Annotated in this window: 50 protein-coding genes, 3 tRNA genes and 1 riboswitch (2 of these 54 cut by a window edge); of the genes, 44 read left to right on the forward strand and 9 right to left on the reverse strand. The window is 52.7% G+C overall.

Annotated features, from left to right (window positions below):
- The 3 genes in view from NST04_RS32795 to NST04_RS32805 are tightly spaced (at most 22 nt apart) and all read right to left on the reverse strand, a layout consistent with a single transcriptional unit that may run on beyond the window.
- Positions 1–49, reverse strand: the 5' portion of a protein-coding gene (locus NST04_RS32795) for a YtpI family protein (RefSeq protein WP_341187952.1). Its footprint begins 338 nt before the window's first position; only the first 49 of its 387 coding nucleotides appear in the window; its start codon is at positions 47–49; the stop codon falls past the left edge of the window.
- Positions 50–70: 21 nt separating this feature from the next.
- Positions 71–574 (reverse strand): hypothetical protein, encoded by a 504-nt coding sequence (locus NST04_RS32800; RefSeq protein ID WP_341187953.1) that lies wholly within the window; start codon positions 572–574, stop codon positions 71–73.
- A gap of 22 nt (positions 575–596) precedes the next feature.
- Positions 597–917: a YtrH family sporulation protein gene (locus NST04_RS32805; RefSeq protein WP_209993411.1), complete on the reverse strand. Its 321-nt coding sequence runs from the start codon at positions 915–917 to the stop codon at positions 597–599.
- A 144-nt stretch (positions 918–1,061) separates the two neighbouring features.
- On the opposite strand from NST04_RS32805, the gene NST04_RS32810 reads away from it, so the two are divergent.
- From NST04_RS32810 to pyk, 6 genes are all read left to right on the forward strand, one after another.
- Positions 1,062–4,820, forward strand: a complete 3,759-nt coding sequence (locus tag NST04_RS32810; protein ID WP_341187954.1) for a DNA polymerase III subunit alpha — start codon at positions 1,062–1,064, stop codon at positions 4,818–4,820.
- A 1,032-nt stretch (positions 4,821–5,852) separates the two neighbouring features.
- Complete coding sequence (locus NST04_RS32815) at positions 5,853–6,353, forward strand: phosphatidylglycerophosphatase A family protein (RefSeq protein ID WP_036700686.1); 501 nt, start codon at positions 5,853–5,855, stop codon at positions 6,351–6,353.
- 147 nt (positions 6,354–6,500) lie between these two features.
- Positions 6,501–6,689: a hypothetical protein gene (locus NST04_RS32820; protein WP_036700684.1), complete on the forward strand. Its 189-nt coding sequence runs from the start codon at positions 6,501–6,503 to the stop codon at positions 6,687–6,689.
- Positions 6,690–6,773: 84 nt separating this feature from the next.
- Positions 6,774–7,667 (forward strand): acetyl-CoA carboxylase, carboxyltransferase subunit beta, encoded by an 894-nt coding sequence (accD, locus tag NST04_RS32825; RefSeq protein WP_341187955.1) that lies wholly within the window; start codon positions 6,774–6,776, stop codon positions 7,665–7,667.
- A gap of 1 nt (position 7,668) precedes the next feature.
- Positions 7,669–8,670 (forward strand): acetyl-CoA carboxylase carboxyltransferase subunit alpha, encoded by a 1,002-nt coding sequence (locus tag NST04_RS32830; RefSeq protein WP_341187956.1) that lies wholly within the window; start codon positions 7,669–7,671, stop codon positions 8,668–8,670.
- A 375-nt stretch (positions 8,671–9,045) separates the two neighbouring features.
- On the forward strand, positions 9,046–10,470 hold the full coding sequence (pyk, locus tag NST04_RS32835; RefSeq protein WP_036725599.1) for a pyruvate kinase: 1,425 nt from the start codon (positions 9,046–9,048) through the stop codon (positions 10,468–10,470).
- A gap of 171 nt (positions 10,471–10,641) precedes the next feature.
- Here the strand turns inward: pyk and NST04_RS32840 are convergent, their stop codons facing one another.
- A complete protein-coding gene (locus NST04_RS32840; RefSeq protein ID WP_341187957.1) occupies positions 10,642–11,385 on the reverse strand; it encodes a G1 family glutamic endopeptidase in 744 nt (247 codons plus the stop codon).
- Positions 11,386–11,487: 102 nt separating this feature from the next.
- Here NST04_RS32840 and NST04_RS32845 point away from each other — a divergent pair, with 102 nt between their 5' ends.
- The 3 genes from NST04_RS32845 to NST04_RS32855 are packed head-to-tail and all read left to right on the forward strand — an operon-like array spanning position 11,488 to position 13,625.
- Positions 11,488–12,669, forward strand: coding sequence for an MFS transporter (locus tag NST04_RS32845; protein WP_341187958.1), 1,182 nt, complete (start codon positions 11,488–11,490; stop codon positions 12,667–12,669).
- 48 nt (positions 12,670–12,717) lie between these two features.
- Positions 12,718–13,197: an acyl-CoA thioesterase gene (locus NST04_RS32850; RefSeq protein WP_341187959.1), complete on the forward strand. Its 480-nt coding sequence runs from the start codon at positions 12,718–12,720 to the stop codon at positions 13,195–13,197.
- A gap of 29 nt (positions 13,198–13,226) precedes the next feature.
- Complete coding sequence (locus NST04_RS32855; protein WP_036695825.1) at positions 13,227–13,625, forward strand: FxsA family protein; 399 nt, start codon at positions 13,227–13,229, stop codon at positions 13,623–13,625.
- A gap of 613 nt (positions 13,626–14,238) precedes the next feature.
- On the opposite strand, the gene ytvI is transcribed toward NST04_RS32855, so the two are convergent.
- Positions 14,239–15,354, reverse strand: coding sequence for a sporulation integral membrane protein YtvI (gene ytvI / locus NST04_RS32860; RefSeq protein ID WP_341188129.1), 1,116 nt, complete (start codon positions 15,352–15,354; stop codon positions 14,239–14,241).
- Between the two features lie 389 nt (positions 15,355–15,743).
- Between ytvI and citZ the strand changes: the two genes are divergently transcribed.
- The 5 genes from citZ to NST04_RS32885 all read left to right on the forward strand — a co-directional run bounded on the left by citZ (position 15,744) and on the right by NST04_RS32885 (position 21,201).
- Positions 15,744–16,856, forward strand: coding sequence for a citrate synthase (gene citZ / locus NST04_RS32865; RefSeq protein ID WP_341020170.1), 1,113 nt, complete (start codon positions 15,744–15,746; stop codon positions 16,854–16,856).
- A gap of 103 nt (positions 16,857–16,959) precedes the next feature.
- Entirely contained in the window at positions 16,960–18,255 is a 1,296-nt protein-coding gene (icd, locus tag NST04_RS32870) for an NADP-dependent isocitrate dehydrogenase (protein ID WP_036725590.1), read from the forward strand.
- A 100-nt stretch (positions 18,256–18,355) separates the two neighbouring features.
- Complete coding sequence (gene mdh / locus NST04_RS32875; protein ID WP_341187960.1) at positions 18,356–19,297, forward strand: malate dehydrogenase; 942 nt, start codon at positions 18,356–18,358, stop codon at positions 19,295–19,297.
- 48 nt (positions 19,298–19,345) lie between these two features.
- A complete protein-coding gene (locus NST04_RS32880) occupies positions 19,346–19,771 on the forward strand; it encodes a hypothetical protein (protein ID WP_036695834.1) in 426 nt (141 codons plus the stop codon).
- A gap of 179 nt (positions 19,772–19,950) precedes the next feature.
- The gene (locus NST04_RS32885) at positions 19,951–21,201 is read left to right on the forward strand and encodes an S-layer homology domain-containing protein (RefSeq protein ID WP_341187961.1); all 1,251 of its coding nucleotides are present in this window, start codon (positions 19,951–19,953) and stop codon (positions 21,199–21,201) included.
- A 78-nt stretch (positions 21,202–21,279) separates the two neighbouring features.
- Here NST04_RS32885 and NST04_RS32890 read toward each other — a convergent pair whose 3' ends face one another.
- A complete protein-coding gene (locus tag NST04_RS32890; protein WP_341187962.1) occupies positions 21,280–21,807 on the reverse strand; it encodes a GNAT family N-acetyltransferase in 528 nt (175 codons plus the stop codon).
- Positions 21,808–21,823: 16 nt separating this feature from the next.
- A complete protein-coding gene (locus tag NST04_RS32895; protein ID WP_341187963.1) occupies positions 21,824–22,987 on the reverse strand; it encodes an amidohydrolase family protein in 1,164 nt (387 codons plus the stop codon).
- A gap of 290 nt (positions 22,988–23,277) precedes the next feature.
- Between NST04_RS32895 and NST04_RS32900 the strand changes: the two genes are divergently transcribed.
- The 6 genes from NST04_RS32900 (at position 23,278) to thiH (ending at position 27,940) form a co-directional block, all read left to right on the forward strand.
- The gene (locus tag NST04_RS32900; protein ID WP_341187964.1) at positions 23,278–24,150 is read left to right on the forward strand and encodes an SDR family oxidoreductase; all 873 of its coding nucleotides are present in this window, start codon (positions 23,278–23,280) and stop codon (positions 24,148–24,150) included.
- Between the two features lie 159 nt (positions 24,151–24,309).
- Positions 24,310–24,846: a hypothetical protein gene (locus NST04_RS32905; protein ID WP_341187965.1), complete on the forward strand. Its 537-nt coding sequence runs from the start codon at positions 24,310–24,312 to the stop codon at positions 24,844–24,846.
- A gap of 55 nt (positions 24,847–24,901) precedes the next feature.
- Positions 24,902–25,004: riboswitch (TPP riboswitch) on the forward strand.
- Between the two features lie 129 nt (positions 25,005–25,133).
- Positions 25,134–25,757, forward strand: a complete 624-nt coding sequence (locus tag NST04_RS32910; RefSeq protein ID WP_341187966.1) for a thiamine phosphate synthase — start codon at positions 25,134–25,136, stop codon at positions 25,755–25,757.
- Between the two features lie 39 nt (positions 25,758–25,796).
- Positions 25,797–26,000 (forward strand): sulfur carrier protein ThiS, encoded by a 204-nt coding sequence (gene thiS, locus NST04_RS32915; RefSeq protein ID WP_341187967.1) that lies wholly within the window; start codon positions 25,797–25,799, stop codon positions 25,998–26,000.
- A gap of 30 nt (positions 26,001–26,030) precedes the next feature.
- Positions 26,031–26,795: a thiazole synthase gene (locus NST04_RS32920; RefSeq protein ID WP_341187968.1), complete on the forward strand. Its 765-nt coding sequence runs from the start codon at positions 26,031–26,033 to the stop codon at positions 26,793–26,795.
- A 29-nt stretch (positions 26,796–26,824) separates the two neighbouring features.
- Positions 26,825–27,940, forward strand: a complete 1,116-nt coding sequence (gene thiH, locus NST04_RS32925) for a 2-iminoacetate synthase ThiH (protein WP_341187969.1) — start codon at positions 26,825–26,827, stop codon at positions 27,938–27,940.
- A gap of 452 nt (positions 27,941–28,392) precedes the next feature.
- Here the strand turns inward: thiH and yfbR are convergent, their stop codons facing one another.
- Positions 28,393–29,037 carry a 5'-deoxynucleotidase gene (yfbR, locus tag NST04_RS32930; RefSeq protein WP_341187970.1) on the reverse strand — a complete coding sequence of 215 codons (645 nt, stop codon included), beginning with the start codon at positions 29,035–29,037 and terminating at the stop codon, positions 28,393–28,395.
- 104 nt (positions 29,038–29,141) lie between these two features.
- On the opposite strand from yfbR, the gene NST04_RS32935 reads away from it, so the two are divergent.
- The 12 genes from NST04_RS32935 to NST04_RS32990 all read left to right on the forward strand — a co-directional run bounded on the left by NST04_RS32935 (position 29,142) and on the right by NST04_RS32990 (position 49,882).
- Positions 29,142–30,824, forward strand: a complete 1,683-nt coding sequence (locus tag NST04_RS32935; RefSeq protein WP_341188130.1) for a fumarate hydratase — start codon at positions 29,142–29,144, stop codon at positions 30,822–30,824.
- Between the two features lie 979 nt (positions 30,825–31,803).
- Positions 31,804–34,815 (forward strand): carbohydrate binding domain-containing protein, encoded by a 3,012-nt coding sequence (locus NST04_RS32940; RefSeq protein WP_341187971.1) that lies wholly within the window; start codon positions 31,804–31,806, stop codon positions 34,813–34,815.
- 83 nt (positions 34,816–34,898) lie between these two features.
- Positions 34,899–38,801 (forward strand): carbohydrate binding domain-containing protein, encoded by a 3,903-nt coding sequence (locus NST04_RS32945; protein WP_341187972.1) that lies wholly within the window; start codon positions 34,899–34,901, stop codon positions 38,799–38,801.
- An 886-nt stretch (positions 38,802–39,687) separates the two neighbouring features.
- Entirely contained in the window at positions 39,688–41,481 is a 1,794-nt protein-coding gene (gene pnpS, locus NST04_RS32950; protein WP_341187973.1) for a two-component system histidine kinase PnpS, read from the forward strand.
- A 120-nt stretch (positions 41,482–41,601) separates the two neighbouring features.
- Positions 41,602–42,330: a response regulator transcription factor gene (locus NST04_RS32955; RefSeq protein ID WP_036725566.1), complete on the forward strand. Its 729-nt coding sequence runs from the start codon at positions 41,602–41,604 to the stop codon at positions 42,328–42,330.
- A gap of 158 nt (positions 42,331–42,488) precedes the next feature.
- Positions 42,489–43,244 (forward strand): phosphate ABC transporter ATP-binding protein PstB, encoded by a 756-nt coding sequence (gene pstB, locus NST04_RS32960; RefSeq protein WP_036695861.1) that lies wholly within the window; start codon positions 42,489–42,491, stop codon positions 43,242–43,244.
- 79 nt (positions 43,245–43,323) lie between these two features.
- On the forward strand, positions 43,324–43,983 hold the full coding sequence (gene phoU, locus NST04_RS32965) for a phosphate signaling complex protein PhoU (RefSeq protein ID WP_036695863.1): 660 nt from the start codon (positions 43,324–43,326) through the stop codon (positions 43,981–43,983).
- A gap of 247 nt (positions 43,984–44,230) precedes the next feature.
- On the forward strand, positions 44,231–46,903 hold the full coding sequence (polA, locus tag NST04_RS32970; RefSeq protein WP_341187974.1) for a DNA polymerase I: 2,673 nt from the start codon (positions 44,231–44,233) through the stop codon (positions 46,901–46,903).
- Between the two features lie 51 nt (positions 46,904–46,954).
- Entirely contained in the window at positions 46,955–47,797 is an 843-nt protein-coding gene (gene mutM, locus NST04_RS32975; protein ID WP_341188131.1) for a DNA-formamidopyrimidine glycosylase, read from the forward strand.
- Positions 47,798–47,996: 199 nt separating this feature from the next.
- Positions 47,997–48,713 carry a manganese efflux pump gene (locus NST04_RS32980; RefSeq protein ID WP_341187975.1) on the forward strand — a complete coding sequence of 239 codons (717 nt, stop codon included), beginning with the start codon at positions 47,997–47,999 and terminating at the stop codon, positions 48,711–48,713.
- Between the two features lie 9 nt (positions 48,714–48,722).
- A complete protein-coding gene (gene coaE / locus NST04_RS32985; protein ID WP_341187976.1) occupies positions 48,723–49,319 on the forward strand; it encodes a dephospho-CoA kinase in 597 nt (198 codons plus the stop codon).
- Entirely contained in the window at positions 49,319–49,882 is a 564-nt protein-coding gene (locus NST04_RS32990) for a lytic transglycosylase domain-containing protein (RefSeq protein WP_341023209.1), read from the forward strand. Before coaE ends, NST04_RS32990 begins: the two co-directional genes overlap by 1 nt.
- 110 nt (positions 49,883–49,992) lie before the next feature.
- On the opposite strand, the gene NST04_RS32995 is transcribed toward NST04_RS32990, so the two are convergent.
- Positions 49,993–50,211: an alpha/beta-type small acid-soluble spore protein gene (locus NST04_RS32995; RefSeq protein WP_036695868.1), complete on the reverse strand. Its 219-nt coding sequence runs from the start codon at positions 50,209–50,211 to the stop codon at positions 49,993–49,995.
- A 165-nt stretch (positions 50,212–50,376) separates the two neighbouring features.
- On the opposite strand from NST04_RS32995, the gene nrdR reads away from it, so the two are divergent.
- The 12 genes from nrdR to NST04_RS33055 all read left to right on the forward strand — a co-directional run.
- Complete coding sequence (gene nrdR, locus NST04_RS33000) at positions 50,377–50,850, forward strand: transcriptional regulator NrdR (RefSeq protein WP_036725557.1); 474 nt, start codon at positions 50,377–50,379, stop codon at positions 50,848–50,850.
- 251 nt (positions 50,851–51,101) lie between these two features.
- Positions 51,102–51,177: transfer RNA gene (locus tag NST04_RS33005), tRNA-Ala, on the forward strand.
- A gap of 9 nt (positions 51,178–51,186) precedes the next feature.
- Positions 51,187–51,259: transfer RNA gene (locus NST04_RS33010), tRNA-Lys, on the forward strand.
- 175 nt (positions 51,260–51,434) lie between these two features.
- On the forward strand, positions 51,435–51,788 hold the full coding sequence (locus tag NST04_RS33015) for a helix-turn-helix domain-containing protein (RefSeq protein ID WP_341187977.1): 354 nt from the start codon (positions 51,435–51,437) through the stop codon (positions 51,786–51,788).
- The gene (locus tag NST04_RS33020; protein WP_339313443.1) at positions 51,788–52,546 is read left to right on the forward strand and encodes an ImmA/IrrE family metallo-endopeptidase; all 759 of its coding nucleotides are present in this window, start codon (positions 51,788–51,790) and stop codon (positions 52,544–52,546) included. Before NST04_RS33015 ends, NST04_RS33020 begins: the two co-directional genes overlap by 1 nt.
- Positions 52,543–53,196: a hypothetical protein gene (locus NST04_RS33025; RefSeq protein ID WP_341187978.1), complete on the forward strand. Its 654-nt coding sequence runs from the start codon at positions 52,543–52,545 to the stop codon at positions 53,194–53,196. Before NST04_RS33020 ends, NST04_RS33025 begins: the two co-directional genes overlap by 4 nt.
- A gap of 214 nt (positions 53,197–53,410) precedes the next feature.
- A complete protein-coding gene (locus tag NST04_RS33030) occupies positions 53,411–55,192 on the forward strand; it encodes a GmrSD restriction endonuclease domain-containing protein (RefSeq protein ID WP_341187979.1) in 1,782 nt (593 codons plus the stop codon).
- 135 nt (positions 55,193–55,327) lie between these two features.
- Positions 55,328–55,400: transfer RNA gene (locus NST04_RS33035), tRNA-Lys, on the forward strand.
- 225 nt (positions 55,401–55,625) lie between these two features.
- Positions 55,626–56,294, forward strand: a complete 669-nt coding sequence (locus NST04_RS33040) for a helix-turn-helix domain-containing protein (RefSeq protein ID WP_341187980.1) — start codon at positions 55,626–55,628, stop codon at positions 56,292–56,294.
- A complete protein-coding gene (locus NST04_RS33045; protein WP_341187981.1) occupies positions 56,287–56,721 on the forward strand; it encodes a hypothetical protein in 435 nt (144 codons plus the stop codon). The genes NST04_RS33040 and NST04_RS33045 overlap by 8 nt, the downstream gene beginning before the upstream one ends.
- 54 nt (positions 56,722–56,775) lie before the next feature.
- Entirely contained in the window at positions 56,776–57,249 is a 474-nt protein-coding gene (locus NST04_RS33050; RefSeq protein WP_341187982.1) for an IS1096 element passenger TnpR family protein, read from the forward strand.
- Between the two features lie 215 nt (positions 57,250–57,464).
- On the forward strand, positions 57,465–57,671 hold the 5' end (the start) of the coding sequence (locus tag NST04_RS33055; RefSeq protein WP_341187983.1) for a TetR/AcrR family transcriptional regulator. The gene runs 387 nt beyond the window's last position; the window shows 207 of its 594 coding nt (coding positions 1–207); the start codon lies at positions 57,465–57,467; the stop codon falls past the right edge of the window.

The following is a 57,671-nucleotide window of genomic DNA, read 5'->3' on the forward strand; positions in this document are numbered from 1 at the left end:
GCATGGCCTCAGCCGGGCACTCTGTATCCTGTGATTGTGATTTGTCCACTATTGTATCATGATTTGCGGCTCAGCTGCGCTTATACGGACTGATTTCCACCCAGATTTGCAGCACGCCCTCCATCACCAGCATGGTGCGGATTTTGACGGTGTATTCCTTCTCGCGGGCCAGATAGATTTTGCTGTCCAGCAAGAGGCGCGCCAGCTTGCCGTCGGAATCGATATCGAACATGCTGCGCCCGCGCAGCGGCTCCAGATCGCCCGCCAGCTTGCTGAGGACCTCCTTGGCTGTCACCGGGTCCAGTGCCGCCGCACTGTCCTTGACCTTGCTGCTCTCGGTACGCACCTTAATCTCACGGATGACGGTGGAGGTGTTGTTGTATTTTTTGAGCGTCAGAATGTCTTTCCGGTTCTGTTCAATCTCCAGCCTTAGGGCCTGGTTATTGACCCAGAGCATGTTATAGCCCATATGATAAATGGTGTTGTACAGAGCGGCTCCTACAATCATCCCCAGCACAAACACAGCAGCAATCTGCGAGAAACGGCGGTAGCGGTCAAACGGCGGAAGTCGCATGTCTCTTTTCACCCCTTCGCTTCTACTTGCCGCATACCCACTTGACCAGCTCGCTGCCCATATGAGCGCCCAGGAAGGCGAACACCAGATAGAGAATCTGCTTGATCGCCGGAGAGAGATTGCCTCCCAGCATATTGCTCTCAATGACCCGCATCGGGTCGATGGTTCCGCCTACGGCGGCAGCGAGGGCCCATATCTTAATCCGGTCTGCGATTTCCAGCATGGTGTCGGTTGGCGGCTGAAGAGAGACGACGGCTCCGATTCCGCCCAGCATCGCTCCGCCCAGCACTATACCGAACGCGATGAAGAAGTCGAGGACGGCCTTGCTTAAGAAAATATCCATGAAAAGCTCCTTCCTTAGATCAGGCGGCGGCCTGCTTTTGCCTGTCCATATGCTCTTAATCCATTCTATGGGCGGTTCCCCCTCTAATATGATAAAATAGTTTCATCTTATGTTTTGATTTGGAGCTGAAGGGAAGTGGGGAATATGAGCCCATTCGTGCATTTGCATGTGCACAGCGAATACAGTTTACTGGACGGGGCGGCGCGCATTACAGATCTCGTGCGCCGGGCCGGCGAATACGGCATGACATCGCTGGCGCTGACAGATCATGGTGTGATGTACGGGGCCATCCCTTTCTATAAAGCCTGCCAGGCGCAGGGAATCAAGCCGATTATCGGCTGTGAGGCTTATTTGACCGCAGGCTCGCGCCGTGAGCGGGGAAGCCGCAAGGATCAGCCGATTTATCACCTGATTCTGCTGGCGAAGAATATGACCGGCTACCAGAATCTGATGAAGCTGATCTCCATCGGCCATCTGGAGGGCCAGCATTATAAGCCGCGTATCGATATGGAGGCGCTGGCAGCCTATGCCGAGGGCATTATCTGTCTAAGTGCCTGTCTGGGCGGTGAAGTGCCGCAGCATCTGCTGCACGGCCGGGAGGAGGAGGCGCGCAAGGCGGCGCTGCGGTATAAGGAGATTTTTGGAAGCGACTTCTATCTGGAACTGCAGGATCACGGGATTGCCGAGCAGAAGCGGGTGAATCCGCAGCTGATTGCGCTTGCTGAAGAGCTGGACATTCCACTGGTAGCAACCAATGATGTCCACTATATGGACAAGGAGGATGCCGAGGTTCAGGATGTGCTGATCTGCATCGGCACAGGCAAATCCGTGGACGATGAGGACCGGCTGAAGATCGGGACAGACCAGCTGTTCTTCAAAAGCGGGGAGCAGATGGCTGCGCTGTTTCCACATGTGCCGCAGGCGATAGAGAACACGCAGCGGATCGCTGAAGCGTGCAATCTGGAGCTGACGTTCGGCAATCATATTCTCCCGGAATTCTCGCCTCTGCCGGAAGGGCTGGATGCCGCTGCTTATCTGCGCGAGCTGTGCCGCAGCGGGCTGGAGCAGCGCTATGCGGATACTCCGCTCTGGGAATCGCCGGAGCAGAAGGAGACGGCTGAGAAGCGGCTCGACTATGAGCTGGGAGTTATTGAGAGCATGGGGTTCAGCGATTACTTCCTGATCGTGTGGGATTTTATCGCTTTTTGTCACCGCAGCGGTATTGTTACCGGTCCGGGCCGCGGTTCCTCCGCAGGAAGTCTCACCGCGTACACGCTGAAGATTACCGATGTGGACCCGCTGAAATATAATCTGCTGTTCGAGCGGTTCCTGAACCCTGAGCGGATCACGATGCCCGATATTGATATCGACTTCAGCGACGAACGCCGCGATGAGGTCATTGCCTATGTGGTAGACAAGTATGGCAAGGAGCATGTAGCGCAGATCATCACCTTCGGTACGATGGCGGCGAGGGCTGCTGTCCGTGATGTGGGCCGGGCGCTGAATCTGCCGTATAACGAGGTGGACAAGGCGGCGAAGCTGATTCCGGGCCAGCTCGGCATCAGCATCAGCCGGGCGCTGGAGGGCACGCCTGAGCTTAAGGCGCTGTATGAGACGAATCCGAAGACCAGAGTGCTGCTGGATACGGCGATGAAGGTGGAGGGCATGCCGCGCCATGCTTCGACGCATGCGGCTGGCGTAGTCATCTCCAAGGGTCCGCTGACCGATGCTGTTCCGCTCCAGGCGGGCAATGAGAGCACGGCGCTCACCCAGTACTCCATGGAGCATCTGGAGAGCGTTGGGCTGCTTAAGATGGACTTCCTCGGCCTGCGGACCTTGTCGATTATTGAACGCTGCATGAAATGGGTGAAGGAGATGACCGGGAGCGTGCCGGATTTCCGCATCATCCCGGATCACGATCCGCTCACCTATGAGATGCTGGGAGCAGGCGAGACCACCGGCGTATTCCAGCTGGAATCTGCAGGCGTGCGGCGGGTGCTGAAGGATCTGAAGCCGAGCGGGTTCGAGGATATTGTCTCGGTGGTGGCGCTGTACCGCCCGGGTCCGATGGAATTCATCCCGAAATTCATCGGGGGCAAGCATGGGGAGTTCGAGGTTGTCTATCCGCATGCGGATTTGCAGCCGATTCTGGCCGATACGTACGGCATTATTGTCTACCAGGAGCAGATTATGCAGATTGCCTCGCTGATGGCGGGCTTCTCGCTGGGCGAAGCGGACCTGCTCCGCCGTGCGGTGTCCAAGAAGAAGCGGGAGACACTAGACCAGGAGCGCAGCCACTTCGTGGAGGGCAGTCTGAAGCAGGGCTACAGCGAAGCGGATGCCCATGCGGTCTATGATATGATCGTGCGGTTCGCCAACTACGGCTTCCCGCGCGCGCATGCTGCCGCTTACGGGGTGCTGGCCTTCCAGACCGCTTATCTCAAGGCGCATTATCCGGTGCAGTTCATGGCCGCTATGCTGACTGCTGTGATGGGGAGCCACCGCAAGGTGGCGGAATATGTCCTGGAATGCCGCCGGTCCGGGATTGGCGTCCTGCCGCCGGATGTCAACGAGAGCGGGGTGCTGTTCACTCCGGTACCCGGCGAAGGGCGCGGACACATCCGCTTCGGGCTGGCTGCGGTGAAGAATGTCGGCACACAGGCTGTGGAGAACATTATGGCCGTCCGTAAGGAGCGGCCGTTCGACAGCCTGCTCGATTTCTGCCGCCGGGTCGATCTGCGGGTCTGCAACAAACGCGTGATCGAATCCCTGCTGCAGACCGGCGCCTTCGATGCGCTGCCTGGACACCGGGCGCAGCTGCTGGCGATGCTGGATGAGACGGTGGATGCGGCAGCCAAATGGCGCAAGGAGCGCGATGAGCTGCAGATCCAGCTGTTCGATGACCTGATCGAGACGCCGAACTGGGAGATCCGCTACCCCGATATTCCGAGGTTCAGCGGAACCCAGCAGCTGGAGCTGGAGCGTGAGCTGCTCGGGCTCTATCTCTCCGGCCATCCGCTGGATGACCATGCGGGGCTGCTTGAGGAGCCGGGGATACAGAAGCTGATGGATCTTGGCGAAGCAGCGGATGAGAGCATGACCGTGACGGCCGGTATGGTCGTGTCGCTGAAGGAGATCACGACCAAAGCTGGTAAGGCGATGGCTTTTGTGGAATGGGAAGACCAGATCGAGCGCTGCGAGGTCGTACTCTTCCCGGAGGTGTGGAAACGCACCCGCGCCCTGATTGAGAAGGGCGCATTGCTGGCCCTGCGCGCCAAGGTGCAGCAGGAGGACGAGGGCTTCAAGCTGCTGGCCGAGGAGGTAGCTCCGCTCACCTCGGACAGCGTGCGCGGCCTGCTGCAGCGCCGCAGCGCCGGGTCCCGGCCCGCCTACGGCGCGGGCCGCAGTGCCCCCGCAGGAGCGCCTGCGGCCGCTCCTGCAGCCCGCACGGGCGCCGGTGGCCCCGGCGCCCGGCCCGGCGGTGCAGCTGGCGGCGCCGCTGCACCGGGCACGCGCACACCGGCGGCACAGCCGCCCGGTGCGCGCGCTTCCGCGGCCGCTGCGCAGGCCGCGCCCAAGGCCACGGCCGCGTCCGACGCGCGGCCGGGCAGCCCTGCCCCGCTGCGCACGGGGCAGGACCCAGCCGCTGAGCGCTTCGCAGGCTCAGCGCCCGGCGCCCAGCGTGTCTTCATCAAGATCACGCCGGGCGCTGAGCTGAAGGGTCTGCTGCCGCGCCTCCAGGCGCTGCTGCAGACCCATCCGGGACCCGCAGCGACGCTGCTGTTCTACGAGCGCAACCAGAAGGTGCTTGCGCTGAGCGACAGCTACCGGATCGAGCCCTCGGAGGAGCTGTTCGCCGCCATTGAAGAGATGCTGGGTGCCGGAACCGTCCGCCTCCGATAGGAGCAGCCCGTCTAGCCTGGTGCAGCGTCAGATTTTAATTTGAATGGGTTGGATTAGTAAAACGATACCACCTACAATTGTGTTCGGTTTTTGGCATACATTGCGCCTGATTACCTTCACGCCATCGAAATGTGTTCGGTTTTTGACATACATTCTGCTCGATTACCATCACGCCATCGAAATGTATTCGGTTTTTCGCATACAAAGGGCCTGATTACCTTCACGCTATCGAAATGTATTCGGTTTTTCGCATACATTAGGCCCAAGCAATTCACTCTTTTAGTCGTTCAAGCCTCATCATGCCGACCCGCTATTTCTAATCTGATGCGCTACTAGAACCTCATCGGATTTAAATTAGTGGAGCAGAAACAATTCCCCTTCAATTTACATCTTTTCCATGCGAGGTTTGTTCTTTAGGGGCGTTTGGCTTAGCGTAACGGACTGAGGTGCTCTTATGCGGGAAGGAAGTCGTCATTTGGGCGATTAACGGACCGTAAGGACCTTATCCCCTGCAATTCAGCTCCAAAACGTCTCGCAGAAAGATGATAAGGTCGTCTGAGTCCGTTACCCTGCATAGGGGGGCGTTATCGTGGGAATAAGGTCTCTTCGGTCCGTTAGATTTTTGGGGGTGATAGGGTTTCGTTTGTACAACTAAATCCGCCCGAATAGGTAAGAACCCGCATATAGAGGCTGTTTAATTGTATCAATTGCAGCTAAATGGATGGTCGGCAGTAAATCAAGCGATTTATTTGTACGGAATGCAATTGAGCATACCCAGCGCCATAATCGCGCCATGGCAAACCCTCAGCATGGCAGCTGGTTAAAGAGTTTCTAACCAGTTAATTCTGATGCTGCACAAATGCATCTTTTACGGGCATCCGCTGAGATACACTGATTTTTTTAGCACATTTGTCCCCTCTTCCGCATACATTAGGGAACCAATAGAGTGAAGTTATGAATCTGTCAGGCTTCACTCTCAAGTTCAGCTAAATCATAGCGGGGCATTGCCCCGTGCGGAAGGGGAATGACATCATGTCCTATCAAATGGCGGAGGAGCTGCTGGAGCGCCGGGGAGTATCACTGGACTCGATCGCGGAGATCGTCTATATCCTGCAATCGGTCTATTATCCCAGCTTAACGCAGGAGGAGTGCCTGAGCAGCGTCAAGTCGGTCCTGAACAAAAGAGAGGTCCAGTATACGCTAATGACCGGGATTGCGCTGGATGAGTTGGCTGAGAAGAAGCTGCTGCCCCAGCCGTTTCAGGCGGTAATGGAAGCGGATGAATCGCTCTACGGGGCGGACGAGACGCTGGCGCTGGGCATCACGAGCGTGTATGGAATGATCGGCCTGACCAGCTTCGGCTACCTGGATAAAATAAAGCTTGGAATTATCGGCAAATTGAATGATGATAAGGGGAGCATTCATGTATTTCTGGATGATCTTGTGGCCGGAATTGCGGCTGCTGCTTCAGCCCGCATCGCCCACGGGCATGAGGGTGCGAAGGTATATCCCCATGTGACCGGGACCGAATAACGGCTGCTCCTGATGCGCTGCGACCGGCCTCCCGGGCCTGAATCCTTCCTGCCGGGTTTGCTTGCGGGAAAAAAGAAAACTGTGTTATCATAATTTCATTATATTCAGGATACGGCTGGATTCGAGATTAGGGAGGCCTTGCAGGGCATGTGGACGGTAATCTATATAGCGCCGACCGCCAAAGTGGCGGAGATGATCCAGAGGAAGCTTACGGAAGAAGGATTTCTGATTAAATGCCGTCCCATCAATATGTCCAAGCAGCAGTTTGAGATTCTGGTTCCTTCGGGAGAGCTTGAAGAAGTGCAGGAGGTCCTCAATCTGATCCTGCATCCCTGAAGAGTATGGCGTAGAGATTCAAGAGCATTCATGACAGCGGCAAGCTGCTATTTACGCAAATAAACGGCTGAAGAGGTGCGACCCTTGTTCAAAGATTTATTTCAGAAAAAACGGAAGTACGCGACTATTCCTTCAGAACGTCTGGAGCGAAGCGGCGGACCGGCAGAAGGCGAGCGCCCTAAGCGGGAGATTCCCGAAGGTCTAATGAGCAAGTGCGCCAAATGCGGAACGATCCAGTACAGCAAGGAACTGGAGAAGAATTTGAAAGTATGCCCGTCCTGCGGCTATCATATGCGCCTGAATGCTACCGAACGGATTGCAATGATTCTTGATCCGGAAGGGTTCATTGAGTTCGACAGCGAGATGGCGTCCATTGATCCTCTGAAGTTCCCCGGCTATGCCTCCAAGCTGGAGCAGCAGCAGTCCAAAACCGGACAGGTTGAGGCTGTAATCACCGGCCAGGGCAGCATCGGCGGACATCCGGTGATTGTAGCCGTGATGAACTTTGAGTTCTTCACCGGCAGCATGGGATCTGTGGTTGGTGAGAAAATTACAAGAGCGGTGGAAGAAGCGACAGAGCGGAAACTGCCGATGCTGATCTTCTCCACTTCCGGCGGGGCCAGAATGCAGGAAAGCATTCTCAGTCTCATGCAGATGGCGAAGACCAGTGCCGCGCTGGCCCGGTTCAGTGAAGCAGGCGGGCTGTATATCTCCGTCATTACTGATCCGACCACCGGCGGGGTATCGGCGAGCTTTGCCAGCCTGGGCGACATTATTATTGCCGAGCCCGGAGCGGTATTCGGCTTTGCCGGACGGATTGTCATCGAGCAGACGATCCGCCAGAAGCTGCCGGAGGATTTCCAGACGGCAGAGTTCAATCTGCAGCACGGTCAGCTGGATCTGGTCGTGCACCGTAAGGAAATGCGCTCCACGCTCACGAAGCTGCTGGAGCTGCATGATGTGAAAGGGGGATTTTAGGTTGGCAGGAGAGTTGCCTTTTGAAATGCCTCTGGTAGAAATGCGCAAAAAAATCGCCGAACTCAAACAGTTCGGTGAAGAGAAGGGCATTGATTTCAGCGATGAGGTAGCCCGGCTTGAGGAGCGCTACAGCGAGCTGGAGAATGAGATCTATTCCAATATATCCCCGGCCCAGAAGATGCATCTGGCCCGGCATCACGTACGCCCGACCTCGCTGGATCTGATCGGGCTTATCTTCACGGACTTTATCGAGCTGCATGGTGACCGCCTGTACGGTGACGATCTTGCGGTAGTCGGCGGAATCGCCAAGCTGAACGGCCGGCCTGTGACCGTTATCGGGCAGCAGCGCGGCAAGGATACGAAGGAGAATATTCTGCGCTTCTTCGGCAGCGCCCATCCGGAGGGCTTCCGCAAGTCGCTGAGGCTGATGAAGCAGGCGGAGAAGTTCGGCCGTCCGATCATCACCTTTGTCGATACCAAGGGGGCTTACCCCGGCAATACCGCAGAGGAACGCGGACAATCGGAAGCGATTGCCCGTAATTTGTTCGAGATGTCCCAGTTGACCGTGCCGGTCATCTGCGTGATCATCGGCGAAGGCGGCAGCGGCGGAGCTTTAGCGATGGCCGTGGGCAACCGCGTGCTGATGCTGGAGAATGCAATCTATTCAGCGATCTCCCCTAACGGTGCAGCGTCGATTCTGTGGAAGGATGCCACCAAGGCGGAGCAGGCCGCGGAGGCCATGAAGATTACGGCCACCGATCTGCTGGAAATGGAAGTCATCGAGGAGATTATTGCAGAGCCCAGAGGCGGTGCGCACCGGGATTACGAAGCTGCGGCGGAGGCGGTTAAGGACACAGTCTGGCGTCACCTGCAGGAGTTGTCCGGCATGGATGCAGCTGCGCTGAAGGAAGACCGTTACCTGAAATTCCGCAAAATCGGCGAGTTTTCCGAGTCGGTGCTGGAGCAGGATTCCGATCAGGATGAAGTGCAGATTGTGGAGTAAGCGGGGGCTATTCTCCGGGGGATGAGCCCCATGGCTGGTACCGCCGGGTTTGCACTTTTTAACATATTCCAGCTTATTCCAGACCGCGGACGGGACAAGACCTATTATACAATAATTCCCATTCTAATCATCCTGTGCTTGCTGCGGGATGATTTTTCTTTTATCGGCCATCCTATATTATTCGACTTTAATTTACAGCAAAAACAGGCACTAACATTGATTTTGTGTTCAACATGCAGTAATATTCATAAGGGCGCAATAAAACGTGCATGTCTTTACATGTGATAAAGTTCCTATACAAAGAGCAAGCCTTATAGTAGATTTTGTAGTTGGAAAAAGCGAGACAGAGAGAACGAAAAAACGGAGGAAAACCTAATGCGGAAAAGTAAAATTGTATGTACGATCGGACCTGCAAGTGAATCGTTGGAGAATATCAAAAAATTGATTTTGGCTGGTATGAATGTGGCCCGTCTGAACTTCTCCCACGGCGATTTTGATGAGCACGGAGCCCGGATCAACACGATCCGTCAAGCATCCAAGGAGCTTGGCAAGACTGTTGCCATCCTGCTCGACACCAAAGGACCGGAGATTCGTACTGGCAAGCTGGAAGTAGAACCGATTGAACTGGTTCAGGATGAGTATCTGACATTGACTACGGAAGAGATCCTTGGCGATCATAACCGTATCTCCATCACTTACAACAACCTGCCTAACGATGTTCAAGTAGGATCGACGATCCTGATCGACGACGGCCTGATCGGCCTTACAGTTGTCGACATTCAAGGCACCGAAATCAAGACCCGTATTGTTAACGGCGGTACGATCAAGAGCAAGAAGGGTGTTAACGTACCGGGAGTATCCATCTCCCTGCCGGGTATTACGGAAAAAGATACCAATGATATCATTTTTGGGATCGGACAGGACATTGATTTTATTGCCGCTTCTTTCGTACGCAAAGCCAGCGACGTTCTGGAAATCCGTGAACTGCTTGCGAAGCATGATGCTTCCCACATCCAGATCATCTCCAAGATCGAGAACCAGGAAGGTGTCGATAACCTGGATGAAATCCTGGCAGTATCCGACGGCCTGATGGTTGCCCGTGGCGATCTTGGTGTAGAAATCCCTGCTGAAGATGTACCTTTGGCTCAGAAGCTGATGATTCAGAAATGTAACATCGCCGGCAAACCGGTAATCACAGCTACCCAAATGCTGGATTCCATGCAGCGCAACCCGCGCCCAACCCGCGCTGAAGCAAGTGACGTAGCGAACGCAATCTTCGACGGAACCGATGCAATCATGCTGTCCGGTGAGACTGCTGCCGGGAAATATCCGGTAGAATCCGTACTGACTATGTCCCGTATTGCTGAGAAAGCAGAATCTGCTCTGAACCACCGTGAGATCTTCATGAAGCAGCAGATCGCTCAAGAAACTACTGTAACTGAAGCGATCAGCCAATCCGTAGCGATCTCCGCTCTGGATCTGAATGCTAAAGCGATCATTTCTTCGACTGTAACTGGCCACACTGCACGCGTGGTTTCCAAATATCGTCCTAAATCACAGATCATTGCTGTTACTACCCAGGAAAGAACAATGCGTCAACTGGCGCTGGTATGGGGCGTAACTCCTGTATTCGGTCCTGAAGCTCATTCTACTGACGAATTGCTGGAAACAGCACTTAACGGCGGTAAGGCTTCCGGTCTGGTTAAAGCCGGCGATCTTGTAGTCATCACTGCAGGTATCCCGCTTGGACGTTCCGGTTCCACTAACCTGGTGAAGGTAGATACGATTCCAGCCGACTAGGATTTGGAAGAGCTTCTGCAGCAAGAATAAGATATAATAATAAGAGCAGTGGCGCTTGATTGCCGCTGCTCTTTTTTTGATAAGTGGACTCTCCGGAATGTTAAGATACAGGTTGATCTCACGGATACAAATGGATATATTGGACCTGAGTGTTTGGAGCAGGACTGTATGTCAGGGAGTCGTATAAATAGGGTTCCTGGAATACACGGCAGGGGGACTTTTACGATAGATCCGTCTGACCGAAAAGGCGCTTCCGCAAGAGCGCGGGAGAGATGGCACGGCCAGCAGCCTCTTATTCTGGATCATAACGCCGCCGTCTGTGACTTTTAGTCTGGGGCTGCGTCCATTGACCTGGCAACAGGTGAAGCAGACTGTGGATAACTTGGACAGCGGAGCGATATCGAATCCCACTTGGGGGGCTTCGACAATCCATTCGGCAGAGCTTTGCGGTCCGTTATAGCGCTGCACCGTGCGGAATACCCAGCATTTGCTGAGATTGCGCAGGGTGATGCACCATTTGCCGGGACTCAGCTTGACGATGGAAGCACGCATATGGTTGCCGGGGGAGACGGGATAAGGAATGACAGTCTCGGAGGCGGGGAGAATCTCCCACCAGGCATAATACCTGACTTTGCCGTTCACTGATTCATGGCCGGTGCCGGTCTGGATCAGGCTGCTGTTCTTGAAGCCGTCAATGCCGATCCAGGCCGAGGAGAACGTAGCTTTTTCCGTAGGCTTTACATAAGGGACGATCCAGTCGGCAGATATCTGCCGGTAGCTGCCTTTTTTACCGGAAATGGCATAACCGCTCCAGTTGCTTGATGTCCAGCCGAAGCCGGAACTGGCGGCTCTGCCCGTATTGAGTTTATCCTTCAGACAGGGTTTGCTCCGTGCTAATCTATTGACTTGGCCCACTTGTCCACCGCCTCATAATAGGTTGTGCTCTATTTAATGCAGCAGGCGGCTATGAAGGTTGGGTATTCTGTTAAAAAGAATGAGAGAGGACTTGTAATCCCCATGGAAAAAATAACAAAGCTGCGCGGGTTCTATCTGTTTCTGGGACTGGCCGGGGGCTCCTTCGGCTCCTACCTCTCGCTGCTGCTGAAATCAAACGGACTTGAAGTCAGCCAGATCGGCTTGCTGATGGCTATAGGTACGCTGATCGCCATCTGTGTGCAGCCTTTATGGGGAATGGTCTCCGACCGGTATAACCAGGCGCGGCTGGTGCTGATTCTGAGCGTGGCGGTTCCGGCGGTGCTTGCGGTCCTGTACCGTTCGGAATATTTCATTGTGCTGATGCTGGTGTATACCGTGTCCACGATCTTCTCCTCTACACAGGCGCCTATAGCCGACTCGTACGCCATAGCGGCTGCGAACAGGGCTGGAGCCACTTACGGCAGTATTCGCATGATGATGAGCATAGGCGCCGCCGTAGGGGCCATTGCGGGGGGACAGTATGTATCCAAGTTCTCTGTATCGACCATCTGGCTGCCGTTTCTGCTGCTCAACAGCATCGCCGTATTCATTGCCTTCACCCTTCCTAAGCAGGCGGAGGAGAATCACATGATGAGCCAGTCCTTCTCCCAGGGGATCAAAAAACTGCTCGGCAACCGTATATTCCTGGCCTTCCTGGGCGGGAGCTTTCTGGTCAATCAGACCATGACGGCCTTCGGGACCTATTTCGTGATTGCCTTCCAGTCGGTCGGCGGGTCCACCAGCTCTGCGGGAATCGCCCTGTTCCTGGCGTCCATTACCAATGTTCCATCCATGTTCTTCGCCTCCCGGGTCATCCGCAGGCTCGGCATGGAGCGGACGCTGCTGCTTGGTGCGCTGATCTATGTGCTGCGCTGGGGCATCCAGGTGGCCTTTCCGTACCCTTCCGTCATGATCGGCGTACAGGTGCTTCATGGCCTCTCGTTCGGGTTCTTTTATATCGCGGCGGTTGAATATGTATCGAAGATTACCTCGGCAGAGATGCAGGCGACTGGGCAAAGTGTGTTTAACATCGTATTCTCCGGGTTAGCCGGGATTCTGGGCAATCTGCTGAACGGGATGCTGCTGAACCAGGGCGGGGTCGGGCTGATGAACCTCTCCTGCATGATTAGTGCGGCTGCGGGCGCGGCCCTGCTGGTCTATGTTGCCCGAAGCTCGCGCCGCAAGCTGCCGCTTGCGTCTGCATCCGGCGGTGTCGGCGTTTAGCGGACTGCTGGCTGCCGGGCAGACTGTATTTTAGAAAGGAGCATGAATATGAATCCTCATCAACCTGGATGGGCCAGCCGCTGGCATAGTACCTCCATCCGTGTACGTTATCAGGAGACCGACCAGATGGGCGTCGTCTATCATGCCAATTATTTGATCTGGTTTGAGTGCGGCCGTACGGAAATGTTCCGTGAGCTGGGCTTTGACTACCGGATGCTGGAAGGACTCGGTCTGCTGCTCCCGGTAACCTCTGCAGATTTGCAATTTAAAAGCCCCGCGCGATATGATGATCTTATCACCGTGAATGCGCGGTTAACCACCTTCTCGGCTCTGAGGGTTGTGTATGAATACGAAATCCGCCGGATGGCGGCGGGTCAGGAAGGGCAGGAGCGGACCGCAGGCGAGCTTCTGGTCAGCGGCTCGACGAGCCATGTCTGGCTGAACGGGGAATGGAGGCCTGTGCGGATCGACAGGGCACAGCCTGAGCTGTTCCAGGCCATCCTGGCTGCGCTGAAGGAAGAAGAATAGCGTTAATGTAAGGAAGAAGGAGGAGCAGTATGATCAGGAATAAATGGCTGTGGGCCGCCTTATTTGCAGTCCCGGCCGTGGAATTATTCGGTTTCATCTATGTCTCAAGTTTTCTTGGAGCGCCCAAGACACTGCTGATCATGCTGGCTACTTCAGTCATCGGTTTGCTAATGATGCGGTTCGAGGGCAAGAAGGTACTGCAGGACAGCAGAACACATATGCAGGAGGGGCGGGTGCCCGGTCGGACCATGCTGGACGGCTTATGTATTTTCTTCGGCGGTCTGCTGCTGATTCTGCCGGGATTTGTCACGGATCTGATCGGCTTTACTCTGGTATTTCCGCTGACCCGGCCGCTCTACCGGGTTTTTCTGCTGAAATGGATCGAGAAAAAGATGAAAAACGGCACGTTCACCTTCTACCGCAGGTAGGCGGGGAGAGAGAGCAGGCTGGCGGTTGCTGGCAGGTAATAAGGAAGTAATCAGGCTTGCCAAAAGGTGTTCAGTTGCAGATTGCTGCGGCTGGATGCCTTTTTGGAAATTTGGAATTTATATGTGGCAAAATACCTGAGTGTACATCAAAGCTAACTCCCCATCTTGTGGGGTTATTTGGCGTTCAGGGGGAGGGAGGGCGGAGGGGGCAGCTCAGTCGGAGATAGTTGGAAATTATACACTTGCTGATGTGCGAATCAGGTATCCTCAGGTATTAGTTGGAAAAACAGCACTTGTTAGGCTGCGATTCTCTTCAAAAGGCGGTATTCGTAAAATTAAGTGACATTTTTCCAACTGCTACCCCAAAAAGCTCTGAAATCTCCAAAGTTAGATACGTTTATCCAACTAGTTTCGGGGGAGGCACCGGGGATTAGCAACGGATAGGTAAGGCACTGGCAATTAGTAACGGAGGGGGAGCTATCAGCAGTTTAGCCAGGGGAGGGGCGTCCCGGGCAATTTCCCATAGATGCCCGGCAGCAGGTGTCTTGAATTGTCGGTAGCCCAAGCTAATTTCGAGGGGCAGTGGGCAAAATTTGTTTGGAGCGGCAGCCCCCTAATGCAGCCTGCCGCTAAGGATATAGGTGCGCAAGGCGCGGAATACGCCGGCGCGGGCGAACGCGTCGAGAATAACGAGCAGCACCGGGCCGAGGATCAGGCCAAGCATGCCCATTAGCTGAAGGCCGGCGAACATGCCGATCAGCATGGCAAGCGGATCGACGCCGATGCTGCTGGCGAGTACCTTGGGCTCCAGTACCTGGCGTGTGATCAGAATGACGCCGTAGAGCACAAGCAGCCCGATGGCCAGCGCCATGTTCCCGGTCATGTACGAATACAAAGCCCAGGGCAGAATGACGATACCGACGCCCAGGTAAGGAATCAGATCGACGATGCCGATGGTCAGGCCGATGGCGAAGGCTGATTTGACCCCCAGCAGCAGCAGGCCGATGATCACAATTACTGCCGTTACGGAGATCAGCACCAGCTGGGCGCGGATGTAGCCGAACAGTGCCTTGCGCAGATCCTTCCAGATCTCAGACACGGGTCTTAGCAGCGGGGCTGGAAGCCACGCAGTCAGCTTGGCATTATGCCGTTCCCAGCCGGTGCTGAGGAAGAAGGCGGCCAATACGATGACAATCAGAATGGTGCCGAGGCTCGGCAGCGAGGAGATCAGCTTCAGGATGATATTGAAGAATCCGGTAATCATCTGCGTTACGGCTTGGCCGACAGTTTCAGTGGTCCGGTTGATATTGCTGTCAATGGTGGCATGATAACCCGGATTGTCGTGGTAAAACTGGTTGATTTGGTTAATAATATTCTGAATGCTGGCATTGCGGCTTAAGGACAGCAGCAGCTCCCGCCACTGATCGGTATGAAGATCGAAGGTCTGGAGCAGCCCGATCAGCTCTTTGACCAGCCGCGTGATGAGTGCGGTCAGTACAAGAGCGATGCCACCGATGTAGAACAGCAGCGAGAGCGATACGGCGAGCCAGCCGGGGAGCTTCATCCCCTTCAGGATCAGGACCAGCGGATGCATAAGATAAGCCAGCAGCCAGGCGATCAGCAGGGGGTATAGAAGCGGCAGCAGTACATATACAGCCAGCAGAATCAGGGCGGCGGCAAGCACGACCCAGAGGCCGCGCAGCATTCTTTTAAGCACAAGTGTATCGATCTTCGGTCCCTCCTACTCTGGCGGATTCCAGAAATAACGGCTCGTCTTATATATATTCATAGGGGGTGTGAAAAGACTAGCAGCGGTAGAAAAGCGCAGACGGCGGGCATATCCATAACCTGGAAGGCGGTTCATGAAACAGATTTTGCGTTCGTTTTTTTCTATCCCTCCGATAAAATCATTTGATGTCCTGCAAAGCTTCCACGTTGTTCACATAACCGTCAAAATCCGGTATGATAATTAAAGGTTAAAGAGCAGAAATTTAGTTGCAATCTTCTGAGCCGGTTCTGAAGCTTTTTCAGAGAGAGTTGAAATACTTGGAAATGTAAATGTTTACATGAGGTTTGAAGCGGCACTATACACTCTTGTTGGCAAAGGAGAGAGATACTATGACAGCTACTAAAGGACTTGAAGGCATTGTTGCAACGACCTCCTCAATCAGCTCTATCGTAGATGGAGTGCTCACTTACCGCGGCTATGATATTGACGATCTTGCGGACCATGCCACATTTGAGGAGACTGCTTATTTGCTGTGGTTCGGCAGTCTGCCGACGGTGCCGGAGCTTGAAGCTCTGCGGCGCGAGCTCAGCGCACACGCTGCGATCCCGGAGCAGGTGCTCACTCAGATGAAGCTATATCCCAAGGAAGCCAACACCATGGCCGCTTTGCGCTCTGCCGTATCGAGTCTGGCGCTGTACGACGAAGCTGCCGATGATATGAGCAAGGAAGCGAACCAGACCAAGGCGCTGAAGCTGCAGGCGCAGATTCCGACCGTAGTTGCCGCACTGGCGCGCATCCGCAAAGGCCTGGAGCCGGTAGCCCCCAAGGCGGGCCTGACCATCGCCGAGAACTTCCTCTATATGCTGTGGGGCAAAGAGCCGGATGCGGTATCCGTCAAGGCGCTGGATACGGCGCTTGTGCTGCATGCCGACCATGAGCTGAATGCATCGACTTTTGCCGGACGGGTGACGGTTGCGACCTTGTCCGACATCTATTCCGGTGTGACCTCGGCGATCGGTGCGCTTAAAGGGCCGCTGCACGGCGGGGCGAATGAAGCCGTCATGAAGATGCTTGAGGAGATCGGCAGTCTGGACGCGGTGGAGCCGTATATCCAAGGCAAGCTGGAGCGCAAGGAGAAGATTATGGGATTCGGACACCGTGTCTACAAGAACGGCGACCCGCGCGCCAAGCACCTGATGAAGATGTCCAGCGAGCTGGGCACGATGAAGAATGACACCAGTCTCTATGACATGTCGGTCAAGGTGGAAGAGCTGATCACCAGCCAAAAGGGGCTGAAACCGAATGTCGATTTCTATTCGGCATCGGTCTACACACAGCTGGGGATCGAACGGGAGCTGTTCACTCCTATCTTCGCAATCAGCCGTACCTCGGGCTGGACGGCGCACATTCTGGAGCAGTACGAAGACAACCGTATCATCCGGCCGCGTGCGGAATATACAGGCATGTCCGACATGAAGTACGTCCCTGTAGACGAGCGGTAACAGGGCGGCAGGGAGGGGCAGCCCTTGCAGGCTGCTCTGCCCCTTTAGTACAATGAATGATATGAATGCTTATACATCATACTTTTAGGAGGAATATCTACCAATGTTGAAACTGGAACAATACGATCTGCCCACAGAAGGCGAACAAATTACAATCGAAGACGGCAAGCTGCTGGTTCCGGATCAGCCGATCATTCCATTCATCGAGGGTGACGGGACAGGCCGTGACATTTGGAAAGCCTCCAAGCGGGTGCTGGATGCAGCTGTAGAGAAAGCCTACGGCGGTAAGAAAAAAATTGCGTGGTACGAAGTGTTTGCCGGCGAGAAGGCCTTCAATACATATGGTGAATGGCTGCCGAACGACACGCTGGAAGCGATCCGCGAGTACATTGTGGCAATCAAAGGCCCTCTGACTACTCCAATCGGAGGAGGTATCCGCTCCCTGAACGTGGCGCTGCGCCAGGAGCTTGACCTGTATGTATGTCTTCGCCCGGTGCGCTACTTCGACGGCGTTCCTTCTCCGGTGAAGCATCCTGAGCTGGTGGATATGGTTATTTTCCGTGAGAATACAGAGGATATTTATGCGGGTATTGAATATCAGGAAGGCTCTGCCGAAGTGAAGAAGGTTATCGAATTCCTGCAGAAGGAAATGGGTGTGAACAAAATCCGCTTCCCGGAAACATCCGGTATCGGTATCAAGCCTGTATCCGAGGAAGGCTCGAAGCGCCTTGTTCGTTCAGCAGTAGAGTATGCAATTAAGCACGGACGCAAGAGCGTGACCCTGGTACACAAAGGGAACATCATGAAATTCACTGAAGGTGCCTTTAAGAACTGGGGCTATGAAGTGGCTGAACAGGAGTTCGGCGATAAGGTCTTCACCTGGAACCAGTACGATGTCATCAAGGAGCGCGACGGTGAAGCGGCTGCGAATGCTGCCCAGAAGGAAGCCGAAGCAGCAGGCAAGATCATCGTGAAGGATGCTATTGCGGACATTGCACTGCAGCAGGTATTGACCCGCCCGACAGACTTCGATGTCATTGCGACGCTGAACCTGAACGGTGACTATCTCTCCGACGCATTGGCTGCCCAGATCGGCGGCATTGGTATTGCTCCTGGAGCGAATATTAACTATATTACGGGACATGCTATTTTTGAAGCTACACACGGTACGGCACCTAAGTATGCTGATAAGGACGTAGTGAATCCGGGCTCTGTTATTCTCTCCGGCGTAATGCTGCTTGAGCATTTGGGCTGGCAGGAAGCAGCTGACCTGATCTACCAGGGAATGAGCACAGCAATTAACAACAAGACGGTTACTTACGACTTTGCCCGCCAGATGGAAGGCGCGACCGAGCTGAAATGCTCTGCTTTTGCTGACGAGATCATCAACCATCTGTAAGCAGGCCGGGCCGGTAAATATTACAGATATAAGCTGCACATCCGTGTAGCTTATATCTATGTAGCCGCCTGCAGACTATCATCAGGTTAGGAGGGCTACCGTGGCGATCAAACGTTCAAAAATCACTGTCGTAGGTGCTGGATTCACCGGCGCGACCACGGCGCTTATGCTTGCCCAGAAGGAACTTGGCAATGTGGTACTGCTGGACATTCCCCAGCTTGAGAATCCGACTAAGGGCAAGGTCCTGGATATGCTCGAAGCGGGACCCGTGCAGAAATTCGATGCTCAGATTACCGGAACTTCAAGCTATGAGGATGCAGCGGATTCTGACATCGTTATTATTACCGCAGGGGTTGCCCGGGGGCCCGGCATGAGCCGTGAGGATCTGGTCAACACCAATGCGAACATTGTCAGATCGGTCTGCGGGAATGTGAAGCGTGTGGCTCCAGAGTCCATTGTGATTATTCTGAGCAATCCGGTGGATGCCATGACATACGTGGCCTATCATGCGCTCGGCTTCCCCAAGAACCGCGTAATCGGACAATCCGGGGTGCTGGATACAGCCCGCTACTGCACTTTCATCGCTCAGGAGCTTAATGTATCGGTAGAGGATGTACGCGGCTTCGTGCTGGGCGGCCATGGCGACGATATGGTGCCGTTAGTACGTTATTCTAGCGTAGGCGGTATTCCGATCGAGACGCTTATCCCGGCAGCCCGCATCGCAGAGATTGTACAGCGTACCCGCGTCGGCGGCGGTGAGATTGTCAGTCTGCTCGGCAACGGCAGTGCATATTATGCTCCGGCAGCATCCCTGGTTCAGATGGCGGAGGCCATTCTCAAGGACAAGAAACGGATCATACCGGTAATCGCTCTGCTTGAGGGTGAATACGGCTATGAGAACCTGTTCATGGGAGTTCCTGTGCTTTTGGGAGCGGAGGGGATTGAGCGGATTTTTGAACTGGAGCTTACGGCGGAGGAACAGGCGGCGCTCGACCAGTCCGCTGATTCGGTCCGCGCGGTGACTTCCTCTGTAACTATGTAACCCCGGCATCTGCCGGAGCCCCTCAAATTGAAATAGGAGGAGATTACGATGGGTCATGTTTTCTTTTTTCTGCATATGATCGGGACGCTGGCGCTTGGCTTCTATCTGGTGCTGCCGTTTATCTTAAGCGGGACGGCTAAGCTGTCCTCCCCGGCGAAGGAAGGCACGCTCAGTGCAATCGGCGGATTCAACCGCTTTGCCCAATACGGGCTGGTGATTCAGCTGCTGACCGGCGGCTACATGATGACTAAGGGCGAGTATTCTGTACCTTGGATGATCATTGTTACGGTGCTGCTGCTGGCTATGTTCGCGTTCGGCGGGATTATGACCAAGCCTCTGCGCCTCGCTGCGGCAGGCATGAGAGAGAACCGTGATGTCTCTGCGGAGACCGCCAAGATCCGTACCATGAGTCTGCTGCTGATGGTCTCGCTGGTCGTCATGATCTTTTTCATGGTGTACAACACAATTATCTAATTAACCTGCTGCCGGATGGGCAGTGTGGTGCTAACAGCTCTGGAAGCCTCGGCCTCCAGGGCTGTTTCGTATGTCTGGAAGCACATTATTGGAGATTGTTCCCAACGGCCGTGGATTCCGCTACACTGTGATTAGGTGCTTAGTTCATTTAGGATCACATACATAGGAGAGTGGCAGTTATGATTGGAAGAAAAATAGTAACAGTGGGGCTAAGTCTGGGCTTGCTGCTGGGTTCAGGCGGGGTTATGTATGCGGCAGCCGATTATGAAGGACACTGGTCGCAGAAGCCGATTAGCCGCTGGCTGGAAAAGGGATGGCTGAAGGGATACGCGGACGGGTCAGTCCGGCCGGATCAGGCAATCACCAGAGCGGAATTTATCACGTTGATCAACGGGTTCGCCGGGCTAACGGCGGAGAGCAAGGTGAAGGCCGATTTCAGCGATCTTCCTAAGACGGACTGGGCCTACGAAGAAATCTCTAAAGCACTCGATGCGGGTATCATCAAGGGTTACGGAGGCACGATTCGTCCGGGCGATCCCGTTATGCGCCAGGAGGCGGCGATTATGGTGAGCAGATTGCTGTATTATGAGACGGGGAGCACGGAGGTATTATCCCGGTTCAGCGATAAGGATCAGATTGCAGGCTGGAGCCAAGCCGATGTCGCTGCTATGATCAATGCCGGAGGAATGAGGGGATACCCGGACGGACGGTTTGCTCCAAAACAAGCGATGACCCGGGCCGAAGCGATTGCACTGCTGGACTACTACAACGTCACAAGCGGCGGCTTGCAGAGTGTAAATATCGGAGTTTCTGAGGGGCTCGGAAGCTTTGAACCGGGAGCCATCAAATACTATAACAATGTCACCGTATCCGGCTATGATGTGCTGCTGCAGAATCTTAAGATATTTGGAGACCTGGTTTTGGAAGAAGGAATTGGCAACGGAGAGGTGGACTTGGATAGTGTTGAAGTGTTAGGCAAGGTCATCATACAGGGAAGCGGAGATCCCTCAGTGAAGCTCAAGAACACAACCTTGAACCAAGTGATTGTGCAGAAGAAGAGCGGAACTGCCCGCCTGGTAACCGAAGGTGCAACATCGGTGAAGGCGGTGTCAGTACAATCTAGTGTGATTCTGGAGGAGGGTGAGGGTACTGGTGCCGTGCTCACAGATATTGATCTGCCATCCGGCCTTGCAGCCGGGCTCGTAGTGACACTTAATGGCAATTTCGGAGACGTGAACATTGAAGCCAAAGGACCCATCCTCCACCTGCAAAAAGGCTCCATACGCACGGTTAAGACCGCGGCCTCAGCATCAGGGCTTAAGATAGAGCTGGATGAAGGGACAACGATTACTCAGGCTATTCTGAATACGTCAACGAAGGTTACGGGAACAGGCAGAGTTCTGGATGTAATCGTGAAAGAAGATGAATAGAATTCTGAATGAAGGACTGCTCTCTTCTAAAGGGCGTCATGAAGAGCATCAGGATCAGCATTGCTGCTCTGTATAGATCTATATCCCTTTACGCCCCAGATACTCCCGGTCCAGTATTGCATAAAAGTATTGGTTGACCCACTGGTTGTTCCAGTGTATTTCTTCCCGGAATACCCCCTCGCGGACCATCTCTAACCTGTCCAGCACCTGGATGGATGAGGTATTGTATTCATTGCACATAGCCACGACTCTGTGGGCCTTCCATTCTTCAAAAGCAAGCTTCAAGACCAGCTGCGCTGCTTCAGTGCAGTAGCCTTGCCCCCGGTATTCAGGGAAAAGACTGTAGCCCAGTTCCCAGCTCTCGCGCTCTTTTACATACCAGTGTATATGCACTTCCCCTACAGGGGTTGCCTCCGGGGAGGCGAGCCGGATCACGAATTGTTTGTGCCAGTCGCTATGGATTTGTTCCGCCACAGTCTTCCGGACGGCCTCCTTGTCGGTTGGAATCATATCCTCGAAGGGCCAGAGCGAGGTGCTGGTCTCCAGATCTGTGATGAAATCGATATCGTCCGGGGTGACCGGAGATAATGTGATTCTTGCGTTCATTTTGCAAAACCTCCTGCTAGTATGATTTCGATACGATCTTGCCGTCTTTCATTACGCATATGACCTGACGCAGGTTATTAATATCCGCCAGCGGATCTCCCCCGACGACCAACAGATCGGCCCTCTTGCCTGTCTCAATGGTACCGAGTTCATGATCCAGCTTACAGATTTTGGCACCGGATGAAGTGGCGGCCATAATAATCTGCATCGGGGAGAGGCCGGCTTGTCCTAACAGCTGGATCTCTTTCCACGGCATACCGGCTCTGTACCACGGAGGAGCTTCTTCGATAAAATCATCCCCCAGGCCAATCTCCCCGCCCGCCTGAATAAATCTCCAGAGATTATCCAGGCCTTGCTCCAGCAGCGGCGCTCCGAATTTGTCCTGGAACATCTGGAGTACGGTGAGTGTGGGGACGATTCGGATGCTCCTGCTCACCATTTGCCTTATCAGTTGATCGTCCAGCCGGTCGTAAATCATATGCGCAGCATCGCTGATCCCAGCATCCACCAGAATCTGAAGATTGCGCGCACTTGTAACATGAGCAGATACGTAAGTGCCCATGCTCCGGGCCTCCCGGCAGATCGCTTCAAGAATCTCCTGATTCAGCTGGGGCAGTCCGGCGGTAGCAGGATCGTAGCCGTCTTCCAGCGCTGTTTTGATGAAATGTATTCCTTGTTCCAGGACTTCACGGACCTTAAGCCGCGCCTCATCCACACTCTCTACGCCGATAGGTTCCTGACCACCGTAACCGCCTGGAGCCGTGAAGACCTTGCCAGACGTAAGAATTCTGGGAAAAGCACCGCTCTCCAGCTGCCGCGTATGTGTGACTACATCGTCAATCGATGCTGCCGTAGTCATTCCCTCATCGCGGATCGTAGTAATTCCTTCTGCAAGGCACGCGGCCAAATATTCCGTATGATATCCGTGCAGCGGCTCATTCTGTATGTACTTGAAGCTTGTATGGGCATGGGTGTGAATGAACCCCGGCAAAACGAACAGACCCTCCAGGTCGATCACTTTAGTTGCGGAGTCAGGCCCGGATCTCCCGTTAATGTCACTTTGCTGTGTTATGGTGCCGAAGCGGCCATTAACAATCTCAATGTTTGTATGATGCAGCGGCGGCCGTCCGGTTCCATCGATTACCGTTCCGTTCACCAGCAAGATGCGCTCATTTCCCATGGTGGAAGCGTCCTCTCCGTTAAGGTAGTTGTCTTTCCTCACAAAGTATAGGGCTTTCCCCCTAGCGGATATAGATAATATTCTTTTTGGAAACGTTCGTTGCTTACCGTACTATCGTTCCGCAACAGGTGCCGGTGAATGAAGATTGGTTGTTTGGGCGGCTGCCAAGTGTGGTAAGTAACATAACGTACAGCCAAGCAGGCACACTGCCTGATGCATAAACACCAGACCTTAAGCCATGCTAACATGATTAATCAACATTACTGTGGACAGCGAAAGGAGAATGGATTATGCCAGACACTAACAAACAACCTGTCAAAACCCTGCCCCCGCAGGTACAGGATCAACGCCCGGGAATTGAGAGTGAGATGAACCCGCTCCCGGAGTTTGAGACACCGGCGTATAAGGCAGCAGGCAAGCTGCTGGGCAAGGCCGCGCTCATTACCGGAGGCGACAGCGGGATCGGGCGTGCGGTTGCCGTTCATTTTGCCAAGGAGGGAGCGGATGTAGTGATCTCCTACTTGAACGAGCATGAGGATGCGGAAGAGACCAAGCGCCAGGTGGAGCAGGAGGGCAGAACATGCATTCTGATCGCCGGGGATATTGGGGACGAATGCTTCTGTCAGAGCCTGATTCGTCAAACCGTTGAAGGACTCGGCAAGCTCGACATTCTGATCAACAACGCGGCAGAGCAGCATCCGCAGGATAAGATTGAGGACATTACGGCAGAGCAGCTGGAGCGTACGTTCCGGACGAATATTTTCTCCATGTTCTATCTGACCAAGGCAGCCATGCCTCATCTTAAAAAAGGTGCTACGATCATAAACACCACCTCCATCACGGCGTATCGCGGCAGCCCGCAGCTGCTGGACTATTCGTCCACCAAGGGAGCGATTCTCAGCTTCACCCGTTCGCTGTCGATGAATCTGGCCGATAAAGGCATCCGCGTGAACGCGGTAGCGCCTGGACCGATCTGGACCCCGCTGATTCCGTCAACCTTTGACGCGAAGAAGGTCAGTGAGTTCGGCGGCACCCAGCCGATGAAGCGCCCGGGACAGCCTGAAGAGCTGGCACCGGCTTATGTATACCTGGCCTCGGACGATTCCTCCTATGTGAGCGGACAGGTGATGCATGTGAACGGCGGCGAGGTTGTCAACGGCTGATGGGTGTAGAATAAGATCTGGATGCAGATTTGTGTGCAACATATAAATTCTATTTTTAAAAAAGCCTAACCGCTTGCCGGCAGGCTTTTTTTCTGCGCTTGTAACTATTACAATATATTTCCGTCTATTTAGTTAATTGGATATGAAAAGGGGATTGGGATGCTTAGAAAAAAAGGATTCATTCTATCTGCAGCGGGGATTTTTGTTTTTCTGGTAGTGTTCATTTACTTGACTCCTTTTGCAGGGAGACTTGTGGCAAATACAAGATTGGAAGGAAAGGCAAAAAGCATTGGGGTTAGAATTACACAGGAATCACCGCCGCTACCCCTTGTTACTTCCGGGAAAACCCAAATTCCGGTTACCCAAAGCAGCTATTGCTGGGGGAAATTAGGATGTGCGGATTATATAGGAGGACAATCCATGGTACAGGGGGTTACTCCCACTGTTATAGAACCTGAGGGGGGGATCCATGTTGCTTTTACTTATAAACCGGCACCCGGCGGGTTAACCGTTCAGCAATTTGCCGATGATAAAGAAGTGCAAATTCCATTGCAGAACGGCTCTTTTAATGCTCCAAAAGAACAAGGCGTTTATTACTATGGCATATCAGCATTCTGGACAACCGAGGATGGTAAATTTTCAGAAGGGAGTTCATCTGTGGTTTTTGTAATTGAAGTAAAATCTACGAAAGAATAGCCCTAAGAGGAATAATATGCTAATATACAACAAGCAAGACGAAACAACCGCATAGAACGATCACTAGGGGTGCCGCAAGGCTGAGACGGGCGTAGTTGCCTGGACCCTTTGAACCTGATCTGGTTTATACCAGCGTAGGGAAGTGGAGAACGAATATTGCAGCGGGGGTATACGGCAAGTGCCGGTATTCCTGTTTCTATTCCAGACTGCTTCCTTTACGGGGGGCGGTCTTTTTTGTGTTGTGGAGTGGTGCAGAGTGAGCTGGAACAGACGGGAGGGGAAGGTCGTTGTACGAAATTCATGCGGTCTCGGATGGGCGGCTACCGCCTGAAGCGCTGGCTGAATGGGCCGCGGCGGTGCATTCTATGGTGGATTATATCCAGCTCCGCGAAAAATCCATGCCCGCCCGCGAACTGCTGGCGGCGGCGCAGCAGATGCTTCAGGCCGGAGTACCGCCATCGAAGCTGGTCATTAATGATAGGATCGATGTTGCCCTGGCCGCCGGGGCAGGCGGTGTACAGTTAGCCTGGCATAGCCTCCCGCCAGCCGCAGTGCGCGGCCTTGCACCGGGCCTGCGGATCGGCAGATCGGTCCACTCGCAGGAAGAGGCGGCGGAAGCTGGAAGGCAGGGAGCAGACTTCTGCCTCTACGGGCATGTGTTCCCTACGGCCTGCAAGCCCGGACAGCAGGCACGCGGACTGGAGCAGCTGGCCGAGGCTGTCCGCTGGAGCCGCATACCGCTGATTGCGCTCGGAGGGATTACCCCGGGCAATGCCGGAGCGGTGCTGGCCCAAGGGGCGGCTGGCATTGCTGTCATGTCGGGGATCTGCGGAGCTCCTGACCCGGTGGCAGCAGCCCGTGCTTATAGGGAAGCGGTTCACAGGGCGGCAGAGCAGTCTTGTAACCCATGATATGGATCAAGTAAAAGGCACAGCAGGAGGTGAACAGGCATGATTGTGACCGTTAACGGTACCCGCCAGAGGGTGGAAGAGAGCTGCCGGACGCTGGCGGATCTGCTGGCCCGGCCCGAGTGGGCCGGGAAGCTGGTCATTGTCGAGCTGAACGGCGAGCTTGCCGGAAGAGAGGTTTATGGCGATACGTTACTGAATGAAGGGGACCGGATTGAGCTGGTTCATTTTGTAGGCGGAGGCTGAACACAAAGACTTATCCCAGGAGGCGTTAAGATGCAAGATCCATTGATGATTGGCGGCGTGACTCTAACCAGCAGACTATTCATTGGCACCGGAAAATACAGCCGTAACACTCTTATTCCCGAGGTCATTACGCGCTCAGGCTCACAGGTCATTACCGTTGCCCTGCGCCGGGTGGACCCGGAGAGCAGTGACAATATTGTCAGCCATATTCCATCCCATATGACTTTACTGCCTAATACCTCTGGTGCGCGCACCGCAGAAGAGGCGGTACGTATTGCCCGGCTGGCGAGATCGGCGGGGCTGGGAAACTGGGTGAAGATTGAGGTCATCAATGACCAGAAATACTTGCTGCCGGATAACATGGAGACCATCCGGGCGACCGAGATCCTTGCAGCAGAGGGCTTCGTGGTGCTTCCGTACATGAGTCCTGATCTGTCCGCTGCCCTGCGGCTGAAGGCAGCGGGGGCTGCGGCTGTGATGCCGCTAGGGGCACCGATCGGGTCCAACCGCGGGCTGCAGACCAAGGAGCTGATCCGGATTCTGATCTCCGAGACGGATCTGCCGGTGATCGTGGATGCCGGAATCGGCAGACCGTCCGAGGCGGCTGAGGCGATGGAGATGGGCGCTGCTGCGGTCCTGCTCAATACAGCGATTGCCACCGCCTCAGATCCGCTGCTGATGGCAGAAGCCTTCCGTGATGCGGTATCCGCCGGGCGCAAAGCTTATCTCGCCGGACTGGGCCCTGTGGAGGAGACGGCGGCAGCCTCTTCACCGTTGACCGGATTCTTGGCCTGACAGATGGAATAGGGAGGAGAGGAACGGTTATGAGCTTTTATGAGACGATGGCCCGGCTGGAGCAGCTTCCTTACGGGACGCTATGGAGCCGTTATACGGCAGAGGATGTGAAGCGCGCGCTTCGTGCAGAGCAGGTGGATGAAGAAGGGCTGATGGCCCTGCTGTCACCGGCAGCGGAGCCTTATCTGGAGGAGATGGCACATAAGGCGCACCGGTTGACGCGTACGCATTTCGGCCATGTGATGCAGCTGTTTACCCCGATGTATCTTGCAGATTTCTGCGTGAATCACTGCACGTATTGCAGCTTCAGTTCTATCTATGATTTTCCGCGCAAAAAACTGACGCTGGAGGAGGTCGCCCGGGAAGCAGAGACCATCGCAGCCACGGGCCTGCGCCATATTCTGATCCTGACCGGGGAATCCCGGAGAGACAGCCCGGCCGGTTATGTGAGGGACTGCGTGAATGTGCTGCGCCGCTATTTTTCCTCTGTCAGCATTGAAGTGAATCCGCTCTCGACAGCCGAATATGCTGAACTCCGGGAAGCCGGCGTGGACGGTCTGACGCTCTACCAGGAGGTCTACCACCAGGAGACTTATCGAGCGCTGCATGTAAAAGGACCCAAACGCGTCTACCGCAACCGGCTGGACGCTCCCGAGCGGGGCTGCCAAGCGGGCTTTCGTTCAGTGAATATCGGGGCCCTGCTCGGCATGTACGAATGGCGGCAGGAGGCGCTGGCGACTGCGCTGCATGCGAGGTATCTGCAGGATAAGTACCCGGAATGCGAAATCGGGCTGTCGATTCCCAGATTCCGGCCTTACTTAGGCGAATTCAACCCCGCAAGCGACGTAACCGACCGGGCGCTGGTGCAGATCATCCTGGCCTACCGCCTGTTCCTGCCGCGCTCCGGCATCTCACTGTCCACACGCGAGCCTGCCGCTCTGCGCGATCATCTGGTCCAGCTCGGCATCACGAAGATGTCCGCCGGGGTATCCACCGAAGTGGGCGGACATTCCCTCGAAGGGGGCACCCCGCAGTTTGAAATCTCGGACAACCGCAGCGTGGCCGAGATAGCCGAGATGCTGCGCTCGCAAGGACTCCAGCCGGTATTCAAGGACTGGGATATCCTGTCTGACCGCTTGGCGTGAGGTAGGTAAGCTGATGTGGCTTAGTTTAAGGTGACTAAACTGGATGTAAGTTAAACTGCCCTGACTAACTGAATGAACTTAGACTGACTAGACTAATCGTGTTTAACTTAACCTGACTAGAAAACTGAGACTAACTCAACTGACCAGACTAATCGTACCTAACGTAACCTGACCATATGCAAATAACCCGCCTCATGGCGGGTTATTTGCATTGTATAAGCGTTGTAGGCTTCGCGTGCTGACTTCTCCTTCTACCACGAAGGCCGTGGGCCGGATGTATGCGAAAAACCGAATACAATTTGCTGGCGTGAGGCGTGTAGGCCAAATGTATGCGAAAAACTGAACACAATGTGCTTGGGCGAAGGTAAGCGGGCCGATTGTGTGTGGAAAACCGAATACAATGTGCCAGCGCGAGGTGCGCGGGTCAAATGTATGCGAATGCCATACTCTACCTACTCTATAGATTCAGGCTGCCCGGCAGACTGCCCCTGACTCGCGCTGGAAGACAGCTCATCCAGCGACATCTCGAAGCCCGGAGCCATGTGTTTAAGGAAATACTCCATCTCAGGCATCTCCAGCACATGCAGCTTCGCGGCGGTCTGCTCCCGGGCGGCGGCGAATTCGCGGTTGCCTGCGGCGACCTCCCAGACGCATTTCAGGTAAGCGTCCAGCACATCCGCTGCTTTGACGTAGCGGAGCAGTCCGGCATCCTCGGAGCCGGGCGGGCTGGTATGGGGCTGCAGGAGCGGCGTGTAGACTGCGCTCAGCTCCGGCGGGATCATGGCCGCCAGCCGGTCGGCGGCCACCTGCTCCATCTCGCGGAAGCTGGACAGCAGACGCGAGTTGTTATGCTTCACCGGCGTGGCGATATCGCCGGTGAAGACCTCGGTGGCGTCGTGGAACAGCGCCATCGTGGATGCACGGTCGGCGTTCAGCGACCGGCCGAAATGGGCATTGCCAATGGTGCACAGCATATGCGCCAGCAAGGCGACCTGGAACGAATGCTGCGCCACGTTCTCCGGGGCGGTGCTGCGCATGAGGCTCCAGCGCTGGATATATTGCAGCCGGTAGAGATAGGCGGAGAAATGGTAGTTCAATTTTGAGGTAACCCCTTTCATGAGCAGCTTAATGTGCTATTATAGTAACTAATTGTACCAGAGTTAGGGCCGCTTGAACCAGATGGAGAGGAGACTGAATGAAGATGCAGCATTTTGAAGAGAGCATTTATAATTTGATTGTAGAGACCTCCACGAACCTGCCGGGTGATGTGCGCCGGGCGGTGGCCAGAGGGCGCGCACTGGAAGACCGGGCAACACGCTCCGGACTGGCACTGACCACGATAGCGCAGAATATCGGAATGGCGGAGCAGCAAATATCGCCGATCTGCCAGGATACGGGGATGCCGACTTTTATAATCCATACGCCGGTGGGCGTGAATCAGATAGAGATGAAGAAGGATATTCACAGCGCGATTATCCGCGCTACGAAGAACGGCAAGCTGCGGCCCAATTCCGTGGATTCGCTAACCGGCGAGAACAGCGGGGATAATCTGGGGGCAGGGACTCCGGTGATTCACTTCGAGCAGTGGGAGGAAGAGAGTATTGATGTCCGGCTGATTCTGAAGGGCGGCGGCTGCGAGAATAAGAACATCCAGTACAGCCTTCCGGCAGAGCTGGAGGGACTCGGCAAAGCCGGACGCGACCTTGACGGTATCCGCAAGTGCATCCTGCATTCCGTGTACCAGGCGCAGGGTCAGGGCTGTAGTGCAGGGTTCATTGGCGTAGGCATCGGCGGCGACCGTACCACGGGCTATGAGCTGGCAAAGAAGCAACTGTTCCGCAAGGTCGAGGATGTGAATCCTACCCCAGATTTGGGCAAGCTGGAGGATTACATTATGGAGAATGCCAACAAGCTCGGAATCGGCACGATGGGCTTCGGCGGTGAAGTGACGCTGCTGGGCTGCAAAATCGGAGTGATGAACCGGCTGCCAGCCAGCTTTTTCGTCTCTGTGGCCTATAACTGCTGGGCCTTCCGCCGTCAAGGCATTCTGGTCCATCCGGCTACCGGTGACATTCAGGAATGGCTGTATGAGAGCGGCACCGGGATATCCGTTGAGGGGGAAGCTGCACCGCAGCCTGTTGCTGAAGCTGTGGGTGTAGCAGCGGCAGAAGGGACAGCTTCCGGCGTGGTGCCAGAGGATGCTACGATTCCTGCGGCACCGGCTATTGTATCCGGTACGGGTGAAGCAGCTTCGGCTGCGGCCGTCTCGGGGAACGGGGCAGCCTCCGCTGGCTCAGGCGGCTCGCGTGAGATCCGCCTGAGCACACCGATCAGCGAGGAGGATATCCGCAGCCTGCGCGTAGGCGATGTGGTCATCCTCTCCGGCGAGATGCATACCGGCCGCGACGCCCTGCACAAATACCTGATGGATCACGACACCCCTGTCGATCTGAACGGTGCCGTCATCTACCACTGTGGACCGGTCATGCTGAAGGATGATGAGGGATGGCATGTGAAGGCCGCTGGCCCGACGACCAGTATCCGCGAGGAGCCGTATCAAGGCGATATTATCAAAAAATTCGGTATCCGCGCAGTAATCGGCAAAGGCGGTATGGGACCCAAGACCCTCCAAGCCTTAGGTGAGCACGGCGCAGTCTACCTCAATGCAATCGGCGGTGCAGCACAGTATTACGCAGAATGTATCAAGAAGGTCAACGCGGTAGACTTCATGGAATTCGGTATTCCTGAAGCCATGTGGCATCTGCAGGTGGACGGCTTCGCAGCGATCGTCACCATGGATGCGCACGGTAACAGCCTGCATGCTGATGTCGAAAAGGATTCCGCCGCCAAGCTGGCCCAGTTCCGCGAGCCGGTGTTTAAGTAATTGAGTAGATTGTTCTTGCTTCGCGGTAGTATCTAACAAACTGTAATATTAGCTGGTTGGATATCCCGTTAGACTAGACCTCCTTCATTTCGGTGAAGGAGGTTTTTTGGCGATTGCGGAAGCTGTGCAGGGCAACTTCCTTTTCAAATGAGGAGGCAGTAATCAGCAGGTACACTGTTGTGTAACGGAAGCTGGCTGAAGGACCAAATGGTAGGACAAATATAAGGACAAATAAAGGGGATAAATCCCTCTGATGGCGCTGAAAGTGGGCGGGATGCGGAAATGAGAGGGATAAATCCCTTTGATGGTGCTGGAAGTTGTCGGAGTGGAAATGAATGGGGATAGTGCTGAGAGTTTGTTGGGGGCAAAGAGTAGCCGGGGAAAAGAGTAACTGAAGAGCACTAGTGCACCAGAATCTCAGGAAAGTTGGCTAAACGAGCAAATGAAGAGCACTAGTGCACCAGAATCTCAGGAAAGTTAGCTAAACGGGCAAATGAAGAGCACTAGTGCCCCTGAATCCGCCAACCGGCTTGAATTGATCTTACCAGCAAGGAAGAGGGGAGTATGAGAACAATACAGCCTCCCTGAGGGCTCCTTCCAGGTATGAGCTTATGCTGAATACTATTTTTTGTGTTTTTTGCAGAGCGGTTATCCTATATGGGATACGGGTTGGCGGCAGGTTTGATTTATATGTCTTGACAGCGCATACAGGGACATGTTAATTTTTAGTGGGGAAACCGGTTTCCCCACTGCTGTGTTGAAGCTGTAAAGCTAAGCTCTAGCGAAACTATCTAGCTAAGCATTAGCACAGTCTAGCTAAGAGTCCGCAAGCACTTGCTCAGATGCTGCTAAGCACTAGCTAAGCAGTCAGCATCAGCCTATGCACTATCAAGCTGAAGCAAAGCTCAAGTTGTTGACGGCAAAGTATCCGCTGGCCCCAAAGTGTTGCATTCGGTTTTACATGAGAGGGAGATGAGGAATGAAAAGAAAACGTAACCGCCTGCTTGTTCCCGTTCTAATCACATCCATTGTATTGTCGATCATGATGAATCTGTTTGTCCTGCCGCAAGCTAAGGTGGAAGCAGCCAGCATTGGAACAGTAACCGAGAATGACACGATCTATCAGATTATGGTTGACCGCTTCAATGACGGGGATTCTTCCAATAATGCAACAGGCGCGGCTATCCGCTACGGGGAGAACTCCGAGGAGGATTTCCGTTACATGAAGGGCGGCGACTGGCAGGGGGTCATTGACAAGCTCCCGTATATTCACAATATGGGCTATACCGCGATCTGGATCTCACCGGTAGCCGAGCCGCAGATGACTAACCGCGAGAACAACGGTTCAGGCAAGAACACGGCCTACCACGGCTACAATGTCAAAGACCCGAACAAGGCCAACCCTTACTTCGGTACCAAAGAAAAGCTAAAAGAGCTTGTAGACTCCGCGCATGCGCTCGGAATTAAGGTCATCATTGATGTCGTTCCCAACCACATCGGCGATTACATGCTGGGCACTCAGGCTTATTATGATATTCCTTCCTTGCAGCCTGCCGCTCCATTCAATAATCCGGCCTGGTATCACCACAATGGGGACATTAACTGGTCTCTTGCCGATGGACGGTACGATCAGTGGGCCCAGGATTATCTGGAGAATCATGATCTGGGTGGTCTGGATGATATCGACTTCGATGTTCCTGCCGCTAAGCAGGCCATATTCAGCTCAATTAAGGGTTGGTTTGACTATACGGGAGCCGATGGCGCCCGGGTCGATGCAGCCAAGCTGATGAAGCCGACGGATATCGGCGAACTCCAGAATTTGCTGGGCGTGAATACTTTTGGGGAGAATTTTGACGGCAATGCCGAATTCGTCTCCCGCTGGGTCGGTACCAACAAGGAGTGGGGGATGCTCGACTTCCCGTTATTCTTCTCCGTGCTGAACAGCTTTGCGTACGGGCAGTCTTTTGACGCGAATATCAAAGGCACTCTGGCTCAAGACTCCTACTATGGCGGCAACGCCAACCATATGGTTACCTTCATCGACAATCATGACCGCAACCGCTTCCTGACCGAGGCCGGGGGCAGTGTTGAGAAGCTGCAGAATGCTTTGTCCTTTATTTTCACCGTGCGCGGAACACCTGTGGTCTTCCAGGGAACCGAGCAGAACAAGGGCAACGGCAACGGTCAGATCATGACGGGCGGCATCGCTGATACGTGGAACCGTTGGTCGATGGTGAAGCGGGATGCAAACGGCAATGTGCTGGAGAATTATTTCAATGAGAATGCCAGTACCTTCAAGCATGTAGCCAAGCTGAACGAGATCCGCAAAAATAACCCGGCCCTGCGCACCGGCACCCAGCGCGAAATGTGGTCCGCACAGAATCTGTACGCCTTCTCCCGGCGGATTGATACAGGCACGAATGTCGGTCAGGAGGTCATCTCCGCATTCAGTAATGCCTCCAGCGGATCACAGACAGTGACGCTGCCGCTGCGCGCCGAAAGCACGCTTACCGCAGGTACGGTTCTGGTGAACCAACTGAACCCTTCCGATACTGTGACCGTGCAAGCGGGCGGTGTTACCGGTAAGCAAATTACAGTTACCCTGGGCGCCAATTCGGCCAAAATCTACTCCAAAACTCAGCCGGTAACCGATACGCAAGCACCAAGTGTTCCGGGGAATGTAACAGCAACGGTACAGAATGCCTCCAGCGCGCTGGTGTCCTGGTCAGCATCCACCGATAATGTCGGGGTGACCGGGTATGAAATTTACCGCAATGGAGTGAAGATCGGAACTTCGGCAACGACCTCTTTTACAGATAACGGACTGGTGGGCAGCACTAATTATTCCTATACGGTAAAAGCGTATGACGCCGCCATGAATCTGTCGGCCTTCAGCGCAGCCGCTCTGATCGTTACCCCTGCCGGTAACAGTGTGACAATCTACTACAAGCAGGGTTACACCAATCCGTACATTCATTACCGCCCAGTGGGCGGGACTTGGACGACCTCTCCAGGCGTGGCTATCCCAGCTGCCGAGGTAGCTGGCTATAACAAAATCACCATTAACATCGGCGCAGCCACCCAGCTCGAAGCCTGCTTCAATAACGGCAGCGGCACCTGGGACAGCAATGGCGGCAGCAATTATCTGTTCGGCACCGGCACCTGGACCTATACGCCTACAGGCAATATCCAGGCAGGCGGTCCGGTAGCGCCAACGGCATCGCCGACGGCTACACCAACCGTAGCCCCAACAGCGACACCGACCGTGGCGCCAACGGTGGCACCAACTGTAGCTCCAACAGCTACACCGACGGTCGCACCGACCGCAACACCTACAGTAGCACCAACCGTAGCGCCAACGGCGACACCTGTGCCAACCGCCACTCCGGCGGGCAACAGCGCTACGATCTATTACAAGAATACAGCATTCAGTAACTCCTATATCCATTATAAGCTGGATGGGGCGACCACATGGACGACCTCACCGGGAGTGCAGATGCAGGCCTCTACTTTCACCGGCTACAAAGCCATTACCATTCCGCTCGGCAGCGCCACAGGCCTGACCGCAGCCTTTAATAACGGCAGCGGTACTTGGGACAACAATGGCGGAAATAACTATCATTTTGGCACCGGCAGCTCGAGTCTGGTAGGAGGAAGCTTGACCTCCGGGGAACCGCAGGCGGATAGCGTAACCTTCCGGGTTACCGTTCCGGGCTCGACTCCGGCGAATGCTCAGGTCTATCTGACGGGTTCGTTCAACAGCTGGAATGCGGCAGATCCGGCCTACCTGCTGACCCGTGGAAGTGATGGGATCTACTCCATCACCTTGAACCTTCCGGCAGGCAGCGCCGTGACGTATAAGCTGACGCGCGGAAGCTGGGCCACGGTAGAGACCGCGTCTGGCGGTGCTGATATCGCGAACCGGACGCTTACACCGGCAGGCGGAGCACAGACAGTGACGCTAAGTGTGCAGCGCTGGAAGGATCAGTAAGCAGCTTGAGGGGGTGGGGGATGGATGTCCGTCGCCCCCGTTTTTTTAACGAAGAATAATCCCAAGTAAGAAGGAGTTGAACCATGACCAAGACCTCAAGGTCCCTGCGCAGAATTTCAGCCCTGCTCCTGGGCACGCTTCTGACGATTCCAACATTAGTGTCTCCTGTCTCGGCAGATATTGCCGCTACGCATGTCTATCATAATCATATGCCGAATTTCTGGGCTTACTATGACCTGAACACTTACAATTCCACCCCTGTAGGCAGTCCGATCCGTTATACCTACGATGGCGAAGTCATCCAACTGAAGCAGAATCCGCCCGCGGGATATCCCTATTATCTGCCGAATGGATCTCCCATGCCCCACGATGATCTGGTCTCTTATTATTCCCATCACGCCAAGACGGGCGCGTATTTAACCTGGCCCTGGAGTGTGGCGAACACGCTGCACAGCAATCATCCCCAGGCGCAGATGCATGTTACCATGTCGGGGTCTGTGGTGAACAATGTAAACAGTATTATTCAACAAGGGAATGTAAGCGGATACAACGATCCGGCCTGGGGAACCCCGTGGAAGAATGCCGTGAATCAGCTTCGGACCACAGGCGGCGACAACATGCTCGACCTGATTCATTTCTCCGGACACCATTCCATGGGACCGCTGGTCGGCAACGATTATTTGCTCAAGGATATGATCTATCATGGAGCGACGATGGCTCAGCCTTATTTCCTGAGCAGCAGCTATAAGTCATCGAAGGGTTTTTTTCCGACAGAGCTGGGGTTCTCAGAGCGGATCATTCCGGTGCTGAACAAGCTCGGCATCCAGTGGTCCGTGATCGGCAACAACCATTTCTCCCGCACGCTCAAGGATTACCCGCTGCTGGATAGTCCGGGCAAGGACACGATGATCTCGCCGCCCAACCGCAGTGATCTGCAGAATGTCAGCACGGCGGGGGCCTGGGTGAGTGAACCGATGTTCAATGAGCAGCAGGTGGTCTATAATAAATATCCTTTTGCCTCAACGGCTCATTGGGTCCGTTATGTGGACCCGGCAACCGGGGCGGAATCGAGAGTGGTTGGCGTACCTGTCGCGCAGGCGCAGTCCTGGGAAGAAGGATATCTGGGCCAGGTAAAAGCAGATGCGCTTAAGCCGTATGAGAATCTGGCTCTGCAGAAGCAGATTTTTGTCGTGGCCCATGACGGAGATAATTCTTCGGGCCGGGCCGGCTCTGAGGAGACCTGGCGAAATGCCGGGAATGTCACCTATGCCAGCAGCGGTGTGACCGGAATGGGGATCGATGAGTATCTGCGCAGCAACACACCGGCCGCTTCCGATGTGGTCCATGTGCAGGACGGCTCCTGGATCGATACCCGGGATTCGTCCTCTGATCCGACCTGGTACCATTGGCATTTGCCGTTTGGGATCTGGAAAGGCCAGTTCGCGGCCTTCAATCAGGTGAACGGGACCGCTTACGCCCCGAAGAAGAATCTGGCGGGTGTCGAGGAAGGCATGACGGTATCCTTCGAGAAGGGCTATCATTATCTGGAGCGTAATTTCGCGTTATTACAAGCTTCCCTGAACTATGCCAAGACCGCCGAACAGATCTGGCTGGAGGAGCATCCGAATTACTGGAAGCCGGCGAACCCGCTGGACCGTGAGGTGACCTACGAAGGCAACCAATTGAATCCGTGGATGCTCTCCTATCCCGTGAAGGGCAACACCGCGAACGACTATGCCGGAGGCGCCAGTCCCGCCGAGCTGGCCTGGTACTTCCTGCTGCCTGCGATGGACTCGGGCTTCGGTTATTATGATGAGAATGTGGATGACAGCGTGAAGCCGGCGTTGTCCTTTAATCAATCGCTGTATTTCTCCAAGCCCTATGTATCGCAAAAGCTGGCCAAAGACAAAACCGGCCCCTCGGTCTGGTGGCCGCAGCGCTACCCGTACAATCCGGGCAGCGCGAATGTCAGTAAGGCAGAAGGCTGGACCCTTCAGCATTATAATAATGCTTTTGCCATCTATACCTATGCTTTCGATACCAGCGGAATCAGCGACATCAAGGTGAAGGTCCGGGCACACCGTGATAAGACGGCAGACGCAGCGGATAATACTTTTAAAGTATATGATCCAGCAGGTCTGGCCGCAGCCGGGGTATCTGGTATTGATCCCGCCAAGGTTGGTGCGTGGACGGAATACCCGATGAATGTCCGCGACCTGAGCGCCGATATTAACGGTGTCGACTGGCAGCCAAGCAGCAAGACGATTATGCAGAAGGTTCCGGCCACAGATATCGGGAACCTGTATTTCTCTTACATTTCCGATTACCGCGATCAGCTATTGGACTACTACATTGAAGCCAAGGATGCCAAAGGCAATGTGACCAAAAGTGATATCCAGCAGGTCTATGTCGGTGCCGGCAAATATACGCTGGAGAACGGAAAATATAAGGAGAGCATCCAAGGTACTATTGAAGGGACGCATCCATTCATCACAGATGTGCCTGCTGTCCCGGATAATGAAGCTCCGGCTGCTCCAGCGAACTTGCAGGCCACAGTGGTTAATGCTTCTTCTATCGGGCTGACCTGGAATGCCGCGACAGATAATATCCGTGTTACCGGCTATGAGATCTACCGCAATGGCGTTAGAATCGGAACAACTACTTCCACCTCATATACAGACAGCGGCTTGTCAGCCAGTACAGCCTATGAATACAAAATTAAAGCCTATGATGCCTCCGGTAACCTCTCCGGCTTCAGTGCGGCAGCAACTGCCACCACACCGGCGGGCAATAATGTAACGATCTATTATAAGCAGGGTTATTCCACGCCTTACATCCATTACCGCCCGGTTGGAGGGACTTGGACGACCGCCCCGGGCGTAGCGATTCCGGCCGCCGAGCTAGCAGGCTATAACAAAATCACCATTAACATCGGCGCAGCCACCCAGCTTGAAGCCTGCTTCAACAACGGCAGCGGCACGTGGGACAGCAACGGCGGCAGCAATTATCTATTCGGCAGCGGCACCTGGACCTACACGCCTACAGGCAATATTCAGCCGGGTGGTCCGGTGACGCCAACGGCATCGCCGACTGTAGCACCGACAGCTACGGCAACGCCTAAGCCAAGTGCCACGCCAACGGCGGCACCGACCGTAGTACCAACAGCTCCGGCAACACCTAAGCCAAGTGCCACACCAACGGTTGTGCCAACGGCTACACCAACGGCTACACCGACGCCCATCGTGACGCCAACGCCAACCGTAGCACCTACAGCTACACCGACGGTAGTACCAACAGCTACGGCAACACCTAAGCCAAGTGCCACGCCAACAGCTACACCAACCGTAGCGCCAACGGCGACACCTGTGCCAACCGCCACACCGGCGGGCAACAGCGCGACGATCTATTACAAAAATACAGCATTCAGTAACTCCTATATCCATTACAAGCTGGATGGGGCAACGGCCTGGACGACTTCACCGGGTGTGCAGATGCAGGCCTCTACTTTCAGTGGCTACAAAGCCATTACCATTCCGCTCGGCAGCGCCACAGGCCTGACCGCAGCCTTCAATAACGGCAGCGGTACCTGGGACAACAATGGCGGGAATAACTATCATTTTGGCACCGGCAGCTCGAGTCTGGTAGGAGGAAGCTTGACCTCCGGGGAACCGCAGGCGGATAGCGTAACCTTCCGGGTTACCGTTCCGGGCTCGACTCCGGCAAATGCTCAGGTCTATCTGACGGGTTCGTTCAACAGCTGGAATGCGGCAGATCCGGCCTACCTGCTGACCCGTGGAAGTGATGGGATATATTCCATCACCTTGAACCTTCCGGCAGGCAGCGCCGTGACGTATAAGCTGACGCGCGGAAGCTGGGCCACGGTAGAGATCACTTCCAGCGGAGCGGATATTGCGAACCGTACGCTTACACCCGCAGGCGGTGCACAGACGGTGACGCTGACCGTGAAGCGCTGGAAGGATCAGTAGCAGGTTATTGGTCAATTTATTATCCAGGAGTGTCTGATCCACGAATCGCCCCTTTTTGGATGGTGTAATACAGCCCTCTGAGAATGGGCGATTTCTTTTGACTTAAGATGCAGAAATAGATGGATTTTCTCCACCTGCTGCTTACAAAATTTGCGCCGAAGAAACAATAGTTGGACAACCAACACTTAATCATTCACATTTACGAGAAATAGCAGAAACAAACATAATTAGTTGTCATTTATCCACTTGCTTCCGGTAATTTAGCAGAAAAGGGCGAATCAAGCTACGTTTTTCCAATTGTTTGCCGTGAACCGGTCACTTCTGAAGAGCAGGGCTGAAACTATTTGGATTGGAGGAGTTGAGGATTGGAGAAATGAGGAGTTGAGGAATTAAAGTTTGCAGAATCGGATAGTTGCGGGTTGAGGTGTCAGGGTGTTGAGGTGTTGATTATTTAAGGAGATTTAGGGTTGTGTAACTCCACCACTTAAACAGCGCAGCGGGCGGACTGATTGTGGAGAAGCGGCAGCGTTCGCCTTTGTTCACGGATTTTTACCGCTGAGTCCATTCTAATTAAATCCGGGAACAACAGCGATCGGAACAACGGTCCGTTTGCGGAGCGTCCACTAGAGAGCCTACATCACTCCTCCACGCTCCAGGCTCTTCTATCTCAGACATCGTCCCCTCCTCGCCCCAGGCCTTTAGATCTCAGACACCGCTCCTCCCTCGACTTTATATCCAGTCCTCCCTGGCACTCCCTCCCAGCGCACATCCCGCTCCCCGCACATTTTACACTCCGTTGATAATCGCCGCCGGAACTGGTATTTTGCCGAAAATGCAGGTAGAGTGTTCTCATGGACATTTACACGAGGGAAGAGGACCGCCGCAGATGAAACCATTCCGCATTCGACTTACCATCATACTTATGGCACTGATAGGAATATCAATGACCGGGGCCGGGATCACCATGGCTCAGCTGTTCAAGGATTCGCATATTTCCGTGCTGGAAGAAAACATGTCCCGGGAAATAAAGCTGCTCTCCGGCACCTTCTCATTCATGGATACCAGCAGCCCGGAGGCCGTGACCTACTATACAGAACAGGCAGAGAAAATCTCAATCTTGACCGGATCACGCGTCACCTTCATTACGAAGCAAGGCCAGGTCATCGGCGACTCGGAGAAGAATCCGCGCGAGATGGACAACCACTCTACCCGCGAGGAGGAGCTGCTGGCCGCGAAGGAAGGGATTGGCCGGGCGATCCGTTACAGCGATACGTTAGACCGCGAAATGATGTATGTGGCAGGTTCCGTGTCCTCGGATCAGGGCTTTAACGGGTATATCCGGCTGTCGATGGGGCTGGATACCGTATCCGAAGGACTGAACCGGGCGTGGATGATCATGGCAGGGGGGCTGGTGCTGCTGTTCATTGCCGCAACCTTGGTGAGCTACAAAGTGGCTTCCAGTATGACCTCACCGCTGGAGCAGATCACCAGAGTGGCGCGGCGGATTACCGATCTGGATTACGATGCCCGGGTGCCGATGAAGCGCAAGGATGAGATCGGCCAGCTGGCAACAGCCATTAACGCGATGGCCGACAGTCTCCAGGCCCAGCTGAAGACTATCCGCGACAATGAGGATCTGCTGCAGAGTGTACTCGACAATATGACCGGCGGCATCGTGATGATTAACGAGGAAGGGGAGATTGCCCTGCTCAACCGGGCCGCCGAACGGCTGCTCGATGTGAAGCACAGCGAGATGACCGGACATTCCTACAAGGAGATTAAGCATCATTATGAGCTTACCCGGCTGATTGATGATGGCGTGTCCGCAGGTGAGCCTATTCATGAAGAGCGCAGCATTTATAATCCGGTGGAGCGGATTGTGCGTCTGGACGGGGTGCCGATGATCCAGGACGGCTGCTCCCGGGGGATGCTGTTCCTGCTTCAGGAGGTTACTGAGATTCGCAGACTTGAGAAAATGCGCAGCGAATTCGTCGCCAATGTCTCCCATGAGCTGAAGACCCCTGTCGCTGCGGTAAAAGGCTTCGCCGAGACCCTCCTCGGCGGGGGCGTTACGGATGAGAAGACAGCGCGTTCGTTCCTGCAGATTATCTACGATGAGAACGAACGGTTGAACCGGCTGATCGGCGACATCCTGGAGCTGTCCAAAATCGAATCCAAACGCGTTCAGCTGGAATGCTCCCCGGTTCATCTGATCGAGTTCTTCGATTCTGTGCTGGAAACGCTCAGTAAGGTGGCGGAGAAGAAGAAGATTACGCTCAGCTCGGATGTGCCTGCGGAGTTATTCATTGAGGGAGATGAAGACAAGCTGCGCCAGATCTTCATGAATCTGCTCTCCAATGCGATCAACTACACCCAGGACGGGGGCAATGTCAGAGTGACCGCCGTGAGCATCCAGAAGAAGGATGGCACCGAGAGTGTGCGCTTTACAGTCAGTGATACGGGGATGGGGATTCCGCGCAAGGATCTGCCCCGGATCTTTGAACGCTTTTACCGGGTGGACAAAGCCCGCTCCAGAAGCTCCGGCGGAACCGGCCTTGGTTTATCTATCGTGAAGCATCTGGTCGAGCTGCATCGCGGATCTATTAATGTAGAGAGCGATCTGGGCATCGGCAGCTCGTTCATCCTGGAATTGCCGCTGCTGCAGGAAGAGAATGAATAACTCTGCGGAGTCTAATAGAGAATAAATTTATGATTTTACACTAAGTTAACATTGTGGTGCTATGATGTGCATGTGTGCAGTTTTGTAAAATTAATAACCTATGAAAAGACGGGGGAACCTATGGCACAACGATTGCTTGTCATTGAAGACGAACCGACACTGGCCCGGCTGCTGTCTTATAACCTGACACAGGAAGGCTACGAAGTGACGGTGGAGGATCATGGAACGGCAGGATATGACCGTGCGACTAGAGAACCTTTTGAATTGATCGTACTGGATCTGATGCTGCCCGGCATGAACGGCATTGACATTCTGGATAAATTGCGTGGACAAGGCATCCGCACACCGGTGATCGTGCTGACGGCCAAGAATGCGGAAGAGGATGTGGTCCGCGGGCTGAAGTCAGGGGCGGATGACTATATTACGAAGCCCTTCGGCGTATCCGAGCTGCTGGCCCGGGTCAGCGCAGTATTGCGGCGGATCTCCGGCATTGCCGAAGAAGCTCCGCCCGAGACAGCAGTATCTGCATCGACGATTATTCTCGGACAGCTGGAGATCTATCCTGAGCGTTATGAAGTCTCACTGGGCGGACAGAGCATCAATCTGCGGCCGAAGGAATTTGAAGTGCTGTTATATCTGGCCCGCAAGCCAGGCGTCGTTCTGACGCGGGATGATCTGATGAATGCGGTCTGGGGCTTCGACTATATCGGAGGTCAGCGTACCGTTGATGTGCATGTCAGTTCCTTGCGCAAGAAGCTGGAGCTTGACCCTGAATCCGTGCATATCGATTCCATTCGCGGCGTGGGCTACAAACTGGTCGTCAACAAAAAAAGAACACCTGTCATCTAACATGGCGGTGTTCTTTTCACAAGATAAGCACCTTCTCCTCCGCTCCCTGTCTTACTGCACAAGGATTTTACACTGCGTTAACAATTCTCTGGAGCTCTATTTACACTGAAAGCTTATCATGGGGAACGAAGATGATGAGAAGGAGACAACAGAAACTAATGAAATCCATCATTGACATAGAGAAGCTAGATCTCTACTATGAGTCATTCCATGCCCTGAAGAACGTGGATTTGCAGATTCCGGAGAAGCAGGTGACCGCTTTTATCGGACCTTCCGGCTGCGGGAAATCCACACTGCTGCGTACTCTTAACCGTATGAACGACATGATTCCCGGAACACGTATTGAAGGTAAAGTAAATATCGGCGGCAAAAACATCTACAGCGACGAGATCGAAGTGGAGAGTCTGCGCAAGCAGGTGGGGATGGTGTTCCAGCAGCCCAATCCTTTTCCCAAATCGATCTATGATAACGTGGCTTACGGCCCGCGTCTGCACGGTGTGAAGAGCAAAGCCGAGCTGGATGTCCTTGTAGAGCAAAGCCTGCGCCAGTCCGCGCTCTGGGAGGAAGTGAAGGATTTCCTCAAGAAGTCTGCCTTAAGTCTGTCCGGCGGGCAGCAGCAGCGTCTCTGTATTGCCAGAGCCCTTGCCGTACAGCCCGATATTCTGCTGATGGATGAGGCGACGTCAGCGCTCGATCCGGTGTCCACGCTCAAGATTGAGGAGCTGGTCCAGGAGCTGCGGGATAAGTATACGATTGTAATGGTCACGCATAATATGCATCAGGCCGCCCGGGTATCGGGACGCACTGTATTTTTCCTGAACGGTGTCATTGTGGAAGCTGCGGACACGGAGCTGTTATTCTCCAACCCGAAGGATTCCCGCACAGAAGACTATATCTCCGGCCGCTTCGGCTAAGAATGGCTGCTTCGTAAGTCTTAGGTTCACTCCGTTCACCCGATATGACCATATGTTTTTGAGGAGGAGCACTTTCGATATGATTCGCAGAAAAGAATTCGACAAAGATCTGGAAGAACTGCGTACCCTGCTGCAGCAGATGGGCGAGCATGTAACGGATGCCCTGGATGGTGCGATACTGGCCCTGCAGACCCTTGATACGGCACGGGCGCAGGAGATTGTCAAAGCGGACCTGCGGCTGAACGCCATGGAAGACCGGATTATGGAGATCGGCTCACGGCTGATCATCACCCAGCAGCCGGTGGCGAAGGATCTGCGCCGCATTATTGTAGCCTTTAAAATCTCCAGCGATCTGGAGCGTATGGGCGATTTGGCACTGGATGTAGCCAAGGTAACGATGCGCATCCAGGGGCAGCAGCTGATCAAGCCGCTTGTGGATATTCCGCGCATGGCTGAGCTGGTCACGATCATGACCACGGAGGCGATTCAGTCTTATCTGGACGAGAATACGGATCTGGCCTACAAAATGGCGCAGGATGACGATCAGGTAGATGGCCTGTACAGCGCGATGATTAACGAACTGTACACGTATATGGTTCAGAAGCCTGAAACCGTGAATCAGGCGATGCTGCTCACACTGGTTGGCCGTTACATTGAACGGATTGCCGACCATGCCACGAATATTGGCGAGAGTGTAGTGTATCTGGTTACAGGTAAACGTCCGGATTTGAACCAATAACCGCATAATGTTGGCGCATAAATACAGCTAAGCAGAGCTCTGCGCCTTGAACGTCAGACAGCAAGCCACCTCCCCGGGGCTTGCCTTTTTTTGTTTTAAAGCGCGCGTCACTTGGCAAACCTGTATTCCATACCATTAGCAGCAGCTAAAGGCCGGAGCAGGTGTGGATCTGTGGCCTCAGGTTCTTTTTTGTACGGAGCATATGGTACTATGTAAAGAGAAAGCAAGATAAAGGCGAGGTGCTAGTGTGGACAAGCTGATACTCATTGATGGAAATAATATCATTTACCGGGCGTTCTTCGCCATGCCGCCGCTGACGAATACAGCGGGACAGCAGACGAATGCGGTATACGGTTTCACGACGATGCTGCTCCGTCTGCTGGAGGAGCATAAACCGACACATATGATTGTGGCCTTCGACGCGGGGAAGATTACTTTCCGGCATGAAGGCTATGAAGATTATAAGGGCGGACGCCAAAAGACCCCGCCGGAGCTGTCCGAGCAGTTCCCTTTGCTCAAAGAGCTGCTGAAGGGTCTGGGAGTTCCGCAGTTCGAGATTGCCGGCTACGAGGCTGACGATATTATCGGCACCATCTCCAGGGAAGCGGATGCCGCCGGCCGTCAGGTGATGATTGTGTCGGGGGATAAGGATATGCTGCAGCTGGCTTCCGAGCATACCACCATCGCGCTGGTGCGTAAGGGAGTTACGGAAGTGGAGCTGTACGGGCCTAAGCAGATCCGTGATAAATATGATCTCACCCCTGAGCAGATTATTGATCTGAAGGGGCTGATGGGCGATGCCAGCGACAATATTCCCGGGGTGCCGGGAGTCGGGGAGAAGACGGCGCTTAAGCTGCTCCAGCAGTTCGGATCGGTGGAGGGCGTGCTGGCCGGAACCGGCGAACTGAAGGGGAAGATGAAGGAGAAGCTGGAAGAACATGCGGACAGCGCTATCATGAGCAAAAAATTGGCGACGATCTACCGTGAGGTTCCGCTTGAGCATACCTGGGAGGATATGGTGTTCAGCGGTATTGTTGCCGATACGGCGGGCCCTGCCCTGGCGAAGCTGGAGTTCAAATCCCTGCTGGAACGCCTGTCGCTGAGCGCCTATTCGCATGCGGCGGACGGCGGTCTGTCCGGCCCCGCAGCGGTGGAAGCGGCAGAGCTTACGATTACCATCGTTGACGAAGCCGGAATAGAGAAGCTGGTTCAGGCACTGCCGGACATCTCCGCCCTGCATGTGGAATCTAACGGCGAGAACCCGCACCGCGCCGAAGTGATCGGCCTCGGGCTGTCTTCGCCGGAGCAGCATTACTTTGTGCCTTTTGCCCTGCTGAAGAGTGAGGCGGCAGCACCCTTGCGTGACTGGCTCGGTGACGAGCAGGCACCGAAGAGCGGGTATGATCTGCACCGTGCCGATCTGGCGCTGCATTGGCAGGGGATTGCTTTTGCCGGGGCTGCTAACGATGTTCAGCTGGCCGCTTACCTGCTGGACCCGACTGAAGCGAGCCAGAATCTGAATGACCTGACCACGAAATACGGCCTGCCCCGCTTGTCGCCGGATGAGGATGTTTTTGGCAAAGGGGCCAAATATAGAATTCCTGAGCTTGCAATTCTCGGTGAGCATGTCGCCCGCAAGAGTGCGACTGTGCTTGGCATTGTGCAGAAGCAGCAGGAGGAGCTGGATAAGACGGACATGACCGGTCTGTTCCAGGACCTGGAGATGCCGCTATCACGGATTCTGGCCGATATGGAGAAGCAGGGCATTGCTGTGAACAAGGATGATCTCATTCAGCTCGGCAAGGAATTCGAAGCCCAAATCTCCCGGCTGGTCACTGAGATCTACGCCGCCTGCGGAACCGAATTCAATCTGAATTCTCCGAAGCAGCTGGGCGAGGTTCTGTTCGTGAAGCTCGGTCTGCCGGTTGTGAAGAAGACGAAGACCGGATATTCGACCGATGCCGAGGTACTGGAAAAGCTTGCGCCTTATCATGACGCCGTGCGCCTGATTCTGCAATACCGCACCCTGGCCAAGCTGCAATCTACGTATGTCGAAGGTTTAATGAAGGAAATTTCGCCGGAGACCGGCAAGGTACACACCTTTTACCGGCAGACTATTGCGGCCACAGGCCGGCTCAGCAGCCAGTTCCCGAACCTGCAGAATATTCCGATCCGGCTCGAAGAGGGCCGCAAGCTCCGCAAGGTTTTTGTTCCCTCCGAACCGGGCTGGTCGATTCTGGCAGCGGATTACTCGCAGATCGAGCTGCGTGTGCTGGCGCATATCTCGGGCGATGAGCGGATGAAGGAAGCTTTTGTCGAGGATATGGATATTCATACTAAGACTGCCATGGATGTATTCGGCGTCCTTGCGGAAAGTGTGGACAGTAATATGCGCCGGTCCGCCAAAGCAGTTAACTTCGGAATTGTGTACGGCATCAGCGATTACGGCCTGTCGCAGAACCTGAACATTCCCCGTAAGGAGGCAGCCCGGTTCATTGAACAGTATTTCGAGGTGTTCCAAGGTGTGCGCCGTTACATGGATGATATTGTGGTCGAGGCCCGTAAGCAGGGGTATGTGACTACGCTGCTGGAACGCCGCCGTTATCTGCCGGAGATCAATGCGAAGAACTTCAATCTGCGCTCCTTCGCAGAACGTACCGCGATGAATACGCCGATTCAGGGAACCGCTGCGGATATTATCAAGCTGGCCATGGTTCATATGGACAAGGCGCTGCATGAGCGCGGCCTGAAGAGCCGGATGCTGCTCCAGGTACACGATGAGTTAGTGTTCGAGGTGCCGGAGGAGGAGCTGGAGCAGATGAAGCAGCTGCTGCCCGAGGTGATGGCCGGAGCGCTGCAGCTGTCTGTTCCGCTGAAGGCAGAGGTAAGTTATGGCAGCAACTGGTACGAAGCGAAATAGGCTCCCCGCGCATGGCAGATATCCGGTATAATGGAGTGGAGGTGAGCCATGATGCCGGAATTGCCGGAAGTCGAAACAGTCAGAAGAACACTTAATGAGTTAATTACAGGCAAGCAGATAGAGCATGTCACCGTCCGGCTGCCGCGGATTATTCAGCGCCCGGATGATATTCAGGCCTTTGCCCATATGCTGGCAGGCCATAGTGTGGTTACAGTTGAACGCAGAGGCAAGTTCCTGCGTTTCGTATTTGACGGGCTGGTGATGGTCTCCCATCTGCGGATGGAGGGCCGTTACGGCGTGTACCGTGAGGGCGAGCTGTTGGACAAGCATACGCATGTTATTTTCCATTTCACAGACGGGACAGAGCTGCGTTATACGGATGTGCGCCAATTCGGGACGATGCATCTGTTCCAGCCGGGAGAGGATCTGCAGCTGAAGCCGCTGAACAAGCTGGGGCAGGAGCCGCTGGATGCCGATTTCACGCTGGAACGGTTCAAGGAGATTGTCGCGAAGCGGAGCACTAAGATCAAGCCGCTGCTGCTCAATCAGGAATATATAGTAGGTATCGGCAATATTTATGTAGATGAGTCCCTGCATCGTGCAGGAATCCACCCGGAGGAGACCGCGAAGTCCCTCACGGAGGATCAGCTGGCCAGGCTGCACCATGCTATTGTCGCAACACTGACAGAGGCTGTGAATGCCGGAGGCTCCTCCGTGAAGTCGTATGTCAACGGCCAGGGGGAGAGCGGAAGCTATCAGGATCAGCACAAGATCTATGGACGGAAGGATCAGCCTTGTGCTGCCTGCGGCACACTGATTGAGAAGAGCGTGGTCGGCGGACGGGGAACGCATTATTGTCCCACCTGCCAGCCCGTACCTGTACAGATTCTGTAGTTTTTATTTAGAGTCAGCGCTGCATTTACCGCCCTTTTCCGGGCCAGTTACACCTGAGTTATAACCGTTCTGTATAAAGGCAGGCACTTACTGCCCGTCCCGCCCATATAATGTGTGAAGATTGCTGATTATGGCGAAACGGAGCTCCGGCTTGGATGCTTAATCCACCGGCTCCGGTTCTTCACGGGAGGGATTGCGGGTGCTGAGCCCATTGTTGTCTTTGCTGTTGCTTGCGTTTGCGCTTAGTCTGGATGGATTTGGTGTAGGCATTACATATGGACTGCGTAAAATGAAAATCCCCTTGCTTTCCATTATCATTATTTCGCTCTGTTCAGGGGTAGTCATTTATGGTTCTATGCAGGTCGGCGTGCTGCTGGCCAAGGTAGTCTCGCCGAATGCCGCTTCTAGTGTCGGAGCGGTTATTCTCGTCTTAATGGGCTGTTGGTCCCTGTTCCAGATGCTGACGCAGAAGGAGAAAGAAGAGACTGCGTCTGCGGCCGCAGAGGGCCATTCCGGACAGGAAGTCAGGCTGGAGACTGCTGCTGCCGCACAGAGTGCCGAGACAGTGCTGAAGCCGGCTGTGTTCTCGCTGGAGCTGCGCCATCTGGGCGTGGTGATACAGATTCTCCGCACACCGTCTTCCGCTGATATGGATGCTTCGGGGAGCATCTCCTCCATGGAAGCCATGATTCTGGGGATCGCGTTATCGCTGGATGCCTTCGGGGCCGGCCTCGGTGCGGCACTGCTCGGATTCAGCCCGTGGTCCACCTCGCTGATGATCGCTGTATTCAGCGGAACCTTTTTGCTGATGGGAATGAAGACTGGACTGAAATTATCCGGCAGCTACTGGATGAAGCATGCGGCTGCGCTGCCCGCGATATTATTAATTGTAATGGGTATAATGAAGTTATTATGAGGTGAGTACATGATTATAGGCTTAACCGGAGGCATAGCTTCGGGGAAAAGCACCGTGTCTGCACTGTTTGTCCGCAAGGGAGCTGCACTGGTGGATGCCGATGTCATCGCCAGAGAGGTGATGCTCCCCGGACATCCGGTGCTGGCGGCAGCGGTGGAGGCTTTTGGAGACCGCATCCTTTTGCCTGACGGTTCGCTGGACCGGGCGGGTCTTGGTGAGATTGTCTTCCGGGACCCGGAGGCGCTCAAGACACTGAATAACCTGACCCATCCGGCAATCCGCAGGGAGATCAAGGACAGAATGTATGCGCTTGAGCAGGAGAATCCGCAGCGGCTGGTCATTGTCGACATTCCGCTGCTCTACGAATCAGAGCTGGATTCCTTATTTGAGCAGATTATTGTGGTCTATGTTCCGAGAAGGGTGCAGTTAGCCCGCCTCATGGAGCGCAGCGGAATGAAGCTGGAACAGGCTGAGGACCGGCTGAGGTCGCAGATGGATATTGAGCTGAAGCGCAGGAAAGCGAATTATGTGATCGACAATAGCAGTGATCTGCAGTCTGCCGAGCTTCAGGTTGCCCGGTTGTGGGACAGGCTGGGCTTGATATGATGAAGTGGTTACGTAAAAAAAGAGTCCTGCTGCTGTTGTTCATCGGCTTCACCGCGATTCTGTTTCTAGGCTCCAACTGGATGTCATGGTTTTATCCTATTCATTATAAAGCAGAGATCCGCCAGCACAGCCGGACGTATGAGATGGACCCGTTCCTGGTGGCATCCATTATCCGTGTGGAGACCAATTATAAGACCGGACGCGAATCTAAAAAAGGAGCACTCGGACTGATGCAGCTTATGCCGGATACCGCCAAGTGGGCGCTAGAAAAGGCCAAGCTTCCTGAGGTATCGCTGGAACGGCTGAAGGAAGAGCCCTCGTCCAACATTGAACTGGGTACCTGGTATTTGTCTACGCTCTCTAAGCAGTTTGACGGCAACCGTATAGCAGTTATCGCCGCCTACAATGCCGGACCCGGCAAGGTGCAGAGCTGGCTGGATGAAGGGCAGTGGGACGGAACAGAAGCCTCTGTGAAGGACATTCCGTTCGGTGAGACCCGTCATTACGTGCAGCGTGTGATTTATTATTATGATCAATACACCGAGCTCTACAGTGAGTTCTAGGATGAGTTCTAGAGTGCCTGTTACTTCTGCTGCTGTTATGTAAAAAGAAGCATCAAACGGCCGGAGCCGTTCGATACTTCTTAGGCAAGCTTATGTCGTGTGGGCAGGTATTATTTGTACTGACCTGCCAGTTGCTGTTCAGCCAGGGTTACAAGACGTTTAGTGATGTAACCACCGATCGAACCGTTTTCGTAAGAAGTTTTATTGCCTTGGTATCCGTCTGGGGAGAGGGTGATACCTAGTTCCTGGGCAACTTCATATTTCAGTTGTTCCAAGGCACCGCGTGAGTTTGGAGCTACCAGGTTATTGGAGTTGTTATTTTGGCTCATTGCTGTTCACCTCCTATCGGTTGGTAACTGTATTATGTGCCGGACATGTCAGATTCATAACAACAAATAAACGGTGTTTTCTGGAAATTAAATGATGCCCGCATAGCCCTTGTGTATCAAGGGACGGGGCCTAACCATTCTAATGATGAGGAAGTGAAGAAGCTTATGAAATGTCCTTACTGCGACCACACCAATACCAAGGTCCTGGACTCGCGCCCTGCCAACGAGAATAAGTCCATTCGCCGCAGGCGGGAATGCGAACTGTGCAGCCGCCGTTTCACCACCTTCGAGATGATTGAAGAGACCCCCCTGATTGTGATCAAAAAAGGCGGCAGCCGTGAAGAGTTCAGCCGTGACAAAATCCTCCGCGGCCTGATCCGCGCCTGCGAGAAGCGTCCGGTCCCTGTAGAGCGCCTGGAGGTCATCGTATCTGAGGTGGAGAAAAGCCTACGCGGCATCGCTCTCGCCGAGATCGAGAGCCGCCAGATCGGCGAGCTGGTCATGGAGCAGCTCTACCCTGTCGACGAGGTAGCCTACGTCCGCTTCGCGTCCGTGTACCGCCAGTTCAAGGACATTAACATGTTCATGAAGGAACTGAAGGGACTGCTGTCCAAGACTGAGGAGCTGGACGGGCTGTAAGCTTCGCCGTTTAGAAGTGAAGGATTCGATTGGGGTAGTGGGGCTGGCCTTGAGGTTGAGAGGTCAGTTCCCGGGTGGAGCGTCTTGTATCAAAATTAATTTCGGAAAAGTGTTGACACTGAAAGCAGATTTCTGTATTATATAGAAGTCGCCTACGAAACACATTGATGAATAAGCGACTTGAGCTTCTCGCTCAGATCAGATTTTAGAATACATAATGTAATTCTAAATTGGCAAAATTGTAAAAATATGGGGCCATAGCTCAGCTGGGAGAGCGCATCGCTGGCAGCGATGAGGTCAGGGGTTCGATCCCCCTTGGCTCCACCAATTTCATACGGACTCTTAGCTCAGTTGGTAGAGCAGTAGACTCTTAATCTATTTGTCCAGGGTTCGAGCCCCTGAGAGTCCATCACATGAAGAACGGCAGAGATGCCGTTCTTTTTTTGCTTTTAAATAAGATGTTTATGAATTTTGTAGACGGTTAATATATAATTTGTATTCGTCTACACATCGAATTTATTTTGACGTATAATAAATACAGACATTGATGTCGTGACATTTCTAGTTGGGGGGGTATGCTTCGGATGGCTAATGAAATGAATCAGGCGGCAATTGTGAAGGTGAAATCATGGATGGCGGAGAACGGCAGGTCCATTCAGTGGCTTGCTGATCAAATCAAGGTTAGCAAGGCTTTGATGGGGCATATTCTGAGCGGTGAGCGTCAGTTCCTGCCTAAACGTATGGTGCAAGTCGCCGGTGTGATGGGAATTACTATAGAACAATTACTGGCTCCTGAACAAGCGGAAGAAAAGGAATATACCCTAAGTTTAAGGGGAAATGCGGATTCGCGAATTGCTAAACGGCATTTGAATATTTTACTGAATGCTATTCAGAATAGCCGTCATTTGGAAAAGGAATATGTGGAGGTCGGACGATAATGCCCTCCATAAAACAGCAGTCTGAACAAATGGGTGAAAACTTTGCATATGAAGTGCTGACTGAACAGATTGGAGCGCTAACCTTTATTGGGTCGGGAGTCGAAGAAAAATTGCGGGAACATGCCTCTGTGATTTATCAAAATATCCCGGACCCTCTTTTTTTTGGTGCTACTGTTAGTTTTGACGATGATAAATATGTAATGCTTAATACTTATCAGCCATTGAGAACCCGTTATTATACTGCTGCACATGAGCTTTGGCATGTTCTGAATTTTGAACAACTATTACCTCAGCAGCTGGATGTCGAACGGGCAGCAGATCGATTTGCTGCGGCTCTCATGATGCCTAGGCAGATTATTCGCTTGGTATGGCCGAAGCTTAAGAAGAAGTTCAAAGAACCGAAGGCTATTTTGATGATTGCAGATATGGCTTCTGTCCCATATGAGGCTGTTGCCAGACGAGTGAATGAATTAGAGCTGCCTATCTCTACAGAAGTATTGAAGCTGACGGATACAGAATGGAAAGAGCAGCGCAGTGCGTCTTCATTGCCAACCAGTCCGTTTGATGAAGCGTACATCGAGGAGTCTTTTGAAAGATATACTAATGTTGTTGCATCTGTTCTTGAGCAAGGGAAGCTCTCATCCTTAGAGGCGGCTAACCTCTTGGCGCATATCGCTCCAGAGCAAGCCAGGGAGTATCAGGAGGCCGCATTAACGCTGATGACGACTACTGAAGCCTCAGAGGATAAGGAAGAATGACGAGGCGCAATGCACATGTGTTTATTGATGCCAATATTATTAATTTCGCTGTGACTTACCAAAAAAGTGACATACTGGGCTGGCTGGATGAACTATACGATACACTGTACGTTCACTCTGAAGTTTTGGCCGAAATATTAATCGAATCCAATAAAAAGATTGTGCTGGAATATATTGATAAAGGGAAATGGATCTTCTTCGATCCAAACGATCCCGAGCAGATAACAGATGATGAATTTCCAATCTACGAACGAATTGTTAATTATATTGAGCAAGGCTTCAAGCGACTGGACGAGAAGAAAAAGCTTCAGGGCAGACGTATAAAAGGAACGAGCGATACAGGTGAAATTCATTCCCTGGCAGCCGCGATATTCCTGTCGGTTGGCTATATATGTAGTAACGATTATGATATTAGAGAAGTAATACAGGACGAGCAGTTGCTTGTGGGTTCAGATGAAGCCCTTACTCCGGAATTAATCGTACAGGATACTATAGAGGATTTATGCTTTTTGTGTGTGAAAGAGAATATCTCTACTAAAAGAGAGGTCCGTCAGTTTTTTAAGTTTGTGTATAATCAGGACCCTGATCATAAAAGGCATATTAAGCTGACGGCGCTTGATAGAAGAATAAATTTTTTGATAGATGAATAACTTGATTCGAATTACTGAGGTCCATCAAAAGAATGGCAAGCCTATGAATTTAACACTAAAACTTATAGTCAACGATTTGTAGGCCCACAGACTTATCTGTGGGCCTGTTTTTCGTACCAAATTCCACCAAACTTATGATATAGTAGAGAGAATCTAACCGGAATTATAGAAGTTTTAGAAGAAAAATCAATTTTATATGAATGCAGGAGGTAAAATGGCAAAGCAACCGATTATTAATGGAAAAGTAGTAGAACGGTCTTACGAAGATTATCGTAATAATCTATATCTTGTTAATCGTAGGTATCAAAGAAAACTTGTTTGGGGGGTATCGGAGAAAAGAGCATTTATTGACTCTTTAGCAAATGGATACCCTGTTCCGTTATTTTTATTTTCCATAAGTGAATATAAAGGTATTGTCAGAAATGAGATTATTGATGGAATGCAAAGATTAAATGCAATTTTTTCATTTATAGAAAATGAATATCCGTTGGAAAACGGTTATTATTTTGATCTCTCCGCAACAGCAATAACAAAAGATTTGCTTGATAATGGTGTTTTAGAACAAAAATATCCTATGCTTGATCGTTCACAGTGTGTTAAAGTAGTTAGTTATGAATTACCTTATTCTATATATAATGAAAGTGATCCAGACGTGATTGATGAAGTATTTAGAAGAATTAATTCCAATGGTCAACATTTATCACGTCAAGAAATTAGACAAGCAGGTGCAACAAGTGAATTCGCTCAACTAGTCCGTATGCTATCTACACAAATTCGTGGAGATGTATCACATGATGATATCCTTTTACTTTCTCATATGAAAGAAGTGAGTATAAATCAAGACTTGAATGATACAGGCATCAATGCAGATTCTGTGTTCTGGGTAAAGGAAAATATAATTAATAAAGAAGATTTACGTCAATCCATGGATGAAGAACAAGTAGCAGATTTACTGGCTGCAATGGTTCTTCACCCAATCCCTCCATCAAATGTTAGTGTTTTGGATGAATATTATGGTTTTCGAAATGTTGATTCAGAAACTCGAGGGAGGAAAATTGAAGAAGCAGTATTAGCAGTTAATCCAGAGAGGCTCTCCGAACAATTCCTCTATATCCTTGATGAAATAAAAAAGGTTTTTTACAATCGCTCAAAGACAATAATTGGTCTGATTGTTGGGCCAAGATTATATAAAGGTCCTAGATATTTTCAAATTCTATTTTTAGCGTTGTATGAATTGTTAATAAGACAAGAGAAAAAAATAAAAGACTACGATAAACTTTATCAAAATATGGAAAATATCAGCAGTAGAACGATGAATATTGCTGGCGGTGGCGGTTGGTGGACTAGTAAGGAAAAAACTGATTTGGTGGCAGCGACAGTGGGAGTCATTGCTTCTAATTTTGTAGACCGTAATGATGGTGACCCGATGTATTATTCATATACGACTGAGGTTGAGACTCTGCTTAAACAATCGCATACTGAAAATAGTCAGTATGATTTTAAACAAGGGATTTACAATATAATTACAGGTGAACGTAATGATGATCTCGTAAAGAAAATAATTAAAACATTAACCGCAATGGCGAATTCAGGGAAAAACTCAGTGGGTTATGTTATTATTGGTGTCGCTGATAAAATTGAAGATGCAGAGAAAATAAGTAAGAGATATAATACTGATTATTTAAAAGTAGGATCATTCTATATAACTGGAGTTAACGGTGAAGTAAACGAGTTTGACAAAGGAAATTATGATAGTTATTATGCAATATTTAAAAATGCGATAAATAGTGCGCCTATATCCGAGCACTATAAACGACAATTGGGCTCGAAGATAAGAATGGTTAACTACTATTCAAAATCTGTAATAATACTTAAAATTATTTGTGACAACGGAGCTGCTATTTTTGAGAATGGTTATTTTACTAGAGCTGGTGCAAGTAATGATCCAACACCAGTGTCACCGGAAAGCATGCCATCATTTTTTTCTAAATTTTAATTTTTTGAGTATAGAATGTGAAAATGTTTGTACTAGTATAATAGGACGGTGCCCTTGACCACCACGGCAGAGCGCATCGCTGGCAGCGATGAGGTCAGGGGGTGCGATCTCCCTTGGCTCCACTAATTTCATACCGACTCTTAGCTCAGTTGGTAGAGCAGCAGACTCTTAATTTATTTGCCCGGGTTTGAGCGCCCCTGAGAGTCCATCACAAAAAGAATGGCAGCGATGCCGTTCTTTTTTGCTGCCTGATAAGGAGTATATCTAGGGTCATTACTGAACAGGTACACGAAGTGAACGGATTGAAATCAGGTGACGGGTTTAGAAATAGCGAATTTGGATAATCTATATCTGTGAATGTTGATTTAATGTTGATTTATTGAGAGCTTTTTTTATTTTAATGTCATTTCTATGGTAAAATGGGGGAGAGGTGATGGGTATGGCGATACAGGATATTTTGGAAGTACGGGAACGTCAAGCGACGTATGCGAGCAATATTTTTTCTTCGCGCCAATTACGAGAGAATATTATTACCTACCAAATGCTGTGTGATGCTGTAGAGGCTTCAGGAATCAAAATTCAACGGTTATCCGATGATGAATTGCTTGTCCCTGAGAAATTTCGGGTCGGCCAGCAGGACATCGTATACCAACTTACTCAAGTTCAGCATTCATCACAGGCTGTCTCCTCCAAGGTCAAGCATTATCCTACCAGGGAAGTAGCGCGTATGCTGGGAGTATCTCATCAGACTATTTCTCGCTGGATTGCCCAAGGACGGTTCGACGGTGTTACTCGCACAGAGCCAGGAAAACATGTGGATATTCCTGCCAATGCGATTTTGGAGTATCCGAGTGGTGAGACTGTAAAAATTAGTGAGGTAGCGGAGTCCTATCAAGCACGTATGCAAACTGCTGTAGAGACAGAGTCTGAAGATGAATTACAGTTTATAGCTCAAAAGCTTAGTGCTTACGAAGAAAAGTATGGACCTATTGAACGTTTCATGCATAAGAGTGAATCCGGGGAACTCGTTACTTCTGATGAAGATATTGATTTGGATGTATGGACCTATTTGCTAAAAAGAAAAGAGAGCCTGCTTGGCTGAGTTCACACAGGAAGTCTTCACCTCAAATCCAGGAAACATCAAAAACGTACATCCGGAAATCGTTTTAGATGTCACGCAAGATCATCCGTCTGCGTATAATCCAAAGTTTACCATCAAGCTTAATGGATGGAATTCTTATTTGAAATGTGAAGAACACGGCGATAAGCGAGGCAATCTACAGGCTTTTTTCTACAATTGGTATAATAAGGATCATTCATTAATTATAAAGTTTCATAATCATACCCATGAGAATTATCCCGATGCGGCTGAGGAGATTACCGAGTTCGATCCCGTTCACCTTCAATTTCCGTTACTTGGGGTAACTGATTATGAGGGGAAAGTCAGGGATCATAGCATCTATCAATCGCTGGATGATGTACTTAACTTTTTGCGTCATTTACAATGGATTGAAGCGAGGAAAGTGTAAGCTTTTGGACAGGTATTTAACTTCAATTGATTCAAATAGAGGGGACATATGACCATGAATGAACAAGCCAGATTATTCAAAGTAACCTTAAGCGATTGGAACGGTGCGGTGCGTGGTCGGCCTACCCGGAAGATTGCAATTTCTGCAAAGGCGTCGCTGTACGATCTTGCGGTAGTTACGATTGAATCTTTTGATTTTGATCTGGATCATGCCTTTGGATTCTATGATAATCTCAAAAACTGGACACGCTCTGAGGAAGGCTATGAATTATTTGCTGATGTGGGGGCGGGGGATAGGTTTCCTGGAGTGCAAAAAGCAAAAATCAGTAAAGTTTTTCATACCCCCAAACAAAAGATGCTGCTCCTATTCGATTATGGCGATGAGTGGAGAATGATTGTTCAATATCTGGGAGAGACTGAAGTGAAGCCGGGACAAAAACTGCCTATGGTCACGGAGATCGAGGGAGAGGCACCGGATCAATATGGCGGCTTTGATGAAGATGAAGACGAAGAGGATGAAGAGGCATAGATGGAAATAATATACATATCGGATAGATATTAAAATCATGGGCTCGGGAGCCGGAGAAATGATGGAGGAATTAATCCACGTTATCCGGAACATTCCGAACCTTTTTTTTATTTACGCACTAATTTACAAACCAACGGTCGGTATGTATAATCAACAGTAATCATATTTTAATTTAATCTAATCTTACCTATGTAAGGCAGAAGAGGAGAATAGCAATGAAGAATGCAGACCGGCGGAAGCAGACGATCCGGCAGCTGCTGGAGGGGACCAAGGAGCTGCTGCGGGACAAGAGCTGTCATGCCATTACCTTGAAGGATATTATGGAGCAGTCGCAATTATCTAAGGGGGCGATATTTCATTATGTGAAGAGCAAGGATGAGATTTTTGCCTGGGTGCTGGAGGAGCGGCTTGACGCTGTGAAT

The organism is Paenibacillus sp. FSL H7-0756 (assembly GCF_038006765.1).
Lineage (GTDB): Bacteria > Bacillota > Bacilli > Paenibacillales > Paenibacillaceae > Paenibacillus_AQ.

Bases quoted from the DNA above. Each gene is read 5' to 3' on its own strand.
- NST04_RS32880 (WP_036695834.1), top strand. From the start codon at position 19,346: ATGGGTCATGTTTTCTTTTTTCTGCATATGATCGGGACGCTGGCGCTT.
- NST04_RS32920 (WP_341187968.1), top strand. From the start codon at position 26,031: ATGCAAGATCCATTGATGATTGGCGGCGTGACTCTAACCAGCAGACTA.
- NST04_RS32990 (WP_341023209.1), top strand. From the start codon at position 49,319: ATGAAGTGGTTACGTAAAAAAAGAGTCCTGCTGCTGTTGTTCATCGGC.
- NST04_RS32845 (WP_341187958.1), top strand. From the start codon at position 11,488: ATGGAAAAAATAACAAAGCTGCGCGGGTTCTATCTGTTTCTGGGACTG.
- NST04_RS32940 (WP_341187971.1), top strand. From the start codon at position 31,804: ATGAAAAGAAAACGTAACCGCCTGCTTGTTCCCGTTCTAATCACATCC.
- phoU (WP_036695863.1), top strand. From the start codon at position 43,324: ATGATTCGCAGAAAAGAATTCGACAAAGATCTGGAAGAACTGCGTACC.
- NST04_RS32890 (WP_341187962.1), bottom strand. From the start codon at position 21,807: ATGAACGCAAGAATCACATTATCTCCGGTCACCCCGGACGATATCGAT.
- mutM (WP_341188131.1), top strand. From the start codon at position 46,955: ATGCCGGAATTGCCGGAAGTCGAAACAGTCAGAAGAACACTTAATGAG.
- NST04_RS32995 (WP_036695868.1), bottom strand. From the start codon at position 50,211: ATGAGCCAAAATAACAACTCCAATAACCTGGTAGCTCCAAACTCACGC.
- NST04_RS32900 (WP_341187964.1), top strand. From the start codon at position 23,278: ATGCCAGACACTAACAAACAACCTGTCAAAACCCTGCCCCCGCAGGTA.
- NST04_RS33025 (WP_341187978.1), top strand. From the start codon at position 52,543: ATGACGAGGCGCAATGCACATGTGTTTATTGATGCCAATATTATTAAT.
- NST04_RS32895 (WP_341187963.1), bottom strand. From the start codon at position 22,987: ATGGGAAATGAGCGCATCTTGCTGGTGAACGGAACGGTAATCGATGGA.
- citZ (WP_341020170.1), top strand. From the start codon at position 15,744: ATGACAGCTACTAAAGGACTTGAAGGCATTGTTGCAACGACCTCCTCA.
- NST04_RS32805 (WP_209993411.1), bottom strand. From the start codon at position 917: ATGGATATTTTCTTAAGCAAGGCCGTCCTCGACTTCTTCATCGCGTTC.
- icd (WP_036725590.1), top strand. From the start codon at position 16,960: ATGTTGAAACTGGAACAATACGATCTGCCCACAGAAGGCGAACAAATT.
- thiS (WP_341187967.1), top strand. From the start codon at position 25,797: ATGATTGTGACCGTTAACGGTACCCGCCAGAGGGTGGAAGAGAGCTGC.
- NST04_RS32820 (WP_036700684.1), top strand. From the start codon at position 6,501: ATGTGGACGGTAATCTATATAGCGCCGACCGCCAAAGTGGCGGAGATG.
- NST04_RS33040 (WP_341187980.1), top strand. From the start codon at position 55,626: ATGGGTATGGCGATACAGGATATTTTGGAAGTACGGGAACGTCAAGCG.
- NST04_RS32815 (WP_036700686.1), top strand. From the start codon at position 5,853: ATGTCCTATCAAATGGCGGAGGAGCTGCTGGAGCGCCGGGGAGTATCA.
- coaE (WP_341187976.1), top strand. From the start codon at position 48,723: ATGATTATAGGCTTAACCGGAGGCATAGCTTCGGGGAAAAGCACCGTG.
- nrdR (WP_036725557.1), top strand. From the start codon at position 50,377: ATGAAATGTCCTTACTGCGACCACACCAATACCAAGGTCCTGGACTCG.
- NST04_RS32855 (WP_036695825.1), top strand. From the start codon at position 13,227: ATGATCAGGAATAAATGGCTGTGGGCCGCCTTATTTGCAGTCCCGGCC.
- NST04_RS33020 (WP_339313443.1), top strand. From the start codon at position 51,788: ATGCCCTCCATAAAACAGCAGTCTGAACAAATGGGTGAAAACTTTGCA.
- pstB (WP_036695861.1), top strand. From the start codon at position 42,489: ATGAAATCCATCATTGACATAGAGAAGCTAGATCTCTACTATGAGTCA.
- NST04_RS33015 (WP_341187977.1), top strand. From the start codon at position 51,435: ATGGCTAATGAAATGAATCAGGCGGCAATTGTGAAGGTGAAATCATGG.
- NST04_RS32955 (WP_036725566.1), top strand. From the start codon at position 41,602: ATGGCACAACGATTGCTTGTCATTGAAGACGAACCGACACTGGCCCGG.
- NST04_RS32945 (WP_341187972.1), top strand. From the start codon at position 34,899: ATGACCAAGACCTCAAGGTCCCTGCGCAGAATTTCAGCCCTGCTCCTG.
- NST04_RS32850 (WP_341187959.1), top strand. From the start codon at position 12,718: ATGAATCCTCATCAACCTGGATGGGCCAGCCGCTGGCATAGTACCTCC.
- thiH (WP_341187969.1), top strand. From the start codon at position 26,825: ATGAGCTTTTATGAGACGATGGCCCGGCTGGAGCAGCTTCCTTACGGG.
- NST04_RS32810 (WP_341187954.1), top strand. From the start codon at position 1,062: ATGAGCCCATTCGTGCATTTGCATGTGCACAGCGAATACAGTTTACTG.
- NST04_RS33050 (WP_341187982.1), top strand. From the start codon at position 56,776: ATGAATGAACAAGCCAGATTATTCAAAGTAACCTTAAGCGATTGGAAC.
- NST04_RS32935 (WP_341188130.1), top strand. From the start codon at position 29,142: ATGCAGCATTTTGAAGAGAGCATTTATAATTTGATTGTAGAGACCTCC.
- NST04_RS33030 (WP_341187979.1), top strand. From the start codon at position 53,411: ATGGCAAAGCAACCGATTATTAATGGAAAAGTAGTAGAACGGTCTTAC.
- NST04_RS32800 (WP_341187953.1), bottom strand. From the start codon at position 574: ATGCGACTTCCGCCGTTTGACCGCTACCGCCGTTTCTCGCAGATTGCT.
- pnpS (WP_341187973.1), top strand. From the start codon at position 39,688: ATGAAACCATTCCGCATTCGACTTACCATCATACTTATGGCACTGATA.
- NST04_RS32905 (WP_341187965.1), top strand. From the start codon at position 24,310: ATGCTTAGAAAAAAAGGATTCATTCTATCTGCAGCGGGGATTTTTGTT.
- NST04_RS32885 (WP_341187961.1), top strand. From the start codon at position 19,951: ATGATTGGAAGAAAAATAGTAACAGTGGGGCTAAGTCTGGGCTTGCTG.
- pyk (WP_036725599.1), top strand. From the start codon at position 9,046: ATGCGGAAAAGTAAAATTGTATGTACGATCGGACCTGCAAGTGAATCG.